The sequence below is a fragment of the Actinomycetota bacterium genome (assembly GCA_030017835.1).
Classification (GTDB): Bacteria; Actinomycetota; Aquicultoria; order UBA3085; family Oleimmundimicrobiaceae; genus Yes70-04.
The window spans coordinates 115344-162957 of the sequence record JASEGU010000001.1; the positions used below are offsets into that span (position 1 = coordinate 115344).

Annotated in this window: 52 protein-coding genes, 1 pseudogene and 1 riboswitch; of the genes and pseudogenes, 50 read left to right on the forward strand and 3 right to left on the reverse strand. The window is 49.4% G+C overall.

All coding sequences use genetic code 11. The features are described 5' to 3' along the window. Position 1 precedes the first annotated feature (1 nt). Positions 2–784: a bifunctional hydroxymethylpyrimidine kinase/phosphomethylpyrimidine kinase gene (gene thiD / locus QMD53_00580; GenBank protein MDI6799174.1), complete on the forward strand. Its 783-nt coding sequence runs from the start codon at positions 2–4 to the stop codon at positions 782–784. Positions 785–850: 66 nt separating this feature from the next. Here the strand turns inward: thiD and rpmB are convergent, their stop codons facing one another. Continuing rightward, positions 851–1039, reverse strand: coding sequence for a 50S ribosomal protein L28 (gene rpmB, locus QMD53_00585; GenBank protein MDI6799175.1), 189 nt, complete (start codon positions 1037–1039; stop codon positions 851–853). A 127-nt stretch (positions 1040–1166) separates the two neighbouring features. Here rpmB and QMD53_00590 point away from each other — a divergent pair, with 127 nt between their 5' ends. The 38 genes from QMD53_00590 to QMD53_00775 all read left to right on the forward strand — a co-directional run bounded on the left by QMD53_00590 (position 1167) and on the right by QMD53_00775 (position 34850). After that, entirely contained in the window at positions 1167–1517 is a 351-nt protein-coding gene (locus QMD53_00590; protein ID MDI6799176.1) for an Asp23/Gls24 family envelope stress response protein, read from the forward strand. A gap of 11 nt (positions 1518–1528) precedes the next feature. Continuing rightward, positions 1529–3052 (forward strand): DAK2 domain-containing protein, encoded by a 1524-nt coding sequence (locus QMD53_00595; protein ID MDI6799177.1) that lies wholly within the window; start codon positions 1529–1531, stop codon positions 3050–3052. A 75-nt stretch (positions 3053–3127) separates the two neighbouring features. Further along, positions 3128–3982, forward strand: coding sequence for a DegV family protein (locus tag QMD53_00600; GenBank protein ID MDI6799178.1), 855 nt, complete (start codon positions 3128–3130; stop codon positions 3980–3982). 56 nt (positions 3983–4038) lie between these two features. After that, entirely contained in the window at positions 4039–6162 is a 2124-nt protein-coding gene (gene recG, locus QMD53_00605; GenBank protein ID MDI6799179.1) for an ATP-dependent DNA helicase RecG, read from the forward strand. Between the two features lie 13 nt (positions 6163–6175). Then, positions 6176–6733: a 16S rRNA (guanine(966)-N(2))-methyltransferase RsmD gene (rsmD, locus tag QMD53_00610; GenBank protein MDI6799180.1), complete on the forward strand. Its 558-nt coding sequence runs from the start codon at positions 6176–6178 to the stop codon at positions 6731–6733. Positions 6734–6754: 21 nt separating this feature from the next. Beyond that, positions 6755–7243, forward strand: a complete 489-nt coding sequence (gene coaD / locus QMD53_00615) for a pantetheine-phosphate adenylyltransferase (GenBank protein ID MDI6799181.1) — start codon at positions 6755–6757, stop codon at positions 7241–7243. Between the two features lie 16 nt (positions 7244–7259). Continuing rightward, on the forward strand, positions 7260–7718 hold the full coding sequence (locus tag QMD53_00620) for an ATPase (protein MDI6799182.1): 459 nt from the start codon (positions 7260–7262) through the stop codon (positions 7716–7718). Positions 7719–7824: 106 nt separating this feature from the next. Continuing rightward, positions 7825–8349, forward strand: a complete 525-nt coding sequence (locus tag QMD53_00625) for a DUF177 domain-containing protein (GenBank protein MDI6799183.1) — start codon at positions 7825–7827, stop codon at positions 8347–8349. Positions 8350–8361: 12 nt separating this feature from the next. Next, a complete protein-coding gene (gene rpmF / locus QMD53_00630) occupies positions 8362–8538 on the forward strand; it encodes a 50S ribosomal protein L32 (GenBank protein MDI6799184.1) in 177 nt (58 codons plus the stop codon). A 7-nt stretch (positions 8539–8545) separates the two neighbouring features. Continuing rightward, positions 8546–9535 carry a phosphate acyltransferase PlsX gene (gene plsX, locus QMD53_00635; GenBank protein MDI6799185.1) on the forward strand — a complete coding sequence of 330 codons (990 nt, stop codon included), beginning with the start codon at positions 8546–8548 and terminating at the stop codon, positions 9533–9535. A 24-nt stretch (positions 9536–9559) separates the two neighbouring features. After that, the gene (locus QMD53_00640) at positions 9560–10546 is read left to right on the forward strand and encodes a beta-ketoacyl-ACP synthase III (protein ID MDI6799186.1); all 987 of its coding nucleotides are present in this window, start codon (positions 9560–9562) and stop codon (positions 10544–10546) included. A gap of 20 nt (positions 10547–10566) precedes the next feature. Next, entirely contained in the window at positions 10567–11727 is a 1161-nt protein-coding gene (locus QMD53_00645) for an acyl-CoA dehydrogenase family protein (protein MDI6799187.1), read from the forward strand. A 6-nt stretch (positions 11728–11733) separates the two neighbouring features. Further along, positions 11734–12519 carry an electron transfer flavoprotein subunit beta/FixA family protein gene (locus tag QMD53_00650; protein ID MDI6799188.1) on the forward strand — a complete coding sequence of 262 codons (786 nt, stop codon included), beginning with the start codon at positions 11734–11736 and terminating at the stop codon, positions 12517–12519. 26 nt (positions 12520–12545) lie between these two features. Next, complete coding sequence (locus QMD53_00655; GenBank protein MDI6799189.1) at positions 12546–12752, forward strand: 4Fe-4S binding protein; 207 nt, start codon at positions 12546–12548, stop codon at positions 12750–12752. Continuing rightward, a complete protein-coding gene (locus QMD53_00660) occupies positions 12749–13744 on the forward strand; it encodes an electron transfer flavoprotein subunit alpha/FixB family protein (GenBank protein MDI6799190.1) in 996 nt (331 codons plus the stop codon). Before QMD53_00655 ends, QMD53_00660 begins: the two co-directional genes overlap by 4 nt. Beyond that, positions 13741–14685, forward strand: coding sequence for an ACP S-malonyltransferase (gene fabD, locus QMD53_00665; GenBank protein ID MDI6799191.1), 945 nt, complete (start codon positions 13741–13743; stop codon positions 14683–14685). Before QMD53_00660 ends, fabD begins: the two co-directional genes overlap by 4 nt. After that, a complete protein-coding gene (gene fabG, locus QMD53_00670; GenBank protein MDI6799192.1) occupies positions 14682–15425 on the forward strand; it encodes a 3-oxoacyl-[acyl-carrier-protein] reductase in 744 nt (247 codons plus the stop codon). The genes fabD and fabG overlap by 4 nt, the downstream gene beginning before the upstream one ends. Before the next feature lie 36 nt (positions 15426–15461). Beyond that, entirely contained in the window at positions 15462–15698 is a 237-nt protein-coding gene (gene acpP, locus QMD53_00675) for an acyl carrier protein (GenBank protein ID MDI6799193.1), read from the forward strand. Positions 15699–15727: 29 nt separating this feature from the next. Then, positions 15728–16714: a nitronate monooxygenase gene (locus QMD53_00680; protein MDI6799194.1), complete on the forward strand. Its 987-nt coding sequence runs from the start codon at positions 15728–15730 to the stop codon at positions 16712–16714. After that, a complete protein-coding gene (gene fabF, locus QMD53_00685) occupies positions 16696–17946 on the forward strand; it encodes a beta-ketoacyl-ACP synthase II (protein MDI6799195.1) in 1251 nt (416 codons plus the stop codon). Before QMD53_00680 ends, fabF begins: the two co-directional genes overlap by 19 nt. A gap of 19 nt (positions 17947–17965) precedes the next feature. Then, positions 17966–18679, forward strand: a complete 714-nt coding sequence (rnc, locus tag QMD53_00690; GenBank protein MDI6799196.1) for a ribonuclease III — start codon at positions 17966–17968, stop codon at positions 18677–18679. A gap of 27 nt (positions 18680–18706) precedes the next feature. Next, the gene (gene smc / locus QMD53_00695) at positions 18707–22246 is read left to right on the forward strand and encodes a chromosome segregation protein SMC (GenBank protein MDI6799197.1); all 3540 of its coding nucleotides are present in this window, start codon (positions 18707–18709) and stop codon (positions 22244–22246) included. A 60-nt stretch (positions 22247–22306) separates the two neighbouring features. Continuing rightward, a complete protein-coding gene (gene ftsY / locus QMD53_00700; GenBank protein ID MDI6799198.1) occupies positions 22307–23161 on the forward strand; it encodes a signal recognition particle-docking protein FtsY in 855 nt (284 codons plus the stop codon). 77 nt (positions 23162–23238) lie between these two features. Then, a complete protein-coding gene (gene ffh / locus QMD53_00705) occupies positions 23239–24582 on the forward strand; it encodes a signal recognition particle protein (GenBank protein MDI6799199.1) in 1344 nt (447 codons plus the stop codon). 14 nt (positions 24583–24596) lie between these two features. Further along, positions 24597–24857, forward strand: a complete 261-nt coding sequence (rpsP, locus tag QMD53_00710) for a 30S ribosomal protein S16 (protein ID MDI6799200.1) — start codon at positions 24597–24599, stop codon at positions 24855–24857. Between the two features lie 20 nt (positions 24858–24877). After that, positions 24878–25108, forward strand: coding sequence for a KH domain-containing protein (locus QMD53_00715; protein MDI6799201.1), 231 nt, complete (start codon positions 24878–24880; stop codon positions 25106–25108). 22 nt (positions 25109–25130) lie between these two features. Beyond that, a complete protein-coding gene (gene rimM / locus QMD53_00720) occupies positions 25131–25643 on the forward strand; it encodes a ribosome maturation factor RimM (GenBank protein MDI6799202.1) in 513 nt (170 codons plus the stop codon). A 5-nt stretch (positions 25644–25648) separates the two neighbouring features. Continuing rightward, positions 25649–26392, forward strand: a complete 744-nt coding sequence (gene trmD, locus QMD53_00725; protein ID MDI6799203.1) for a tRNA (guanosine(37)-N1)-methyltransferase TrmD — start codon at positions 25649–25651, stop codon at positions 26390–26392. Positions 26393–26459: 67 nt separating this feature from the next. Further along, positions 26460–26807 (forward strand): 50S ribosomal protein L19, encoded by a 348-nt coding sequence (gene rplS / locus QMD53_00730; GenBank protein ID MDI6799204.1) that lies wholly within the window; start codon positions 26460–26462, stop codon positions 26805–26807. Positions 26808–26958: 151 nt separating this feature from the next. Continuing rightward, positions 26959–27603 carry a ribonuclease HII gene (locus tag QMD53_00735; protein MDI6799205.1) on the forward strand — a complete coding sequence of 215 codons (645 nt, stop codon included), beginning with the start codon at positions 26959–26961 and terminating at the stop codon, positions 27601–27603. 26 nt (positions 27604–27629) lie between these two features. Continuing rightward, the gene (locus QMD53_00740) at positions 27630–27944 is read left to right on the forward strand and encodes a YraN family protein (GenBank protein ID MDI6799206.1); all 315 of its coding nucleotides are present in this window, start codon (positions 27630–27632) and stop codon (positions 27942–27944) included. 8 nt (positions 27945–27952) lie between these two features. After that, positions 27953–29485, forward strand: coding sequence for a YifB family Mg chelatase-like AAA ATPase (locus QMD53_00745; GenBank protein MDI6799207.1), 1533 nt, complete (start codon positions 27953–27955; stop codon positions 29483–29485). 15 nt (positions 29486–29500) lie between these two features. Continuing rightward, complete coding sequence (gene dprA / locus QMD53_00750; GenBank protein MDI6799208.1) at positions 29501–30574, forward strand: DNA-processing protein DprA; 1074 nt, start codon at positions 29501–29503, stop codon at positions 30572–30574. Positions 30575–30581: 7 nt separating this feature from the next. Next, on the forward strand, positions 30582–31466 hold the full coding sequence (xerC, locus tag QMD53_00755; GenBank protein MDI6799209.1) for a tyrosine recombinase XerC: 885 nt from the start codon (positions 30582–30584) through the stop codon (positions 31464–31466). Between the two features lie 15 nt (positions 31467–31481). Then, positions 31482–32261, forward strand: a complete 780-nt coding sequence (whiG, locus tag QMD53_00760) for an RNA polymerase sigma factor WhiG (GenBank protein MDI6799210.1) — start codon at positions 31482–31484, stop codon at positions 32259–32261. Positions 32262–32400: 139 nt separating this feature from the next. Beyond that, positions 32401–33588, forward strand: a complete 1188-nt coding sequence (metK, locus tag QMD53_00765) for a methionine adenosyltransferase (GenBank protein ID MDI6799211.1) — start codon at positions 32401–32403, stop codon at positions 33586–33588. Between the two features lie 72 nt (positions 33589–33660). After that, on the forward strand, positions 33661–34044 hold the full coding sequence (locus QMD53_00770) for a hypothetical protein (GenBank protein ID MDI6799212.1): 384 nt from the start codon (positions 33661–33663) through the stop codon (positions 34042–34044). A gap of 14 nt (positions 34045–34058) precedes the next feature. Next, positions 34059–34850, forward strand: coding sequence for an S-methyl-5'-thioinosine phosphorylase (locus QMD53_00775; GenBank protein MDI6799213.1), 792 nt, complete (start codon positions 34059–34061; stop codon positions 34848–34850). Here QMD53_00775 and QMD53_00780 read toward each other — a convergent pair. Both QMD53_00780 and QMD53_00785 read right to left on the reverse strand, forming a co-directional pair. After that, positions 34831–36138, reverse strand: a complete 1308-nt coding sequence (locus QMD53_00780) for an amidohydrolase (GenBank protein MDI6799214.1) — start codon at positions 36136–36138, stop codon at positions 34831–34833. The genes QMD53_00775 and QMD53_00780 overlap by 20 nt on opposite strands. A gap of 26 nt (positions 36139–36164) precedes the next feature. Further along, positions 36165–36371: pseudogene (locus tag QMD53_00785) on the reverse strand (septal ring lytic transglycosylase RlpA family protein). 780 nt (positions 36372–37151) lie between these two features. Between QMD53_00785 and priA the strand changes: the two are divergent. The 11 genes from priA (at position 37152) to QMD53_00840 (ending at position 47480) form a co-directional block, all read left to right on the forward strand. Next, on the forward strand, positions 37152–39590 hold the full coding sequence (gene priA, locus QMD53_00790) for a primosomal protein N' (GenBank protein MDI6799215.1): 2439 nt from the start codon (positions 37152–37154) through the stop codon (positions 39588–39590). An 18-nt stretch (positions 39591–39608) separates the two neighbouring features. Further along, positions 39609–40100: a peptide deformylase gene (gene def / locus QMD53_00795; protein ID MDI6799216.1), complete on the forward strand. Its 492-nt coding sequence runs from the start codon at positions 39609–39611 to the stop codon at positions 40098–40100. 11 nt (positions 40101–40111) lie between these two features. Next, on the forward strand, positions 40112–41044 hold the full coding sequence (gene fmt / locus QMD53_00800) for a methionyl-tRNA formyltransferase (GenBank protein MDI6799217.1): 933 nt from the start codon (positions 40112–40114) through the stop codon (positions 41042–41044). A gap of 5 nt (positions 41045–41049) precedes the next feature. Continuing rightward, positions 41050–42381, forward strand: a complete 1332-nt coding sequence (gene rsmB / locus QMD53_00805; protein ID MDI6799218.1) for a 16S rRNA (cytosine(967)-C(5))-methyltransferase RsmB — start codon at positions 41050–41052, stop codon at positions 42379–42381. Between the two features lie 68 nt (positions 42382–42449). Continuing rightward, positions 42450–43115 carry a ribulose-phosphate 3-epimerase gene (rpe, locus tag QMD53_00810; GenBank protein MDI6799219.1) on the forward strand — a complete coding sequence of 222 codons (666 nt, stop codon included), beginning with the start codon at positions 42450–42452 and terminating at the stop codon, positions 43113–43115. A 42-nt stretch (positions 43116–43157) separates the two neighbouring features. Next, a riboswitch (FMN riboswitch) is annotated at positions 43158–43294 on the forward strand. Between the two features lie 50 nt (positions 43295–43344). Continuing rightward, a complete protein-coding gene (gene ribD, locus QMD53_00815; protein MDI6799220.1) occupies positions 43345–44454 on the forward strand; it encodes a bifunctional diaminohydroxyphosphoribosylaminopyrimidine deaminase/5-amino-6-(5-phosphoribosylamino)uracil reductase RibD in 1110 nt (369 codons plus the stop codon). Continuing rightward, entirely contained in the window at positions 44439–45032 is a 594-nt protein-coding gene (locus QMD53_00820; GenBank protein ID MDI6799221.1) for a riboflavin synthase, read from the forward strand. Before ribD ends, QMD53_00820 begins: the two co-directional genes overlap by 16 nt. Positions 45033–45053: 21 nt before the next feature. Beyond that, a complete protein-coding gene (locus QMD53_00825) occupies positions 45054–46259 on the forward strand; it encodes a bifunctional 3,4-dihydroxy-2-butanone-4-phosphate synthase/GTP cyclohydrolase II (GenBank protein ID MDI6799222.1) in 1206 nt (401 codons plus the stop codon). A gap of 19 nt (positions 46260–46278) precedes the next feature. Then, complete coding sequence (ribH, locus tag QMD53_00830; protein ID MDI6799223.1) at positions 46279–46743, forward strand: 6,7-dimethyl-8-ribityllumazine synthase; 465 nt, start codon at positions 46279–46281, stop codon at positions 46741–46743. A 21-nt stretch (positions 46744–46764) separates the two neighbouring features. Beyond that, positions 46765–47133 carry a phosphomannose isomerase type II C-terminal cupin domain gene (locus tag QMD53_00835; GenBank protein ID MDI6799224.1) on the forward strand — a complete coding sequence of 123 codons (369 nt, stop codon included), beginning with the start codon at positions 46765–46767 and terminating at the stop codon, positions 47131–47133. A gap of 53 nt (positions 47134–47186) precedes the next feature. Further along, positions 47187–47480: a transposase gene (locus QMD53_00840; GenBank protein ID MDI6799225.1), complete on the forward strand. Its 294-nt coding sequence runs from the start codon at positions 47187–47189 to the stop codon at positions 47478–47480. Positions 47481–47614: the final 134 nt, after the last annotated feature.

Below are 47614 nucleotides of genomic sequence, written 5' to 3' on the forward strand. Positions count from 1 at the left end.
GATGGACGTAAAAAAGATCCTATTGATCGGAGGAACCGATCCAAGCGGCGGGGCGGGAGTTGTCCTCGACTCCTTCATAGCGGCTGAGCTTAACGCCTTTCCCTACGCGGTCGTAACTGCAGTCATAGCCCAAAGCAGCACGGGCGTTTTTGCAATCCAAAAGCTCGATACCGAAATCATAGAAGCTCAACTGGAGGCAGTCCTCTCAGAGGGCGGAATCGCCGCCGTAAAGAGCGGGGTGCTCCACTCCAAAGAGGCCATATTGGTCCTCTCAACCACCCTTGAGAGACTTTTAGATATCCCCTTCGTCCTCGATCCCGTTCTTGTCTCATCCAGCGGAACCAAGCTTCTAAGCGAGGACGGAATCGGTTTTTTAAAAGAGCGCCTCTTCCCCAAGGCGACCATAGTCACCCCAAACCTTGAAGAAGCCGAGGCCCTTTCCAAGATAAAGATCGACTCACAAGCGGATATCAAGCGGGCGGCGGATATCATATTGGAATCTGGTCCCAAGTGGGTTCTAGTAAAAGGTGGCCATCTCGAAGGGGATTACGCCTTGGACTACCTTTTTGGCGAGCAAGACGCCGTCTTTGCCTTGCCAAGAATCGAGAGGGGAGAGGATGTTCGGGGGACCGGTTGCATTTTTGCGACCTCACTTGCGGTAAACCTCCTCAATAGGAAGGAGGTTGCTGAGGCGGTTCAACTGGCCAAAGAAAACACTTTAAATAAGATACGCTCGGCTCTGCATATCGGTCGAGGCCGCCCGCAGATTTCATTCATTCGCTAAGGGGCGCAATAAAAAAACCGGGCAAAAACCCGGCTTTTTAAGAGCTCTCTTTCAAAAAAAATCGATCTAGGCCTTGGTTACCTTGTTAGCCTTTATGCATTTGGTGCAGACGCTGGCCTTTTTGGTCCTCTTTCCCTCTACGACATTGATGGTCTGAACGTTAGCTCTCTGGACCTTTAAGGTCTTCTTGTGTGAGTGACTCACATTCTTTCCAAAAAGCGGGCCCTTGCCGCAAACCTGACACTTCCCAGACATCAAAATCTCCCATCCATATTTTTACCGCAAAAATATTAACACTTAAAGGTTAAGGATGCAAGAAAGCAGCCCAAGCTTAAGGCTTATGCTATAATTTTTTTGAAGTTGACGATCTTGGTGGGGAAAAATGGATGATGAAATTGTGCCTCTTGGAGGAATCAGCGTCTCGAACGACGCGGTAGTGGATATGGTCCATTCGATCATTTCACAGAGCTATGGGGCGGACGGGACGTCGCCTTTAAGGTGGTTTAAGGGGTTCTTTGGGATGCTCAACACCGACTTCTTTAAAAAGGGGATCCGAGCTAAAACCGTTGGATCCAAAGTGATCATCGATCTTGACCTCGTCATTGAAGAGGGAGTCAACCCTTCAGAGGTGGCAAGCGCCCTTGCAGATCGGATCGAATATGAGCTTGATAAGTATTTGAGCGTTGACGTCGGCGAGGTAAACATCCACCTCAAAGATATATCAAGAGACTGATTTGGAGCCCAATGGCAAATAGCAAAGAGGCGACCATTTTGCAGATCGTGGAAGCGGCCTTAAACGCTCTAAGGTGCCACGAAGAAGAGGTAAACCTCTTAAACGTCTATCCCGTGCCCGATGGAGATACTGGCAGCAACATGGTCCACACCATGGAATCGGTTTATGAGGGACTTCTCGTCCTAAAAGAGACCGACAAGGGAGCGGCCTACAAGACCATGATCGAGGCCTCTCTAATGGGGGGCAGGGGCAACTCCGGTGTTATATTATCCCAAATAATCAAAGGTTTTTGTGAGGTTCTGGCCGACTCGGAACACCTAGATTCCGCCCTCATCTCAAGGGCCCTTGAGAATTCATCCAAGGTGGCGTTCAAAGCGATAAAGAAGCCTGCCGAGGGAACCATTTTGACCGTAATCAAGGACATGGCCAAGGCATCTCGCAACCACAAAGGCGATGATATCAATTCGTTCCTCGATTTCATAATTGAAGCGGGCCGCAGGTCGGTTGCCAGAGGACCAGAACTTTTGCCCGTCCTGAAGGAAGCAGGCGTCGTCGACGCCGGAGGATGGGGCCTTTTGGTCATGGCAAGCGCGGTCAGCTCTTTCGTAAAAGGTGAGACCGAGCACGAAGAGCTGATAGGGCGAAGGCTTCCCAAGAGTACGGCCATAGAGACCTCGCTGACCTTTACCTACTGCACCGAGCTCATAGTCGAATCCGAGGGGCTGGACGCTTCCGAGCTCGAAGATGTTTTGGCGGGTCTTGGCGACTCCCTGCTTGTGGTCGGAAGAGAGGGACTCGCTCACGTTCATATCCATACCGATTGCCCCGGCGACGTCTTAAATATCGCCACAAGTGCCGGGACGCTTCTAGAAGTTAAGATAAACAATATGGCGAGCGAGGTGAAGGATAGAGCAGACCTCCATGGGCCTGAAGCGGGCGAAATCGGGATAGTTGCCATCTCCAGCGGAGAGGGGATAAAGAAGATACTGATGAGTCTTGGCGCTCTTTGCGTTATAAGCGGCGGCCAGACCATGAACGTCAGCGTCAAGGATATTCTGGCCGCCGCTAAAGATTTGAATAACTCTGCCATCATCATCTTGCCAGGCAATAAGAACATAATTTTGGCAGCCGAAAGGGCCGCTGACATGTGTGAAAAAGAGGCGGGGGTGGTTCCAACAAAATCTGCTATCGAGTCATTTTCAGCCCTGCTCTCATTCGATCCCAATCTAAGCCTCAAGGAGAATCTTGCCATGATGACCGATTCCATCTTAGACGTTAGAACGGGAGAGTTGACGCGGGCGGTCAGGGAGGCCAAGACGACAGCATGTCTTGTAAAGAAGGGCAATTTCTTGGGTCTGATAGATCAAGAGATCTCTGTGGTCGGTTCCTCATTCTTGAAGACGGCGCTCGCACTGATCGATGAAATGGTTGATGAGGATAGCGAGAGCATGATCATTCTTTTCGGCCAAGATATAAAGGAGAAGGAGAGAAAGGTCCTTATAAGAGAGGCGTCAAAGAGGTATAAATCTTTATAGATCGAATCGCATGATGGCGGTCAACCGCTATATCACCTTATAGTCGGAGTCGAGTGAAGCTAAAAGGAGGTCTTTATGGATCAGATTGCCATAGTTACCGATAGCACGGCCGACCTGGGCGAGGGTTATTACCTGGAGCATAACGTGACGATGGTTCCTCTTTCGGTCCGTTTTGAGAAGGAGTTCTATAAGGACTGGGTGGAAATGGGTCCGGAAGCCTTTTATGCAAAGCTTAAGGCCTCTGAGGTAATTCCAAAGACCTCTCAACCGACGGTGGCGGAGTTTGAAAAGGTCTTTAAGGAGCTCTCCAAAAATCACGATCGCATCATCTCCATCCATATCTCTGGAGCCTTAAGCGGGACCACTCAATCGGCTCAAATAGCCGCTGAAAGCGCGCCCGCCCAGGTCTCGGTCATAGATGGCCGCCAAGGGTCGCTCGCCACTGGACTTCTGGTTGATATCGCTGTCAGGGCGAGAGATGACGGCAAGTGTGCAGATGAGATAGTAGAAATGCTCAAACGCGCGGCGGCTGGCATAACCATACTTTTCATGGTCGATACCCTAAAATACCTCCATCTCGGCGGCCGGATAGGAAAGGCGAACGCCCTGGCCGGAAGCCTCTTGAATATCAAACCCATTCTGACCCTAGAGGATGGCGTTGTGACTCCCTTCAAGAAGATGAAGGGAGCAAAGAAGGCTATGGTTGAGATGGTAAGTGAGCTAAAGTCCCAGATAGATCAGCTGAGACCATACTATCTCATGCTGGCCGACGCCGACGCCTTTGAAAACATCTCATACTTGAAGGGACTCATCGAGTCCGAAAAATTAAGACCAAGCCGCTTCATAGAAGGCAAAATAGGTCCGGTTATAGGGACATACGTTGGGCCCGGAGCGGTCGCTCTCGTTTTCTATCAGGAGCCCCAATCATAGATGAGTGGGATTTGCATCAATTATTTTGCTCAACTTTTTAAACCTAAAGATTCAAGGTGATCAAAGCGGACAGAGAGACCAAAAAACCACCAAGGCGCCTCCAACTCATGGATCCGATAACAGATCTTTTAGGCGTCGGAGAAGCGTTGGCCAAAAAGCTTATGAAGCTCGGCATAAATAGAGCATTCGACCTCCTTCATCACTATCCGGCTCGCTATCTCGACTTCAGCAAGATTCAAAAGATAGATCAGTTACGAGTCGGGGAAGAGGTGACGGTGATCGGGAGAATCAAAGAGATAAACAAAAGCTCCCCCCGTTTGAATTTGAAAATTTTAAAGGTGGGAATCTTCGATGAGACCGGCTATATCTTTGCTATCTGGTTCAATCAAGACTACATCGCAAAGAGATTGAAAAAGGAAGACACCATCGCCATAAGCGGCAAGGTTGCAAGCAAGTTTGGAGTTTTGCAGATTCAAAATCCCTACTACGATATAATCGAGGACGATTTTTTATCTCACAATCCCATAAATACGGCGGCAATAATACCGGTCCACAGCGCCTCGATGGAGATTTCGCCTGCCAGGATAAGGCGCTTGGTGAGCAATCTTTTAAATGCCTTGGGCAAAATTGATGACTATTTGCCATCAAAGCTAAGGAAACGCTTTGCACTCTGCGGGCTCGATTTTGCGATCAAGGAGATCCATTTTCCCTCCTCGGCCGAGTCGATAGAGAAGGCGAGAGCAAGGCTCCTCTTCGATGAGCTATTCCTCTTGCAGCTCGGACTCATCTTCAGAAAGAATCGACTCCAAGCGGCATCAAAGGGAATCGTCCACAAAATAGATGAGGATTTGCTGCACGATTTTTTCGAAAACCTCCCCTTTACGCTCACAGGAGATCAACTTAAGGCCATTGAAGAGATCAAAGCAGATATGGCGAGGCCAACTGCCATGAATCGTCTTTTGCAGGGTGAGGTCGGATCGGGCAAAACGATGGTTGCCCTGGCTACCCTCATGGTCGCGGTCAAAAACGGCTACCAAGGTGCCATGATGGCTCCAACCGAAGTTTTGGCCAAACAACATCATAAGAACCTATCGACAATCCTAAGCGGACTTGGGATAAAATCTGACTGTCTTACGGGGAGTCTTAGTTCAAACGAGAAGACGGCATTGAAGGAGGAGATATCCTCCGGGGTCACGGATATCGTCTTTGGGACGCACGCCCTAATCCAGGAGGACGTCAGTTTTGCCGCTCTCGGAGCGATAGTCGTAGACGAGCAGCATAGATTCGGGGTCGAGCAGCGTCTGGCGTTGAAAGGTAAAGGATCTCATCCCGATGTCTTGATAATGACAGCCACCCCGATTCCACGGAGTCTCTCATTAACACTCTATGGCGATCTGGATGTTAGCTCGATAAGGGAGCGGCCGAAGGGGCGGGCCGTCTCCTCATGTGTAGAGACCTATGTAGTAAGCGAGAGACAAAGGGAGAGAGCTTATAAAAAGATCATCGAAGAGATAAAGAAGGGAAGCCAAGCCTACATAATCTGTCCTCTCATCGAGGAGTCGGATAAGCTCGCCTTAAAATCCGTCAAAGATGAGGTCGAAAAGCTTAAGAAAGATATCTTTTCAGCCTATCGCGTCGGGGTTATTCATGGTCGCCTAAAGCCCCAAGAGAAGGATGGGGTGATGGAGGAGTTTAAAAAGGGTCAGATCGACATTTTGATATCAACGACCGTCATCGAAGTAGGCATCGACGTTCCAAACGCCACGGTCATCTTGATAGAGGACGCCGATCGCTTTGGTCTTTCTCAGCTCCATCAACTCAGGGGAAGGATCGGTCGCGGCAAAGAGAAGTCTTTCTGTATCCTATTTGCCAAACTCGATACGGATGAATCCAGAGCCAGGATGAAGGCGATAAAGGAGCTGACCGACGGCTTTACCCTGGCGGAACAGGATCTTATAATTAGGGGTCAAGGGGAGATATTCGGGACTAGGCAGTCGGGACTGCCCGATCTTAAGCTCGCCTCGCTTCCTAAAGATTATGAGCTTTTGAAAATGGTTAGAAGCGAAGCCGCCCGGCTCATCAAGGAGGATCCCGCCTTAACCGAATCCGAAAATGAGCGCATATTGGAGGCAATGAAGCTTAGGTTCTTCGATAAGCTCGCTTGGTTGTTCATAAGTTAGAAAAGGGACTTAATTGAGGGTTATATCGGGCACCGCCAAGGGAAGAAAGCTCTATTCTCCGAAGGGATTGGATATACGCCCAACTTCTGATATGGTCAAAGAGTCCTTGTTCAACATGCTCAACGATAAGGTCCAAGGCTGCAACGTGTTGGATATCTTTGCAGGCTCGGGCTCTATCGGCATCGAGGCCTTAAGCCGGGGGGCAAATTCTGTTGTCTTCATCGATTCCAGCCAGGATTCAGTTTCGGCAATAAAAAAGAATCTTGAACTTACCGGCCTTCCGGATAGGGCTAATATCATCAGAGCAGATGCTCTCACCACTTTGTCTAGAAAGGGTCTTAAGGGCTCTAAGTTCGAATTGATTTTTTTAGACCCTCCTTATAAAATTGACTCCGATGTGCTAAACTCCATATTTATAAGTCTTTTAAACGAAGGTTTTCTGCGCCAGGGCTCTTTGATCATCTTAGAGCACTCGTCGAAAAGAGATTTCTCTTCGCCTTTGGAGCAGATTGAGCGCAGAGTAGTCAAAAAATACGGTGATCAGGCCATAAGCATCTTTGAGGCTATTTGACCTGACCTTTAAGGAAAAGGAATGAATATAGCCGTATGTCCGGGCAGCTTTGACCCGGTAACCAGCGGTCATCTTGATATTATTTCAAGGGCTTCAAGATTATTTGACCGCGTTATAGTGGGCGTTTACACGAACGCCAAGAATGATCCCCTCTTCACCTTGGACGAGAGGCTCACCTTCATAAGGCAAGCCATAGAGGGTGATAGGACCTTAAGCAACGTCAAGGTCGAGTCGTTCAACAGTCTTCTGGTAAATTTTGCTCGAAATCATGGAGCGAGCGCCATAGTCAAAGGTTTAAGGGCCGTCTCTGATTTTGAGCACGAATTTCAGATGGCTCAACTCAACTTGAAGCTGGAGCCCAAGATAGAGACGATCTTCATGATGGCGAGCACAAAGTACGCCTATTTGAGCTCGAGCGCCGTGAAAGAGATAGCAAAGTTTTCTGGTTGCGTGGATGGCCTGGTAACCGAGGAGGTCAAGATTGGTCTTAAGAAGGCTTTTGCCAGTTAAAAGGAGGTTTTAACCTATGGATATTTCAAATTTAATAGATAGACTTGAAGATATGGTGACCACGGCCAAGAAGGTGCCCTTCGGAGCTGGGGTCATCATAAATGAGCAGAGGATATTCGAATTCGTTGATGAGATGAGGGCAAGTCTTCCCGACGAACTGAAGGAAGCAAGGTGGATAGTCAAAGAGAAGAATGAGATATTGGCCGAAGCCGAAAAGGAAGCCAATGCGATAATTGATGATGCCAAACGTAGAGCTCTGGATATGACTTCAGAGACAGAAATAGTCAAACTTTCCGAGGCTCAAGCAAGTGAGATAATTACAAGTGCTAAGGAAAAAGAGAGGGAGATAAGGCTGGGGGCCGAGGATTATGCCGATGAGATGCTGGCAAATCTCGAAGTCAATCTGGGTAAACTGCTATCGGCCGTACAAAGAGGCAGAGATAGGTTGCAGGGCAAAACGCAGCCACGAATATAGCGATTGAGCAGGTTTGCCCCTCATCTTAAAGGTTCTTGTGCTTTTACAAGAGCTTTTTTTGTGAAAACTAATCTGTGTTAAAATACATGCATTTGAAGTTGGTCGAATGATGGACCCCTTTAAAATCGATATCTCTGCCTTAAGACAGCAGCCGGGAGAGAGCCTAAAATTTAAGATCGATGAGGAAACGACCTTAAGCTCTGATAGAGACGGGCTGAGACTTAAAGGTCCACTCAGAGCGGAATTCACGGTCGAGAATATCGGCGGTGATTTTTTGGCAAGAGGCCAGGCGGAGGCGACGGTGGATTCGGTCTGCGCAAGGTGTCTTAAAGATTTCGGTTATGGATTAAAGGTCGAATTTTTGCAGTTGTTTGTGGATGATCATCTAGAGGGAGACGATGAGGCGATCAGCGTCGAAGGAGATGTGATAGATCTAAAGCCCGTGATAGAGGAGGCTCTGATACTGGACCTTCCCTTCAACAGGATATGCGATCCAGGTTGCCCAGGCATATGCCCAGTTTGCGGTCAGGACTTAAGCGAGAAGAAGTGCGATTGCAAAAAGAGCGAAATTGATATCAGGTTCTTAAAATTACTCGATTTAAAGGATAAATTAAATTCAAAGGATGGTTAGGAGGGTTTTTAGGTGGCTGTACCAAAAAGGAAAAAATCCAGGGCAAAACGCGACTCGAGGCGCTCACAACATAATAACGCTAAGGCTGCTTTGACGATGGAATGTCCACAATGTCATCAGCCGAAGTTGCCGCATCATGTCTGCAAAGAGTGCGGTTATTATGATGGCAAAAAAGCGATAGAGGTATAGAGGGCTTGTGTCTGACCCAAAGATCAGAATAGCCATAGATGCGATGGGAGGAGATTTTGCTCCCCTCGAAGTCGTAAAGGGCTCTTTTCTGGCAGCCCTTGAAAGCGACGTTGAAATAATATTAGTCGGCAAAGAAGATGAGCTCAAGGGTGAATTTGATAAGTATGACCCCAATCCCGCTCTTATCATCCTAAATGCTTCCTCCACGGTTGAGATGGGTGAATCGCCGGCAGGCGCCATAAAAGCAAAGCCGGATTCTTCAGTATCTCTTGCAGCCAAACTGGTCTTAGACGGAGGCGCCGATGCCTTCATCTCTTTTGGCAACACCGGCGCGGCCATGAGCGCGGCCTTCCTTCACATCGGTCGGATCAGCGGCGTCTTAAGACCGGCCATAGCCGTAACTTTGCCGACGGCCAAGGGAGCTTCGGTTCTTTTGGACGCTGGGGCCAATACCGACTGTAAGCCGGATGTCTTGAAACAATTTGCCGTCATGGGATCGGCCTATGCGAAAGCTATGCTGGGCCTCAAGAGTCCCACCATCGGTCTCTTGAATGTGGGCGAGGAGGCCAGCAAGGGAAGCGAGAGGTTAAAGGAGGCCCATGCCCTCATGTCCGGCGTGGAAGGATTTTACGGCAACATCGAGGGAGACGATATAGCTAAGGGAACCGTCGATGTCATAGTCTGTGACGGTCAGACCGGCAACATCGTCTTGAAACTCATAGAGGGCCTGTCAAGCGAGATATTTTCCAAGTTCAGGATAGCTATGTCATCTTCCCTTGCGGCTAGGCTCGCCGGGCTGCTCCTTAAAAAATCTTTCAAAGATCTAAAGAGAGAACTAGATTACGAAGAGTACGGTGGGGCCATACTTCTTGGCATAAACGGTGTTGCCATAGTGGGCCACGGAAAATCCAAGGCCAAGGCCGTCAAGAACGGTATTTTAGTGGCGGCTAAAATCGCTTCCAAGAATATGTTAGCCGATATAGAGCAGCACCTTTAGGAGGAAGAGATAACTGCAAGAAAGATGACGGCAAAGATAATCGGAGTCGGCTCCTACCTTCCCGAACGGGTCCTTACCAACCAAGACTTGGAGGAGATGGTCGATACCAGCGACGATTGGATAAGGACGAGAACCGGCATTTTGGAGAGGCGGATAATCGAAGCGGATGAGAATGTCTCCGATCTTGCGGCCAAGGCCTCCTTAAATGCCATCTCAGACGCCGGCTTAAAGGTGAGCGACATCGATCTCATAATCCTTTCAACTTGCTCACCCGAGATGATCCTACCCTCTACTGCCTGCTTGGTTCAGCACAAGATTGGAGCCAAAACTACCCCGGCCTTCGATGTGATGGCTGGTTGCACGGGCTTTATCTACGCTCTCTCGGTCGCAGCCCAATTTATTGAGACCGGGACATACCGAAACATCCTCGTCATCGGAGCCGATGCCCTCTCTCGTCACATAGACTGGCAAGACAGAAATACCTGCGTCCTTTTTGGCGATGGGGCTGGAGCGGTCGTTTTGGGTCCCGACCTTAATGGGTTTGGCATCCTTGCCAATTATCTGGCCTCAACAGGGGCCGGAGCAGGGCTCCTATCCATTCCAGGCGGCGCTTCCGCTGCTCCGGCCCACGCCGACTCGTTTGATAAGACTGAGAATTACCTTCAAATGAACGGCTCGGAGGTCTTTAAGTTCGCCACAAGGGCTCTTCCCCGGGCCGTAAAGGACGTAACTAGGCGGGCCAACGTGGACTTGAGCGGGATAGATTATATAATCCCCCATCAGGCAAACTATCGAATAATCGAGACGGCGGCTAGGAAGCTCAATGTGGATTCTGATAGAATCATCAATAACATCGAAAGACTCGGCAATACATCGACGGCCTCGATACCCATTGCTCTAGATGAACTATACCGAAGCGGGCGGCTTAAGAGGGGCGATTTGATGATCTTGGTGGGCTTTGGAGCCGGATTGACCTGGGGGGCCAATTTAATAAAATGGGCGGATCATTAGACGATCAAGAGGTGGTTTAATTGAATTATTTCTTCAGTGAAGAGCAGGAAATGGTAAGGGATCTGGCAAGGAAGATCGCCCTTGACAAGGTGGTGCCGAGGAGAGCCGAGCTCGACGAGAAGGAAGAGTTCCCCTTCGATATCATGGAAGCGATAGGCAAAGCCGATCTCTTCGGCCTCTATATCCCCGAAGAATACGGTGGTCTCGGCATGGGTTCCTTCGAAACTCTCTTGGTCGTCGAAGAGCTCAGCCGGGGCTGCTGCGGAGTTTCGGTAAGTTACGCGGCAAGCGCGCTTGGGGCCTACCCGATCCTGCTCTTCGGCTCGGACGAACAGAAGAAGCGCATCCTTCCCGGCTTGGCCTCCGGAGAAAAGCTTGGCGCATTTGGATTGACCGAGGCGGGAGCCGGCAGTGATGCTTCGGCCATAAAGATGACGGCCAAAAAGGACGGAGATAACTACGTCTTAAATGGTACCAAGCAATGGATAACCAACGGCGGCGTGGCTGAGATCTATACGATAATCGCCATGACCGACAAGAATAAGGGAAGCCGAGGCGCCTCAGCCTTCATAGTCGAGGCGAATACTCCAGGCTTTTCAATCGGCAAGAAAGAGAAGAAGATGGGGATAAGGTCGTCGATAACGACCGAATTGATCTTTGAAGACTGCAAGATACCCAGTGATAATTTGATCGGGAAAGAGGGGCTAGGCTTCATCATCACCATGAAGACGCTAGACATGACCCGCCCCGGGATTGGCGCTCAAGGGGTTGGTCTCGCCCAAGGGGCGCTTGAGGCTGCTTTGGACTTTGCGTCTAAGAGGATACAATTCGATCAATCGATCTTGAATCTTCAGGCAGTTCAGCATATCTTTGCCGACATGGCGACAGAGATAGAGGCAGCGAGAGCTCTTGTCTATGCGACCGCAAGAACGATCGATGCCGGGGAAAAGAATTTTTCTAAAGAGTCGGCTATGGCCAAAAGATTTGCGACCGATGTGGCCATGAAGGTGTCGATTGACGCCGTTCAGATGATGGGTGGCCACGGATATATGCGTGAATACCCGGTTGAGAAGATGATGAGGGATGCTAAGGTCTTACAGATATACGAGGGAACCAATCAGATACAGAGGAACGTAATAGCTTCACAGCTCGTCAAGGAGATCATGATCAACAATCGCTAGATACCCATGAAGATAATAGTCTGCATAAAACAGGTGCCCGCCTCCACCGAAGTAAGACTGGATCCGGTCACCAATAATTTAATAAGAGATGATAGTGAGGGGGTAATAAACCCCTATGATCTGCACGCCATCGAAGAGGGAATCGGGCTCAAAGAGAGCTACGGAGCTGAACTGACCGTGATCTCGATGGGTCCTCCAGCGGCTTGCGAATCCTTGCGCGAGGCTCTTGCCATGGGGGCAGACCAAGCCGTCCTTATCTCTGACAGGAGATTTGCCGGCTCCGACACCCTGGCGACCGCCTACGTCTTGGCCAAATCAATAGAGAGACTCGGCGGCTGCGATTTAGTAATCTGTGGCAGACAGACCATAGACGGGGATACGGCTCAAGTAGGTCCAGAACTTGCCCAAAAACTCGACTTTAACCTTGCCACCAACGTCTCGGGCGTAGAAGAGCTCACCAAAGACCGCGTCAAGTTAAGAAGGATGGTCGAAGACGGTTACTACCTCTTGCGGATTGGATTGCCGTTATTGATCACCGTTACCAAGGAGATCAACACGCCCAGGACCGCTTCTTTAAAGGGGATGATGAGGGCGAAGAAAGCAGAAATCTTAAATCTTTCGGCCGATGATATCATGGCGGATCCGGAGAAGATCGGCATAGCCGGCTCCCCAACCAAGGTTAAAAGGGTCTATAAGCCAAACATTTCAAGGGGTGGTCAGATATTTAAGGGTGACCCCCAAGCGGCTGCCAAAGAGCTTTTTGACAAGCTAAAGAATGATAAGATTCTATAGCCAGATAAGCGGGATCAATTACTTTTATGATAAAGGTCGATTTAGAAATATGCGATGGTTGCGGTCTTTGCGAAAAGGCCTGCAAATATAGGGCGATAAAATTGATCGATGGCAAGGCTCGAATCGCTCCAAGCTGCAATTCATGTAAAGCATGTTTTACATCCTGTGGCAACAGAGCTCTGATTGATATGACTTATGAGGTTTTGAGGAAAGAAGGGGAAGAGACCAAGTGAAGTCGATCTGGGTCTTTATCGAGATTAGAAGGGGAAAGATTGCCCCAGTCTCGCTCGAAATCTTGGGTGAGGCGAGGCGGCTTGCAAACCAATTGGGCGGAAAGCTGGTTGCTCTTGTTTTGGGACAAAATCTCAAGGAGATCTCCGAAGAGATAGCTACATTTGGACCAGATGAGGTTATTGTTCTGGAGGATGAGGCGTTGACCGAGGCGAGTGAAGATAACTTTGCTCAGGCCTTGGCCGAACTGGTCAAACGATACTCACCAGATATTATTCTTGGTGGAGCTACCATTTTTGGCAGAGCCATGATCCCTCGCCTTGCGGCCATGCTCGAGACCGGCCTTACAGCCGACTGCCTTGAGCTAGCCATCGATCAAGAGAGCGGTCTGCTTCTTGGTAGTTGCCCAGGCTTCGGCGGCAACGTAATGGCCGAGATCGTCTGTCCGGACAAACGGCCCCAGATGGCGACGATCAGGCCTAATGTCTTAAAATCACCTGCTCCTGATGGCTCAAAGCCCTGCAAAATATTTTACGAAAAATTGGAGAAGGGACTGATCTCAAAGAGTGAGATTCTGGAATTCATCGAGACCGAAGGCGATGCGGTCAATCTTGAGGACGCAGAGATAATTGTTGGCTGTGGCCGCGGAGCGGCCACAGAGAAGAACTTCGAACTAGTAAAAGAGCTGGCGGATCTGCTCGGAGCCAGTCTCGGCGCAACCAGGCCGCTGGTGGATAACGGTCTTGTCGCCTATCAACAGCAGATCGGTCAGACGGGAAAGACCGTTTCTCCAAAACTCTACATCGCTTGCGGAATTTCTGGGGCAATTCACCACGTGGCTGGAATCCAGTCGTCCGACTGCATAATCGCCATAGACAAAGATCCGGATGCCCCCATATTCGACGTTGCAACATATGGGATAGTCGGCGATGTTGCGGCCGTTCTTCCCCATCTCATCGACGAGATCAGACGGAGTGGAAGGGGGCCGGCATGAAACACAAGCTAGCGTTCATCTTCCCTGGTCAAGGCTCCCAATATGTAGGTATGGCCAAAGATCTTATGGCTCTTGGAGATGAGTACGAGGTCCTCTTCGATCGGGCAAGCGACGTCTTGAAGAGGGACATCAAAGAGATCGCTGTCTCCGGTCCCGAAGGAGAGCTTTCTAGGACACAAAATACCCAACCGGCCATTTTCATAACCAACCGTATAGCCGAACTCTGTTTGCGGAGAGAGGGGATGGAGCCCAGCATTGTGGCTGGGCACAGCCTTGGAGAGTATAATGCCCTTCTTTCGGCCGGTGTCTTCGATTTTGAGACAGCGCTAGGCTTGATAGCAGAACGCTCGCTTATCATGGAGAGGACGGCGGCCGAATCGCCCGGCAAGATGGTCGCTGTGATCGGCCTGGACGCAAAGACCGTTCAAGAAACGATATTAAACTTGAGCAATGAGGGCGTGATAGGCATAGCCAATTATAATTCACCCGCTCAAGTGATAGTCTCAGGTGAGAGCGGACTGATCGCTCTGTCCCTTCAGAAACTTAAGGCTGCCGGCGCAAAGCGGCTGATAGAACTCGAGGTTAGCGGCGCCTTTCACTCCAAGTTGATGGCAACCGCTGCGAAAGAATTCTCGAAAAAAATTGACTCTGTCAACTTTGCGGAGCCAAAGTGCGCCGTGGTCTCAAACTTGACCGGCAGGGCTTCAAGATCGGCCGACGAATTGAAGAAGGCTCTGATCGGCCAGATGGACTCATCAGTCCGTTGGGTCGATTCGGTCCTCGAAATGGAGGCCGAGGGCGTTCACACCTTCATAGAACTTGGACCAAAAAAAGTCCTATGTGGCCTGGTCTCCAAGATACTCCCCGGAGCAACCACACTAAATGTGGAGGATAGCGAGAGTCTAAAAGCGACCATTTCAGCCATTAAGGAGGCAAAATGAATCTTTCAAACAAAGTTGCTCTAGTTACCGGAGGAGCTAAAGGCATAGGCAGAGAGACATGTCTGCGCCTTGCCGAGCTCGGAGCCGATATAGTCATAAACAGCACGTCCAGCAGTCAAGATGTTCCTTCGCTCATCGAAGAGATCGAGGCTCTGAAGGTTAAGGCGCTTCATCTTCCGGCCGACGTCTCGAAGATGGCGGGAGCCAAGGAATTGATCGACAAATCCCTTGAAGCCTTCGAAAGGATCGATATTTTAGTCAATAACGCCGGCATAACCCGCGATAATCTAATTATCAGGATGAAAGAGGACGAATTTGACGACGTGATTGCCGTGAATTTAAAGGGTGTCTTCAACTGCATTCAGGCCGCTTCAAGAGGGATGCTCAAGCAGAGGAGCGGCTCGATAATAAACGTCTCCTCGGTCGTCGGTCTGACCGGAAATATCGGTCAAGCAAACTATGCGGCCTCAAAAGCTGGTATAATTGGTCTGACCAAGACGGTGGCCAGAGAGTTTGCCTCGAGAGGGATACGGGCTAACGCTGTGGCTCCAGGATTTATCGAGACCAGGATGACAGAAGTTCTACCAGTTGAAACGAGAGAAAAGCTCATCTCATCGATACCCCTTGGGGTCTTTGGAACTCCAAGAGACGTCGCTAACCTAATAGCCTTCTTGGCCTCGGATGAGGCGTCTTATATAACAGGTCAGGTTATAAGTGTTGACGGCGGAATGGTAATGTAATGTATAATCCATAAATCAATTTTAAGGAGGAGTTAGGTGTCTGAGGAGATTTTTGAGAAGGTCAAGGAGATAATAATCGATCAATTGGGGGTTGATGGATCGGCAATAAAGGCCGAGGTATCATTCTTAAATGATTTGGGGGCCGACTCGCTCGACATAGTCGAATTGGTTATGGCCTTTGAAGAAGAGTTTAACCTGGAGATATCCGACGAAGATGCCGAGAAGATCTTGACCGTAAACGATGCGGTTGAGTACATAGCCAGCCACTCTTAATATGCAAATTCATTGTCGGAGATTTATTAATGGAATTTCCTGAACTTAAAATAGGGAAGTTAAAAGCCAAGCTTCCCATAGTACAAGGCGGAATGGCTGTCAGGATTTCGATGGCACCCTTAGCGGCGGCTGTTGCCAATGAGGGTGGCATCGGTCTGATAGCAGCCTCCGGAATACATCCTGAAGAACTGGTCAAGACCATCAGAGAGGCGAGATCTCTCTCTGACGGTATAATCGGCATAAACGTAATGGTTGCCGTGCGAGAGTTCTTGGACCTGGTGCTTGCGGCCGCAAAAGAGGGCATTGACCTAATCGTCGCCGGCGCTGGTTTTTCGCGGGATCTCTTTGCCATAGGCAAGGAGTACGACGTTCCGATCGTTCCCATTGCCTCATCCGTCAAGGCGGCTAAGCTGGCTGAAAAATTCGGCGCATCGGCCGTAATCGTCGAAGGCAAGGAGGCCGGTGGTCATCTCGGCACCGATCAGCCGCTATTTTCCATTCTTCCCGATATCGTCAAGGCGATAAAGATTCCGGTTATTGCGGCCGGCGGAATACTGCACGGTCAGGACATGACCCGGGCGATATGTATGGGAGCTGACGGGGTTCAGATCGGCACCAGATTTGCGGCAAGCGAGGAGAGCGGAGCGGCCGATTCTCTCAAAGAGACCTATGTAAAAGCCAAGGCGAATGACGTGGTTCTGGTCGAAAGTCCCGTCGGGCTGACGGGAAGGGCGATAAAGACCCAGTTTGTAAAGGACCTTTTCGAAGGGAAGATTCCGTCATTTAAAAACATCAAAAAATGCATGGTCTGTCTAAAGCATTGCAACAGAAATTACTGCATCATCGAGGCACTAGAGAGGGCTCAACAGGGCGACATGATCAAAGGGCTAGCATTCTCCGGCGAGCGGGTTGGTGAGATTTCAAACGTCCTGCCCGTTAAAACGATAATATCCAACCTCATGAAAGAGTTCAAAGAGAGCTTTAAGGGGGGCCAAGGTTGCAGCGAAGGGTTGTAATTACGGGTCTCGGTCCGATTGCGCCGACCGGAATCGGCAAGGATAGATTCTGGAATTCGCTGGTTGAAGGGGAATCCGGGATAGACACCATAACTCTCTTTGACCCGACAGACTACGCCTCAAGGATAGCCGGTGAAGTTACGGATTTCGTGGCGACCGATTATATGGATTTTAAAGAGGCAAAGCGGATGGACAGGTTCTCGCAGCTTGCCGTAGCCGCGGCTAAGCTGGCCCTTCAAGATGCGTCTCTTGAGATCACGGATTCGATATCGGAGAGGACGGGCGTAATAGTCGGCTCTGGAATCGGGGGACTTAGGACACTAGAGGATCAGAACCGGATCTTGTTCGAGAAGGGACCGTCAAAGGTCAGCCCCTTCCTTGTGCCGATGATGATTCCAGACCTAGCTGCGGGCAACATATCGATATTCTTCAACGCCAAGGGCGTAAATTATGCAACCGTTTCGGCCTGTGCCTCGGGAAGTCATGCGATTGGCGAGGCCTTCGAGGTGATAAGGCGAGGGGCGGCAGATATCTGCATCGCCGGCGGAAGCGAAGCCCCGGTCACGCCGCTCTCAGTTGCGGGATTTGCTTCGGCAAGGGCGCTTTCCACCAGAAATGATGAGCCCAAGAGGGCGAGCCGCCCCTTCGACGCCGAAAGAGATGGATTCGTCATCGCAGAAGGGGCCGGGATCGTGATACTTGAAACCTTGCAAGGGGCTCTTGAGAGGGGGGCTCACATATATGCTGAGGTATTGGGCTATGGAGCAACCGCCGATGCTTACCACATAACAGCACCCGCTCCAAACGGGGAAGGGGCGGCAAGAGCCATGCGAATCGCCCTTGAGCAGTCTGGACTAAATCCTGCCGATATCGGCTACATAAATGCTCACGGCACATCCACCTCCCTCAATGATGAGTATGAGACCATGTCCATAAAGGAGGTCTTTTCAAGCTCTGCCGATGATCTTCTAATCAGCTCCACTAAGTCCATGACGGGTCATGCGCTCGGAGCGGCCGGAGGCATAGAGCTGATAGCCTGCGCAATGGCGATAGAGACCGGCCTCATCCCCCCAACCATTAATTACGAGAATCCCGACCCCAAATGCGATCTATTTTATGTTCCAAATACCAAAATGGAGAAGAAGATCTCTTATGCCATGTCCAACTCCCTTGGATTTGGCGGCCACAACGCGAGCTTGATAGTGGGGGCGGCAACAGAAGAGAAGGGCTAGAATAAGGCGGAAGATTTTTTTGAATCAGGAATGCGACCTTGACCTGGCTGAAGCGGCCATAGGTCTTGAGTTTAACGATAAAAGACTCTTAAGAACCGCACTCACCCACGGCTCTTACTCCGCAGAGAATCAGGCTGAAGATTCAAACGAACGCCTCGAATTTCTCGGCGATTCGGTCCTCGAACTCATCGTGACAGAAGAACTTTTTGTCACCAATCCAACCTTGTTGGAGGGGGATTTGGCTAAGATAAGGGCCAAGGTCGTTAGCTCAGAAAGCCTTGCTTTGGTTGCCAAGAAGATATCCCTTGGCGATCACCTATTTCTTGGCAAGGGGGCCGAGGCCTCAGGAGCCAAAGATCAGCAGTCCATCTTAGAGAACTCACTTGAGGCCTTAATCGCAGCCGTCTATTTGGATAAAGGCCTGAAGACGGCAGGGCAATTTGTTTTAAACTTGTTTAAGGACGTAATTTTAGAGGCGGTTCAAAGCGGCGGAGAACATGACTTAAAAACCACTCTGCAAGAAGCGACCGTCAAGAGATTCAACGAGCTTCCAGTCTACAGGATCCTTGAGGAGAAGGGCCCAATGCACCAGCGAAGGTTTAAGGCTCAAGTAAGCCTTAAGGATAAGGTCCTTGCAACCGGCGAGGGAAGTAGCAAAAAGACTGCGGAACAGGCTGCAGCTAAAGAAGCGCTGAATTTAATCAAGGGCGACCACTTTATTTTCGATTATTGATCATCTTTTAGTTGGGAGACGAGTTAGTTGTACTTGAAGTCCTTAAACATCAAAGGGTTTAAGTCATTTGCAAAAAAGACCGCCTTGGATTTTGAGCCTGGAGTTACAGTCATCGTTGGGCCCAATGGAAGCGGTAAGAGCAATCTGACCGATGCTATTCTTTGGGTCTTGGGCGAGCAGAGCCCACGATCACTTCGGGGCTCCCAGATGGAGGACGTGATATTTACGGGCAGCTCAAGCAAGCCAGCCTCAGGCCTTGCTGAGGTCTCTCTGGTTCTCGATAATTCCGATGGCTATCTGCCTATAGAATTTGCTGAAGTCACAGTGACCCGAAGGATGTCGCGTTCCGGCGCGAGCGACTACTTCATTAACGGCTCATCCTGCAGGCTGATAGATGTTCAGGATCTCCTTTCGGACACCGGGCTTGGCCGAGAGATTCATTGCATAGTCGGCCAGGGGAGAATCGATGAGATTTTGAGTTCCAGGTCGGATGAGAAGAGACTCCTCATTGAAGAGGTGGCCGGAGTCTTGAAACACCGGAAACGGAAGGAGAGGGCAGTCAAGAAACTCTTTGGCATGGATCAGAATCTTCTTAGGATAAAAGACGTCGCCAAAGAGGTGGAGAGGCAGCTAAACCCTCTAAAAGAGCAGGCAAAGCTGGCAGAGAAGGCGGCAAAATTAGCAAATCAGATTAAAGAGGTCGAGACTTCAATTATTGTTTTCGATCTATATAGCCTTCAATCGGAATGGAAGAACACCACGGCCAAGGTTGAATTATTCAAAAGCCAGTTGACCGAGTTGAAAGAGGAACTCTTAACTAAAAAGGACGAGATGGATTCGATACAGGTCGAATTGGAGGAGAGGGGCGATTTTGTAGGCGATATCGGGGAGAATAGGCGCGAGTTAAAGGGCATCATCGAGCGCTTCAATTCCGGCCTTCTACTTTTGGAAGAGAAGGGCAAATACCTGGTAGAAAAGCTGAGCGATCTTAGGATGCAGATATACCGACTAGAGAGCCTGATAAAAAGCAAGGAGGAAGAGGCGGCTCAATTGAATCACAAGATTGATGTGTTAAAGATCGACGAAGAAGAGCTAGACTCGGTAAATGATGAGAAAGAGCGCCAGGCAGAGACGCTCAAGAAGAGCTTGGCTAAAGCCCAAAGAGATAGCCTCAAAATTAAGGAAGAACTCACCAAAAAGGCGGACCTGATCAAGGCGAAAGATGAAGAGCTTGGAGAGATTAATCTAAAGCTGAGTTCGTTAAGGGCCGAAAGCGACATGCTCAAAGGCGGGCTTAAGGCGGCTAAGGAGGGCGAGCTTCCTACAGCCAAGAATATCGAGAGATTCGAAAAAAATCTTACCAAACTGGAGTTGGAACTTAGGAAGGCCCAGGATGAAACGAAGAGATTGGAGCTCTCCTCTCTCAACAACGAGAAAGAACTCTTAAGATTGACGCTCCTCAAGCGGAAGGCAAGCGAAGAGCTCTTGGGGTTGGAAGGCAAGATCAACTCCATAGCGGCCAATTTAGAATCGCTTCTGCTCTATCCGGATTCCATAAAATGGCTACTTTCCGAGGTGATTGGGAGCGAAAAGGGGCAGCTCCTTAGCGAAGTCATGGATGTGAAGGAGGGCTATGAAGTTGCCATTGAAGCGGCCCTCGGAGATTTGGTCTATTCACTCCTGGTGGCTGATGTCTCGTCGGTAAAAGAGATCTTAGATAGCCTAAAGAATCAGAAGAAGGGCTCGGCGAGCATCATTCCTCTGAAATGGCTCGATTTTGATACTCAAAAAGGGGAGGCGCCCAAGGGCACAGTTTTGGCCATAGACGTCGCTCTGCCTAAAAAAGGTTTTGAGGGTGCGGTTAAAGCGGTCCTGAGGGGCATCTTGATCGTCAAAGATTTGGATGAGGCTATTCAGATGGCTAAGTCCAGATCCAGCCGGTTCGATTTTGTGACGTTGGATGGTGATCTGATAAAAAAGGAAGGAATTATCAAGGGCGGTCTTACAGATCCCAAAAGTCCAATAGCGTTTAATGCGCAACTAGCCGAACTTAGGAAGAAAAAGTCTCTTCTTAAGAAGGAGATTGATGACTTAGAGTCCGCCATTGAAGAAGCTGAAAAAGTAGGCGGGAAGATTGATGAAGAGGTCAATCTGTCTAGAGATATTTTAAACGGCAGCCTTCAGAAGAAGAGCGAAGCCGTTCTCATGCTCAGATCAGAACGTGGACATCTTAAGCAGCGGCAAAAGGAGAGGGGCAGACTTGAGGCGCGTCTTGTTGAGATCGACGAGGCCATAAGGGAAGCTGCTTTAAGCGAAGAATCTCATAGTTTCGCAAAAGACGGACTCATAAAAGATTTGACCAGATTGGGAAACGCCTCTTTGGAAAATGAAACAACCCTTTCAGGCCTCGAGAAGGAGATCTCTGCTCTCAGCCTTAATCTGAGTGAGCTTAAGGCCAAAAAGGAGGCGGCCAGTGAAAGGCGTGCTTTCTTGAGCGAACAGCTAAGCGCCCTCGAAGTCGATTTGGCAAGTTTAAGAGAAAATCTTAATGCGGGTTATCAGACAGTTGAGGCGAGAGAAAATTTAAGAGGTAGGATACAGCCGCTTCATCAGCTCTTTACAGCTCTATTTGCGCGAGCTGTCGAGCTTGATGAGATGCTTAAATCAACGGCCATGGATGAGAAGCTGGATACCAAAAAGTCCAGAGAGAGGCATAAGCTTCTAACCGACAACTCCTCTTTGATCTTGCGAAAGATCGATCAATTGCAGGAGGAGATCGGCCGGATCGATGTCGAAAGGGGCCAACTCGAACTCAAGGTCACCGAGCTTACAAAAAGGCTGAACGAGGATTTTAGTATCAGCCTGAAGGTGGCGCTCTCCATGGCACCCAAAAGGTTGAATTTGGATGAGGCTCACGGAAAGTTGGCTAAACTTAAATTGAACCATTCGAAGATCGGCCCCGTAAACGAAGTGGCCGCCCAAGAGTGTTCCAACCTTGAGGAGCGCCACAAGTTCTTATCCGATCAGATGGCCGATTTGAAACGAAGCCGAAGCTCACTCCAGAAGGTGATCAAGGTCATCGAGCAGAAGATGACCGATAGATTTTACGAGACCTTTGAGCTAGTAAACAAGCATTTTCAGGATATATTTGCAAGGCTGTTTCCGGGCGGCGAGGCGAGTCTGATCTTGACCGGCGAGGACGACCTCCTCTCTTGTGGGATAGAGATAGAGGCCAACCCCTTAGGCAAGCGACTCTCCAAAATAACCCTTCTTTCCGGTGGCGAGAGGTCACTCGTTGCCCTGGCACTCCTTTTTGCCATTTACCACACCAAGCCAAGCCCATTCTACGTTCTAGATGAGGTTGAGCCCGCCCTGGACGACAACAATCTCGTTCGTTTCCTTGCGCTTCTTCAGGGCGAAAGGGCAAAGACCCAATTTCTGATAATCAGCCATCAGCGAAGGACAATGGAGATAGCCGATTCCCTCTACGGAGTCTCCATGCAGTCGGATGGCATCTCTACGGTGATATCTCAGAAATTGGGTCAAATGAGCGACAAGGCCAGTTAATGGAGCAGAAATTTGCTAAATAGATTTAGAGATGGATTAAAGAAAAGCCGAGACAGCTTTTTGGGACAACTTGGCCGGATATTATCAAAGTCACCTCTTGAGATCGAGTTCTGGGAAGATCTTGAAGAGGCGCTCATATTAACGGACATGGGAGCAGGCCGGGCCTCGCTGATTTTAGATGATCTGAAAGAGCGGGTGCTCAAGGATAAGGAGTCGACAGGGGAGTCCATAAAGAAGATGCTTGCCGATGAGATAGCATCAATGTTGGATACCACTCGAGGCGATCTACTCGACGGCAACAACCCTAAGGCCATAATCTTGGTTGGAATAAACGGCACCGGCAAGACTACAACGATTGCAAAATTGGCAAACCTCCTAAAAGAACAAGGCAAGAGCGTAGTTTTGGCGGCCGCTGATACATTTAGGGCGGCCGCCACAGAGCAGCTTGCAGAGTGGGCAAGGCGCTTAAAGGTGGACATAATAGCTCATAAGACGGGCGGAGACCCGGCAGCGGTCGCCTTTGATGCGATAAACGCAGCAAAGGCCAGAGGCAAGAGGTTTATCCTGATCGATACGGCTGGCCGTCTTCATACAAACCAGAATCTCATGGCTGAGCTCAAGAAGATAAAGCGGGTAGCCATAAGGGAGATGGGGGAAGAGTCGGTGAAGGTACTCATGATTATCGATGCCATAACGGGTCAGAATGGGATAGCACAGGCAAAGATATTCAACGAGGCGCTCGATCTGGATGGAATAATCTTGACCAAAATCGACGGCACGGCAAAGGGTGGAGTAGCAGTTGCCGTTTCAAGCGAGCTTGGGGTGCCGATAGTCTACACTGGATCTGGCGAGGGACTTGTCGATCTGATTGAATTCAACTCAAAAGAGTTTGCGGCCGCCCTTTTGGATATATAGTCCTAAATTGACAGAGGGCGCGCGCTTCTGTAATATTACCTGGCCATTTAAATCGATCAAATTGCGGAGAAAAGAGAATGTTCGACAACCTTTCAAACAAATTGCAAAACATCTTCGCTAAGCTCAAGGGGCACGGTCGCCTGAGCGAGGCGAATGTGGACGAAGTTCTTCGAGAGATTAGGATCGCCCTTCTAGAGGCGGACACTAACTTTAAAGCCGTCAAAGAGCTGATCGCAAGGATAAGAGAGCGCTCGATCGGCGCTGAGGTCATGGAGAGTTTAACCCCTGCCCAGCAGGTTATAAAGATCGTCAAAGAGGAGCTCATAAGTCTTCTTGGTAAAGATTCGCCCAAAATTAATTTATCCTCGAAATTGCCGACCCTAATCTTTATGGTCGGACTTCAGGGCTCCGGAAAGACCACCTCCTCGGCTAAGCTGGCTAATCACTTCAAAAAATTGGGGAAGAAGCCGCTTCTCATTGGAGTCGACGTCTACCGGCCAGCCGCCGTAGATCAACTGGAGGCTCTTGCCCAGAAGATCGGCGCACTAGTCTATTTTGAGAAGGAAAGCGATAGTCCTTCTGAGATAGTTCGTCGAGGCTTAAAGAGGGCGCTCAGCGAAGCTTGTGAAGTCGTCATAGTCGATACGGCAGGCCGTCTCCATATCGACGAGGAGATGATGGACGAACTTAAAGCATTAAGTGACGAGTTTAAACCGGATGAGACGATATTAGTCGTCGATTCGATGATGGGACAAGATGCAGTCAATATGGCCATCGCCTTCAAAGAGAGGGTCGATTTTACCGGGCTCCTCTTGACAAAGCTAGATGGCGATAGCAAAGGCGGAGCCGCGCTATCCATAAAAGCGGCAACGGGCGTACCGATAAAGCTAATCAGCACGGGCGAAAAGATGGATAGCCTTGAGTTATTCCACCCGGATCGGCTGGTTTCAAGGATGCTTGGACTGGGCGATGTCTTGACCCTCATCGAGAAGGTGGAGGCCAGCTTAGACGCAGAAAATGCTGTCAAGCTGGCTGAGAAGATAAAGAAGGATGAACTCGACTTAAACGACTTTTTGGCACAAATGCAAGGGATTAGAAAGATGGGCTCCTTCGATCAGATACTCTCAATGATGCCAAAAATTCCAGGCCTTAAAACCAAGAGTCTCCCTTCGATTGACGATGCCCATTTCAAGAGGATGGAAGCCATTATAGCCTCAATGACCAGAGAGGAGAAAGAGAACCCAAGGTTGATAAATGGAAGCCGCCGCCAAAGGATCGCAAAGGGAAGCGGGACCAGACCGAGCGATATCAACCAACTCTTAAAACAGTTCAACGATACAAAGAAGATGATGAAACAATTTGGAAATCTAAATACACGTGCTAAAATGGGAAAGAAAATTCTACCCCATCTCAATTTCTAAGGAGGTGAAAAAGCTTGGCTGTAAAGATACGATTGACTAGGGCCGGCAGCAAGAAAAAGCCGTTTTATCGAATAGTGGCCGCAGATTCCAGAATGCCAAGGGACGGGAGATTCTTGGAGATAGTCGGAAGGTATGATCCGAAAACCGACCCATCCTTTATAGAGTTCGACAAAGAGAAGGTCTTCAAATGGCTTAGCAACGGCGCGAAGCCGACGAATACTGTCGAGAAACTGCTCGAAGTGAGCGGCGTCCGCAGCGAATTCGAGACTAGATAGGTGAGTTTACGGGAGGAAAGATGAAGGAACTTTTAGAAACTCTGGCTCAAGCTCTGGTTGATAACCCCGAAGCGGTTAAGGTGAATCAAATAGACGGTGATAAATCAGTTATCCTTCAACTTCAGGTCGCCCCCGATGATATAGGCAAGGTGATCGGCAAGGAAGGCCGGATTGCCAAAGCCATTAGGACGATCATTAAGGCATCGGCAACCAAAGAAGGCAAGAAGGCGATAGTCGAGATACTCGATTGAGACTGCCTTAGGTTGGTCTATTTTGGAAGAGTCATTGGTTGCTGTAGGAAAAATTGTAAAGGCTCATGGTCTAAAGGGGGAGGTAAATGTCTTCCCCCTGACGGATTTCAAGGAGCGATTCGCAGAGGGTTCATCCCTAATCCTTACCCCTTCGACCCTCAAGCAAAGCAGACTCGAAGTCAGAGCCGCAAGGTTTGGCAACAAGTTCATTACCGTAAAATTTAGTGGGGTAGATGAGAGAAGATCTGCCGAAGAGCTGGTGGGCAGCACCCTCTCCATCCCGGCTGATCTTAAGATGGAGCTGCCAGATGATAGGTATTGGGTCGATGATCTGATCGGGCTTGCGGTGATTGATGCGGCCAAGAACCCGGTAGGCGAAGTAGTCGAAGTTCGATCAACTCCATTTAACGATATATATGTGGTCAAATCCAAAGATAAAGAATATCTGATCCCGGCGGTTAAAGAGATAGTCAAGAGGGTAGATGTCGAGGCGGGGCTTATAATAATTGACCCGCCGATCGGACTTTTGGAGTGATCTGATTGAAGATAGATATCGTCACCATCTTTCCCGAAATGTTCGAATCGGCCACCCAAAGCGGCGTTTTATCCATAGCCCAGAAGAAATCGCTTCTCGAGCTGAATCTGGTCAATCTCAGGGACTTCACCTCCGATAAACACGGCCAGGTTGACGATCTCCCTTACGGGGGAGGGCCAGGCATGGTTATGAAGGCTGAGCCCTTTTTCAATGCGGTTGAGTACTTGAAAAAAAAGGGAGGGGCGAAAGAAGGACGGGCCAAGGTCATCGCATTCTCTCCTCAAGGTGAACGCTTCGACCAGAATATGGCCTACGATATGGCCAAAGAAAAGCACTTAGTCCTTCTCTGCTGCAGGTATGAGGGCGTAGACGAGAGAGTCAAAGAGACCCTAATTGACCGGGATATATCGATGGGCGACTATGTGGTCTCGGGCGCTGAATATCCGGCGATGCTCTTTGCCGACGCCGTTGTTAGGCTTCTGCCCGGTGTCCTTGGCGACGAAGAGTCGCTTCTTGAGGAGTCATTCTCCCCTGGGCTACTTGAGTATCCCCAATATACCAGGCCATATGATTTCAGAGGACTCAAGGTTCCAGACGTACTCTTGAGCGGGGATCACGAAAAGATCCGCCTCTGGAGGAGGGCGATGATGCTCAAGGTAACCGAGCAGAAAAGACCAGATCTCTTCTCAAGGCTCACTCTGAGCGATGAGGATAAACGACTTTTAGAAAAATTTGAGAAAGATAATTAAATTCCTGCTCAAATTGTAATCTCTGTGTTATAATTTCTTCTTGTTATCTGAAGGGGGTAAGCAGTTCATGAAAAACATAATAGAGATGATCGAGAGGGAAGAGATGAGGAGCGATCTTCCCGAAATAAAGATCGGTGATACCGTCAACGTCCACATCAAGATCATCGAGGGAAGCAAAGAGAGAATTCAGGTTTTCAAAGGGATCGTTATTCGTCGTCAAGGGGGCGGCGCAACCGAGACCTTCACCGTTAGAAAAATCTCATTTGGAGTCGGCGTCGAGAAGACCTTTCCCATCAATTCTCCCAAGATTGTCAAGGTAGAAGTGGTCTCTAGCGGGCACGCACGGCGCTCGAAACTCTATTTCCTTCGAGATCGTGTTGGTAAGAAGGCAAAGCTCCGCGAAAAGAAGAGATAGGATATAATCCAACAAAACTTAAAGAATATATTGTCAATACAGAAATAATTGATAAACTAAAATACAAGGAATTCCATCGAAAGGTGGAATTTCTTGTATTTATATCCACTCATATTCAAAGACTGTTTCTTCTTGGCGTGGAGGGAGGTTTTTGAGCCGAAGCGATCCGACCTATGAGTTTGAGCACAAACTTTATGAAGCCGGTTTTTTTCATGTTGCCGGGGCAGATGAGGCCGGACGAGGAGCGCTCGCTGGGCCCTTGGTTGCCGCGGCCGTAATCCTTGCAAAAGATCCACCCATCTTAGGTCTAAACGATAGCAAGGTTCTGTCTTCCAAGATTCGTCTTAACCTCTCTGAGCAGATTAAAAAGAGCGCCATCTCATACGCCATCGTTAGGGTGTCGAAGAATCGGATAGATGAGGCGGGCGTCCACCTAGCCAATCTTGATGCCCTCTCCTTGGCTTTAACAGGCCTTCACATAGAGCCCGATTATTGTTTGATCGATGGCTATGAGCCAAGAGGAGTCGAAAAACCATTTCTTACACTAAAGCGAGGAGACTCAAAATCGGTCTCCATCGCTGCAGCCTCAATACTTGCCAAGGTTGAGAGGGATCAGATTATGTTGGACCTTCACGATCGTCATCCAGAATACGGGTTCGATCGGCATAAGGGTTACTGCACAAAGGATCATCTCGACAAATTGAACAGGTACGGCCCCTTAAAGGAGATTCATAGGTTCTCTTTTTCACCCGTCTCAATGGCGCAAAAGAAAATAATGGGGCGGCGGGTAGATTGAATTCCCTTGGCCCAGAAGGCGAAGAATTGGCTAATAAGTTATTGAAGAGAAAAGGCTATGAGATATTAAAAAGAAACTATAAGCTCTCCATCGGTGAAATCGACATCATAGCCAAGGACGGGGAGTGTCTCGTCTTTGTTGAGGTCAAAACCAGGTTGAATATGCAATTTGGCAAGCCCTTTGAAGCGGTAAATGCTGCCAAACAGAAGAAGATTCGGCGACTAGCCGAAGCCTTTTTGCTTCAGAAGGATCTATGCTTTAACGGCGTTCGCTTTGACGTAATATCGATCCTGATCGGTCCAGAAAAGACCACCATCGAACATATCAAGAACGCTTTTTAGGAGAGACTTTGGTTGCTAGGATCTACAGCTCGGCCCTATATGGAATGGAAGCCAGTCTGGTCGAAGTCGAGGCGGACCTGATAAACGGTCTGCCCGCTTTCACAATTGTCGGCCTGCCCGATGCGGCCATTCAAGAGTCGAGGGAGAGGGTAAAACTCTCCATCATAAACTCCGAATACGAATTTCCCTTGAAACGAATAACCGTCAATCTTGCTCCAGCCGATTCCAAGAAGGAAGGGCCCTCTTTCGATCTTCCGATTGCGGTCGCCATACTGGTGGCCAGCAAGCAGCTCTTAGCAAGTGAGATTGGAGAATATCTTCTTCTGGGGGAGCTCTCGCTAAACGGCGATTTAAGACCGGTCAGCGGAGTCTTGTCCATGGCTATTTCGGCTAAAGCTAGGGGATTAAAGGGTCTTATCGTACCGAAGGAGAACTCCGATGAGGCCGCGCTGATAGGCGGCCTTGAGATCATACCCGCGTCTTCACTCGCTCAAGTTGTTGACTTCTTCGCCAAGCGTCTTACGATAAACCCCCATCACTTTGTCAGCAAGAGGCGGCCGGCACATGAAAGTCAAGATCGACTCGACTTCTCAGATATCAAGGGTCAAGAGCACGCTAAAAGGGCCATAGAGGTGGCCGTCTCGGGCGGTCACAACGTCCTTATGGTCGGTCCGCCCGGCTCCGGAAAGACCATGCTCGCAAAACGGATACCGACCATCCTTCCCACCATGACCTTTGATGAATCGATAGAGACGACCAAGATATATAGCATTGCAAATCTTCTTCCTTCCAAGAGCTCTCTGGTAGAGGAGAGACCGCTTCGCTCCCCGCATCATACCATCTCGATGGCAGGACTCGTTGGGGGAGGACAATTTCCCCGGCCGGGCGAAATAAGTCTAAGCCACAACGGGGTTCTCTTTTTGGATGAATTTCCCGAGTTCCCAAAAAGCGTCATGGAGGTGTTGAGACAACCCTTAGAGGAGGGCTTGGTCACCATATCTAGGGCAGCCTCAACCCTAACCTTTCCCTCTAACTTCATGCTGATTGCCGCCATGAACCCTTGTCGATGCGGCTACCTTGGCGATAGAAACAAAGAGTGTAGTTGCAGTTTATCATCGATCCAGCAATATCGCGGACGCATCTCAGGGCCCATCTTAGATAGGATTGATATCCAGATAGATGTCCCTCGCCTAACAAGAGAAGACCTGGTTAGCGAGGGGCTCGGCGAACCATCTGCTGATATTCGGGCAAGAGTAGAAGCGGCCCGAACGATTCAGAGAAATCGCTTTGACGGACAAGGCCTCTCCTCAAATGCCGATTTAAACTCGAGACAGATAAAGAGATTTTGCAAATTGACAAAAGAGGCCTCAAGCTTCTTGGAGGGAGCCATCGATAAGCTTGGCTTGAGTGGTCGCGGCTTTGATAAAGTTCTCAAAGTCAGTAGGAGCATTGCCGATCTAGTCGGGGCGGAGATGATCGATGTGGAACACTTGGCTGAGGCCTGCCAATATCGTTGCACTAGTTTGGCCCAGACCTATTGAGAGGATCAGGATCTCATGGATGAGAAGAGATATATTCTGGGCCTGAAGTCCATACCGACCCTAAATAACAGGCTTAACAGGGTTGTGGATCACTTCAGAAGCGCCAAAGCAGCTTGGCACGGCACGCTCGACGATTACATTAAGATGCCCGGTTTCGATGTAGGGCTGGCCAAGGAGGCGTTAAAATCCCGCGACGACTTGGATTTAGATGAGCTTCTAAAGCGACTGGCTGACCGGAAGATCTCCGTGATGAGTTTGGACGATCCAGAATATCCCGATTCGCTCAGAAGGATTTTTGATCCTCCACTGCTCTTATTCTACAGAGGCGATCTCATCAAAGATTATCGGGTCGCCGTATCGGTGGTCGGGGCAAGGGGGGCGAGTCCGTACGGAAGGAGCGTGGCCCAAGAGATTGCCGAGGAGCTTTCCAACTGTGGCATCACCGTAATAAGCGGAGTTGCCAGGGGGATCGACTCGGCCGCGCACGCGGGCGCCTTAAAGGGCGAGGGAAAAACGATCGGTGTTCTAGGCTCGGGACATGACGTCATATACCCACCAGAAAACAAGAATCTCTACTCTTTGATAGCAGAAGAGGGCAGTCTGATATCGGAATATCTCTACAACACCCCGCCCCTTAAGTGGAACTTTCCGGCTAGAAACAGGATAATAAGCGGTCTTGCGCAGGCGGTGGTGGTCGTCGAAGCCACGGAGAAGAGCGGAGCCCTTTTGACAGTCGATTACGCTCTGGAGCAGAATAGGGAGGTCTTTGCGGTCCCAGGAAACGTCAAGAGCAAGCTCAGCCGGGGACCACACAACCTTCTTAAGGCAGGTGCTTGCTTGGTCGAAAGCGGAGCCGATATAATCGAAGCGTTGGGGCTCATCCCGGTAAAAAAGGAAAGGGTCGATGCAGAGCTTGCCCCCCTTGAAAGGGAGGTTCTAGATTTCGTTGGATACGAACCTAGGCACATCGATGAGATAACTGTGAAACTCGGGCTAAGTACCTCCGATATCGCGGCCCTCCTGACCAAACTTGAGATAATGGGCCACCTCAAGCAAGATATGGGCAAAAATTATTTAAGGATAACATGAGGAAGACATGGAGAGAGAGATAGAGGTTTTTTTGAAGTATTTAGCCATCGAGCGGAATATGTCGAAGCATACCATAAAGGCCTATCGCTCCGATCTTCATCAATTTGCTTCATTTGCTCAAAGGGCCGGACATGATTCTCCCGAAGTAATAGCCTACAGAGACTTAAGGAGCTACCTCTCATACCTTAACACCCTGGGCTATACCCGACGAAGCATTTCAAGAAAGCTTACTTCGATACGCTCATTCTTCTCTTATCTCCAAAAGGAGTCGCTGCTTTGCGCTAACCCGGCTACCTTGCTCTCCTTTCCAAAGATAGAAAGACGCCTTCCCAAGAGTCTTAGCTTAGACCTGGTAAATAAGCTGCTCTCAGCCCCCGACAGCAAGGATGATCTTGGAATTCGTGATGGCGCCTTGCTTGAAATCATCTATGGGAGCGGAATCCGGGTTTCAGAAGCCGTTGGTCTCAATCTTTCCGATGTCGATCAGTCTGCGCAGGAGATAAGGGTACTTGGTAAGGGTTCAAAGGAACGGATATTGCCCTTACATCCCGAGGCTCTGAGGAAGTTAAGAGTATACGTAGAAACGGCGAGAAAACGCCTTTTGGAGAGCGATACCGACGCTCTCTTTTTAAATGCGCGTGGTGGGCGACTCACCGACGGGTCGGTTAGAAGGATGGTCAAAAAATATATCGATCGGCTTGGGATCGAGATGGATATAACCCCCCACGTCTTGCGGCATGCCTTTGCGACCCATCTCTTGGAAGCCGGGGCAGACCTTAGGTCCATCCAAGAACTATTGGGCCACGTTGATTTATCCTCGACCCAAATCTATACTCAACTAAGTAAAGCAAAGCTGAAGGAGATCTACTCCAGAGCTCATCCCCGGGCTTGATCAAAAGGAGCAAAATTGGATGATAAAGACGCCTTAGCGGCGAGGCTTTGGAAGGATTATGCCAGGGAAAAGAGAAGGGTAGTGCGGGATGAGCTGATATTAAACTACGCACCCCTGGTAAAATACGTGGCCGGCCGAATCTCGGCCGGCCTTCCAAACAATATCGAGCGGGGCGACCTTGTCAGTTACGGCATGTTCGGCCTGATCGATGCCATAGATAAGTTCGATACCTCAAAGAATATAAAATTTGAGACCTACGCTATATCGAGAATTAGAGGGGCCATAATCGATGAACTTAGGTCGATCGATTGGGTTCCAAGGTCGGTCAGAAGGAAGGAGCGCGAACTCGAGCGATCCTACGTCGAACTGGAAGCGAAGTATAAACGGGCTCCGACCGACGCAGAGCTTGCTGAAAAACTAGAGATCTCGATCGAAGAACTCCATGCTCTATACAATCAATTGAGCTATACGACGACGGTCGCCTTAGAGGAGTTCTGGCACACGGGTGGGGGCAAGGATGATCAGGTAAGCCTGATCGATACCATCAAGGATACACACGGACCAGAACCTCTCAAAGAGTTCGAAGTAGAAGAGGTCAAAAGGACTCTGGCCAAGAAAATAGAGGATCTACCCAAGAGGGAGAAGATGATAATCGCCCTTTACTACTATGAGGGGCTGACCTTAAAAGAGATAGGCCAGGTACTCGGGGTGACAGAGTCAAGGGTATCTCAGCTTCACACCAAGGCGGTCTTGCGCCTCAAAGCGCACGCCAAGGATTCTCTCTCATTGCTATAATCTAAAGACCTGCCCCAAGAACTTGAAGTTTGCCATCATGGGAGAAGTTTGTGGCAAAGTATGCCGATTAATCGTTCAAGAAAGATTTTTCATGCCCGCTTAAGGGCTAAGGGAGGGAAAAGATTTGAAAAAGAAGAAGATGCTCTTTACTTCCGAGTCTGTGACGGAAGGTCACCCCGACAAGGTGGCCGATCAAATCTCCGACGCCATACTCGATTCAATGCTGATAAAGGATCCGATGGCCAGGGTGGCCTGTGAGGTCTTTTTGGTGACCGGTCTTGCCATAATTGGCGGAGAGATAACCACCAGCACCTATGTTGAGATACCAGAGATAGTCAGAAAAACGATAAGGGATATCGGATACACCAGGGCAAAATATGGCTTCGACGGCGATACTTGCGGCGTTTTGACATCGATCGATCCACAGTCTCCAGATATAGCTCAGGGAGTGGATAGAGCTCTAGAGAGCCGGTGCGGGGCAAATAAGGAGGATGAGTATGCAGCAATGGGAGCCGGCGACCAAGGCATGATGGTCGGATATGCCTGCACCGAGACCGACGTTCTAATGCCTATGCCGATCATGTTGGCGCATGGCTTGGCTAAAGAGGTGGCCAGAGTCAGAAAAGAGAGGATTATTCCTTATCTCAGGCCGGATGGTAAGACGCAGGTCACTTTGGAATACGAGGGCGACAAACCGGTTAGAGTCGAGACGATTGTCATCTCGGCCCAACACAAAGAGGACGTAGACATAAAGAAAACCATGACCCCCGATCTAATCGAGCATGTGATCAAGCCCATAATTCCACTCCACCTCATCGACTACAAGAAGGTCAACATCCTGGTAAATCCGACCGGTAAATTCGTGCGGGGCGGGCCCTTGGCCGACACCGGTCTTACGGGGCGTAAGATAATCGTTGACACCTACGGGGGAGCGGCCAGGACCGGTGGCGGTTGCTTCTCGGGCAAGGACCCGACCAAAGTCGATCGGTCGGCCCATTATGCTGCGAGATACGTGGCAAAAAACGTTGTGGCTGCCGGACTGGCCGATAGGTGCGAGGTTCAATTCGCATACGCCATTGGTGTCGCCTGTCCGGTATCAATAATGGTCGAATGCTTCGGTACAGAAAAGATAGATCCCGCTAAGGTCGAAAGGATCGTGGAGACCTGCTTCGACCTACGACCCGCGGCAATAATTGATAAGCTTGACCTTAGAAGACCAATCTATAAGAAGACGGCTGCTTACGGTCATTTCGGACGGGAAGATGCCGACTTTACCTGGGAACGAACGGATATGGTCGAAAAGATCAAAAAAGAGGCAGGCATTTAAGTCGACCTCTATAAGCCTTGACGTATATTTGTCATCTATCTATATTTAGCTTAACGGGATAGGAGGCTTAAGGTGAAAATTTATGAAGAGGTCTTTGGCTCGAAGGCCAGATCGAAACTCCTCGAGACTATCTTTGCGCATCCCGAAACCGGGTATTATGGAAGGCTGATTCAGCGGGCGACCGGCCTGGACCATAAGGCGGTCTGGACCGAGCTCAAGTTCTTGGAAGAGATAGGGATCATCGAATCGGAATTGGACGGCAGGTTGAAGAGGTATAGACTGCGCCAATTCGACGGGCTCGAAGATCTCTCTAACTTTGTTTTGAAGAATGCAGGCAAGCTAAAAGAGATCGAAAAAACGACAAAGCTTAAGTCAAAGTCGTCGCCGAAGGCTAAGGACAAGTATAGAAAGTCCCTCTTTGAGGCTCAGCAGCTCATGCTTGAGCTGGACAGTTAATCTAAAGGAAGATGATGAAGAGATTTGGAATAATTGGCGGAAGCGGTCTGTATGATATACCAGGCCTAGATGGCCTTAAGGATGATAATCTGGTGACGCCCCATGGCAAGGTCTTATATGCCATGGGGCGTCATGCTGATAGGGAGGTCATATTCATACCAAGACATGGCCGTCACCACGACACGCCACCCCACTTGATAAATTATAAAGCCAACATCATGGCCTTCAAGTTGCTCGGCGTCGAAGCCGTTCTTGCGACCGCCGCCTCGGGCAGCCTAAATCTTGAGATGGAAGTGGGCGATTTCGTCCTACTCGATCAGTTTATTGATTTTACCAAAAACAGGGAAGAGAGCTTCTTCAATCGGGAGGGATCCGCCGTTCACATCGATCTTAGCCACCCCTATTGTCCATCACTTAGAGGGCTTATGCTCACAACCGCAAAGGAGTTGGGCGTCACAATTCATCCAAAAGCCACCTACATATGTACCGAGGGACCTCGCTTTGAGACGGTGGCAGAGATTAATGGATTTAAGGTTTTGGGCGGCGATCTGGTCGGGATGACAAATTATCCTGAAGTTGCTCTGGCCCGAGAGGCCGAGATTTGCTATGCGACCGTGGCAGTCGTCACGAACATGGCGGCTGGTATTTCAATGGATAGCCCATCATCAAGTGAGGTATCAAGCGCAATGGCCGCCTCCATTGAGCATCTTTTGGGGCTGCTTCTAAAGACCGTCGAAAAGGTGGAGGGGATAAACGACTGCGATTGCAGGAAAGCTTTGAGTGGCTCTAAGATGCGGGCTGTCTGATCATTTTTGCAAAACTTTTAGCCTGGCTTAGCACTTCCTCGTGGTCGTCGACTAAGAGTTGATAGTCTTCGTAGACGATCTCTCCATCGACCATTACCGTTTTGACGTCCGATCCCTTGGCCGAGTAGACAAGCTGAGAATGGATATCGTATATCGGCTGCATGTGAGGCTTATCAGTGTCTACCAGGATTATGTCGGCCCTTTTGCCGGCCTCCAGGGAACCAAGCTTATCTGCAAGGCTCAAGACCTCAGCTCCACCCAAGGTTGCCATGTAGAGCGCCTCTTTGGCGCTGACCGCTGTCGGATCATTTCTTGATATCTTATGTAGCCTTGCAGCCGTCTCCATCTCACCAAAGACATCCAGATCGTTGTTGCTGGCAGCTCCATCTGTACCTAGACCGATCTTGATTTTGGCATTAATGAGGTCGGGCACCGGACAAATTCCAGTTGCAAGCTTCATATTACTCTGAGGATTGTGGGCGATTCCGACTCCGGTCTCCTTCAGGATTTCAATGTCTCCATCAAAAAGCCAATTTACGTGGGCGGCAATGGTCTTTTTGCCTAGGACGCCGAGGCTATTTAAGTAAGATACGGGGCTCATGTTCTTTTCTGCAAAAATCTTTTCGCTCTCCCACTTCTCCTCAGAGAGGTGAATCTGGATGGGTTTATCGTACTCCTTAGCGAGCTCTGCCGCCTCCCTCAAGACGCCTTCGGAACAGGTATAAAGTGAGTGAGGTGATATTGCCACCTCGATCTTATCATCTCCCTTTAAGAGTTCGATCAGCTTTCTGGTCCGGTCAAAACCCTCCTTGGGCGACTTGCTGACCGGCGTTGGAAAATCGAGAAGTGGAACGCCGAGCATTGCCTTAAGCCTAAATTTTGAGATCGCCTCTATTGAATGCTCAGGCAAGAAATACATATCGCAAAATAGAGTGGTGCCGCTTCTGACCATCTCGTAGAGAGCGAGCCTGGTAGCCGCCTCGATAAAGGCCGGACTGACGAACTTGGCCTCGGCTGGCCAGATGTGATTTTCGAGCCACTCCTTGAGCGGAAGATCGTCGGCAAGACCCCTTAAAAATACCATGGCTGCATGGGTATGGGCATTTACCAATCCGGGCATTGCAACCAGCCCTTTGGCGTCGATTATCCGGCCCGCCGAGTAGGCACCATCAATCTCTTGGCTTGTTGAGACGGCAACTATCCTGCCCTGATCCACGGCGATCCCGCCATCGACAAAAGTCGAAAATTTGGAATCAACGGTCACCACGTATGAATTTTTGATGATCAAGTCTATAGTTTTCTTCAAAAGGCGCCTTACTTTCCGAGGTTTTCCAGGCTGACGTAACAGAGTCCCCGGCTGGTTGGAAAGATTTGAGTGAAAGCTACCTTGGACAGGTCGATTACGCGTCCCTTGACATAAGGACCGCGATCAATTATTTTGACGGTCACCTGCTTGCCGTTCATTAGATTGGTCACACGGACGTAAGTGCCTTTGGGCAGGGTCTTATGAGCGGCGGTGTTGCCTCGAATAAGATCATACCAACTGGCCCAACCTCTTTCGAATTCGGTTCCCGTAAGAGGGATTGTAGAATTATTATTTGGGTTATTGACCTTAGGGAGCAAGGTCGCTTCTTCCTTACCGATCTCCCTTTCTATCGACCGCTTGGTCTCGTTGACTCTTGAGATTATCGTCTGCTGGCTACGGAGAGAATCCTCCATATCCTTTAGCTCTTTCTCCACCTCAAGCTGTGTCTCCTGAAGGGTGGAGATGATATCGGCGTCTCTTTGAGATCCCCGCTCGAGAGCAAAGAGGTAATAGGTCAGCTCGTGAATGTCTTCGCTATCGAAGAGGAAGAAGGCTAGCAAGAAGACATCCTGCTTATATAGTTCAACTACCCGCTCATTTAAGTTCTCCATCGAGTTTCCCAGTTTTGTCTCGGCCTCTTTCAGCTTGGCTTTATTCCGGTTGACCTTGGACTGATAATAGTTCAGCTTATCGTTGGCATTGTTTAATTCGGCGATGGTCTTAGCCAGGTCAATCCGCTTTCTGTTTAGTGAGTTGTCGGTTACGGCCGGGGCGGCGGCAACAAGCATTGGCAGATTAAGGGTGGCGAAGAGAAGCATGAGATAAATAACCATTTTGATGTGGTTATTTATCTTTATCGGTCTGGCCGGGGAGTCTTTCATCTTATCGGGCTGGCTCTGATTAATCATTTTCGCAAAAATTATAACATAGGTGGTATCATTTTGGAGGCGAAGCTTAAGGTTCTGTGATTTAAGACCAGTTCAAGGGTGATTAAAATGATGATCGCACAAGTGGTTGTAGACATCTCGACCTCCTCTCTAGATAAGCCATTCGACTATCTCGTCCCGGTCAATATGGAAAGAGAAATGGCTGTAGGGTTGACCGTTTTGGTCCCCTTCAGCAAGAAGAACCGACTCGGAATGGTTGTCGGCCTCTACCGAGCAGAGGGGGTCAACATGAAGCTGCTCGAGATATCCGATATCGTCGACCATGATCCCATCTTCGACGATAGAATGGTCGAACTCTGTTCCCTGATATCAAGGCGTTATATAGCCCCCTTGAGCGACTGCTTAAGGCTTGCTTATCCTCCGGGGCGCAAAATCAAATTGATAAAGAGGGTTGAGCTGGCAGAAGATGCCGATCATTCCATTCTAACAGACTTGGAGAGGGAGGCGTTTTTACTCCTCGCCAAGGCAGTCTACGAGGGCGGCCGGATTGAGAATTTGCTCGATAGCTTGGATGAGGGGGTCTTAACCGTCTTAAAGAAGCGCGGATTCTTAAAAGTTGTGCAAGTTCTTGTTAAGCCGAAATCACCCGTAAAGATGGTCGAATTGGTCGATATCTCAATCTCTGTAGAAGAGGCTAGGATTCTCTCCAAAGAGCTTGAGAGGTCATCCCCGAAACAGGAGAGGATACTATCGATACTTAGCAAAAAGGGGAGGCTCGCGACCAAAATACTTCTCGATGAGGCTAAGACCTCAAGATCTACGCTTTCTGCCCTTTCCAAAAAAGGTCTTATAAATATGACAAAGGTTATCAGGAGGCCGGATCTCGATCTCACTTTTCCGGAAGAGGTCATCACCCACGACTCTCTAACCGAAGAGCAATCGACTGCCATTGCCTCCGTAAAAAACTCCCTTGCTGCCGGAACTTTTGCAGTCAAACTGCTTTATGGGGTAACGGCAAGCGGCAAGACCGAAATTTACTTAAGGGCCACAGAGGAGGCCCTAAGGCGGGGCAAGAGCGTAATCATCCTCGTTCCGGAGATAAGCTTGACGCCCCAGATAGCCCATCGCTTTCAGACTAGGTTCAAGGGCGAGGTGGCCATCTTGCACAGCGCCTTGAGCGACGCCGAAAGATTCGATCAATGGGAGATGATCAAAAACGGCAACCATAGGATCGTCCTTGGGGCACGTTCGGCCCTATTTGCTCCCCTGAAAGATGTGGGACTCATAATAGTAGATGAAGAGCATGAGCCGGCATATAAACAAAATTCAACCCCTCGTTATCACGGGGTTTGGGTCGCTGAGCAGAGGGCGCAGCTCTCCGGCGCCCTTCTAATCTTAGGGAGCGCAACTCCAAGCATCGAATCGAGATTCCGGGCCGAGAAGGGCGAATTTGAGCTCCTAAGGCTTACGAAACGGGTCTTAGATCATCCCCTGCCCAAGGTGGAAATAGTCGATCTGCGCAACACGGGGGAGGATAACCGGGGAATAATCCTTAGCCTCGAGCTCATAGATGCCGCAAGGGCGGCCCTAGAAGAGGATAAGAAGGTAATCCTATTTTTAAACAGACGCGGCTATTTCGGTTTCATTCTCTGCAAGAGCTGCGGCTACGTCTTTAAATGCAAGAACTGCGAGGTCTCCATGGTCTATCACCAAAAAAATCGTCTTCTGATGTGTCATCATTGTGGATTTAGGACGCGTCCAAAGGATACGTGTCCAGATTGCGGCGGAAGCAGGATGGGCTTCTACTCATTCGGCACCGAAAGGGTGGAGGAGGAGATAAAAAGGTTCTTTGCCGGCGTCGAGATCGTCAGAATGGATAGGGATACCACAAGGAGCAGAGGAGCCCACCGAGATCGGCTGATAAAGTTCAAGGAATCCAAGGGGGCTATCCTTTTGGGGACGCAGATGATAGCCAAGGGGCTCGATTTTCCCGACGTGGCTCTGGTGGGTGTAATCAATGCCGACACATCTCTCCATCTTCCAGATTTTCGCTCCGAAGAGAGAACTTTCCAGTTGCTTATGCAGATAAGCGGCCGAGCCGGCAGGAGCGACCTGGCCAGCAAGGTGATCATCCAGACGTTTTCACCTGATTCTTTTGCCATTAGAGCGATAAAAGAGAGTGATTACGAAGGCTTCTATAAGCGGGAGCTAGGGGTGAGGAGGGAGATGAACTACCCTCCCTTTACCGAAATTGTGAACATAATTTTTTCAAGCAAGTGCGAAACATCCGTGATTGATGCCGCTAAGATCTTTTCCGATAATCTAAACGTAGCCAAAAAAGATGGCCTAAAATTTGAACTGCTTGGGCCCGTCCCAGCCCCAATATCCAAGATCGGCGGGATGCATCGCTGGCATTCGATGGTCAAAACCTCTGAGCTGGAAATGGTACTGCCCCGGTTGAAAGGGGATTATATACGGCTCAATTCTCAAGCGGCTTTTGTTGATGTTAAAATAACGGTGGACGTGGACTCCGTCTGGATGCTTTAGCTAAGAGGTTGTGAATAAATGGCTATATTGAAGATCAGAAAATATGGCGACCCGGTATTGACCGAGCGGGCAAGAGAGATCGAAAAGATCGATGGCAAGATCAAAAACCTGATCAAAAACATGCTCGAGACCATGTATGATGTTCCAGGCATCGGTCTTGCGGCAAACCAAGTAGGTTCCCTTGCCAGGGTCTTTGTCTGCGACGTAGGCGAAGGTCCATTGGTCTTCATTAATCCCGAGCTAGTCAAGACTAAAGGTGCAGTGGAAGAGGAAGAAGGGTGTCTGAGCGTTCCAGGCGTAACGGTTCCGGTCAAACGAGCGAAAGAGGTAACCCTAAAAGCCATAGATCTTGATGGTCAGCCTGTAAGGTTGGTTGCAAAAGAGCTCTTAGCTAGGGTATTTCAGCATGAGATGGATCATCTTGACGGAAACGTGATCCTTGCTCGTACCGATCGGGAAAATAGAAAAAGAGCCTTGGATGAGCTAAGCAATGCCGACCGGAAAGATTAGGTGGACTCAACTTGAACATCATCTTCATGGGTACACCAGATTTCGCACTACCCTCACTGAAGGCTTTATTCGAATCAGACCATAAGATTATCGCCGTTGTGACCAACCCCGACCGTCCAAAGGGACGGGGAGGCGTTTCTCTTCCTTCTTCGGTTAAAACGTTTGCCCTTGAGAAGGGGCTAGCAATCCTACAACCTGAGATCCTTTCCGATGAGATCTTCAAGGCAAAAATCGTCGACCTAAAACCAGATCTAGTAGTCGTTGTAGCTTTCGGTCAGTTGATACCAGTTTGGCTTCTGGCCCTACCACCTTTCGGCTGTGTAAACGTTCATGGCTCTCTCCTTCCAGAGCTTCGTGGGGCCGCCCCCATACAGCGGGCCGTAATGAAGGGCTTAAGTGAGACCGGGGTAACCACCATGCTGATGGATGAGGGCTTAGACACGGGAGAGATTCTGACGCAAGTAAGGACGGCAATCGAGCCCAATGAGACGGCGGGAAGTCTTTCAAAAAGGCTGTCGGTCATCGGGGCTGGCGCTCTAATGAAGACCATCGAGGGGCTTGAGAGGGGGGATCTGGAACCCCGCGCCCAAGATAATGAGCTGGCCTCTCTGGCTCTCAAGATAACTAAAGACGAGGCGAGGATCGATTGGAATAGGCGAGCAAACGATGTAGCCAATCTCATAAATGCGCTTAGCCCCTCTCCTGGAGCATACGCCGAGTTTAGGGGGAGAAGAATAAAGTTCTGGAATGCTGAGGCTCTTCTTGAGCCAGATATAAAAATACCAGGCAAAATAATGTTTTTTGGCAAAGAATCATCCCCCTTGATCTCATGCAAGAGGGGCTCGATAAGACCGATCCTGGTCCAACTCGAAGGAAAGAAGAAGATGAGTTTCGAAGATTTTATTCGCGGCCAATCGATCAAAGAGGGCGAGAAGCTTACTTGAAAAAAATGACCGCCCGCAAGCTAGCCTTATTTACCCTAAGACGCATTGAGGAAGAGGGCCTGTTTGCTAATATCTATCTGGGTCGGATCTTGGATGAAAGCGGACTCAATGATGTCGATAGGTCGCTTGTGACCGAGTTGGTCTATGGCGTTTTAAGGAGAAGGACTAGCCTTGACTGGGCGATTCAAAGTTTCTCCAACCGAGAGATAGACTCCTTACCTAAGGGGTTTTTGGACATCTTAAGGCTCGGAGCCTACCAACTCCTTTATCTCGATAAAATACCTCCTTCAGCGGCCGTCGACGAGTCAGTCAAGCTCACTAAGGAGGAGTTTCATCAAGGTGTCGCATCTTATGCGAATGCCGTTTTGCGCTCCCTCGCAAGGGGCAAGGAGAACATCAAGTTGCCGGACAGGGCCAATGATGTCGTAAAATATCTTTCCGTGAAGCATTCGCACCCAAGGTGGCTGGTTGAGATGTGGATGGCCGAGTTGGGCGTAAGTGAGACCGAGGCTCTTTTGGAGGCGAACAATCAAAGGCCAAAGGTCAAGGTCAGAGTGAACCTTCTCAAAACCACCAGGAGCTCTTTGATTCAAAGATTGGCAAAGGCAGGCGTGTCTAGCCAAGAGAGCCGACTTGTCAAAGAAGGCCTCATCATCCTAAGCGGCCCAAATGTTGCCGCTCTTGACGATTTTAAAGAGGGCTTATTCACGATTCAGGACGAAAGTTCGATGATAGTAACTTCCATTCTTGCTCCGAAAGCGGGAGATGAGGTGCTTGATCTCTGTGCCGGCCAAGGGGGTAAGACCACGCATTTGGCCGAGATGATGGGCGATAATGGTCATATCCTGGCGCTAGATCTTAATGAAAAGCGGCTCGAAAATTTGAAAGGGGTGCTTTTAAGGCTCTCATTAAAGAGCGTTGAGACGAGGGTGATGGATGCCACCAAAGCGGCCTCTCTGCTTAAAGCCAAGTTTGATCGGGTACTCTTAGACGCTCCCTGTTCAGGCCTTGGCGTTCTTGCAAGAAGACCGGATGCTAGATGGCAAAGAGAGCCACAAGATATCAAGCGGCTTGCAAAACTTCAATTTGACCTCTTAGTTCAAGCCTCGAAACTTGCAAAAAGGGGATCAAGGATAGTCTATTCGGTCTGCACCATTTCTAAGGCCGAGACCGGCGACTTAATCTCAAAATTTTTGCAAAGAAATCCAGATTTTTATCTGGAAGACTTGTCGAAAAGACCTGATACCAAGATATTTGCGGGCGACAAGACCGTTCAATTTCTTCCCCACAAACACGATTTAGATGGCATGTTCATTGCAAGCCTAATCAAGAATTGAGTTTAAGTGTTTGTACGCAGCCTGGCCCAGTGTTAAAATTTAATCGTCATTTCAGATGGAAGGAGACCATGAGACGATATCTGATAGCCCCCTCAATACTCTCGGCCGATTTCTCCAATCTAGGGCGTGAGATAGAGCTAGCTGAGGAGGGTGGGGCTGATATAATACATGTCGACGTGATGGACGGTCATTTCGTTCCAAATATAACCATCGGACCGATTGTGGTCGAGGCGGTAAGGAGGGTGACCTCGTTGCCGATAGATGTCCATCTGATGATAGAGAACCCAGATCTTTTCATGGACGAATTCATAAAAGCAGGCGCCGATATGTTGTCTGTTCATGTTGAAGGGGCAATCCATCTTCATAGATCGATTCAGAAAATAAAGACGTTTGGCCACGCAAAAGCGGGCATTGCAATAAACCCGGCAACCCCGATAGCCAGCCTGGAAAACATACTTACAGAGCTTGACTTCGTTCTAATAATGACCGTCAACCCAGGATTTGGCGGTCAGGACTTTATCCCCACAATGCTAAGCAAGATAGAACTTCTTAGGAGGTGGATCGATGAGACCGGCCTCGATATAAAAATTGAGGTTGATGGCGGCGTAAAGAAGTCAAATATCGCAGATATTTATGGGGTAGGCTGCGACATTCTGGTTGCCGGTTCGGCGGTCTTTAGTGGGGGCGATCCGGCCAGGTCCATTCGCGAGTTAAAGGCAGTCATAGATAATTAGGTTTGTATTTAAGCAGCAATATTGTTATAATCAAAAAAATTAATAAAGCTTCAGGGCAGGGTGACTTGGGTGAGAGTCCCAAGAAATCCCGACCGGCGGTAGAGCCCGCGACCTCCGAGAGGAGTTGATCCGGTTTAATTCCGGAGCCGACAGTATAGTCTGGATGGGAGAAGTTGAGCAATAAAGCCAAGGCTTCTTCCTTGGCTTTTCTTTTTTTGGGAGTTTGCATATGGTCGATGACGAGAAGTATATGGCGATGGCTCTAGATTTGGCAAAAAGGGGAGCGGGTTTGGTCAGCCCAAATCCTATGGTTGGGGCCCTAATAGTCAAAGACGGCACCGTTATTGGAGCGGGCTTTCACGCCGCTTTCGGGGGCGATCATGCTGAGATAGCGGCGCTCAAGGGTGCGCAAGGAAGCCTGAAGGGAGCGACCCTCTTTGTAACCCTTGAGCCCTGCTCTTTTCAAGGCAAGACCCCTCCTTGCACAAAAGCGATAATAGAATCGGGCATTGCAAGGGTAGTCGTTGCAATCATCGACCCAAATCCGAAAGTCTCAGGAGAGGGAATAAGAGAGCTTAAGGGGGCCGGCATAGAGGTGGCGCTCGGTCCGCTAAAGGAGGAGGCTGCCTACTTAAACGAGACCTTTTTTAAATATATTTGGGCCAAGCGGCCGTTTCTACTGATGAAGGTGGCCATGAGTTTAGACGGTAAAATAACATCAAAAAATGGTGAACCGGAGACGATCACCGGTCAACTTTCCCAAAATGAGTCACATCGACTCAGGAGGGAGTATGATGCAATTCTGGTTGGGATCAATACGGTTCTAAAAGATGATCCCCTCTTGACGACAAGATTTTTCAAGGGAGGGGGGCGAAGTCCCATCAGGATCGTCATGGACCCGATGGCAAGGATCCCTTTGGGCTCAAACCTGGTCAAAACGGCAAACGAGGTGGAGACAATGCTCGTTATCTCCGAGGCTGCCAAAAAAAGGACGGCAGACGAGATTGAACGAATGGGCGTAAAGATCATCAGGTGTCCTCATGACGGAGGTCAATTTGATCTTTATAACTTAACTTCAAACCTTGCTTACAGGGGCATTAGCAGCGTCATCATCGAGGGCGGAGCCAAAACTCATGCCGCATTCTTGAAAGACGGGCTGATCGATAAGGCAGTATTCTTCATTTCTCCAAGGATCATCGGGGGAGAGAAGTCGTTACAATTCATCGAAGATAAGGGCCTCTTCTTCGATATGAGATTTAAAAATGTGAAGATGTTCGGCGAAGACATCATGATCGAAGCGTACCCCTTGCGGGCGGAGGCGAAATGTTTACGGGGCTAATTGAAGAGATCGGAAGGGTAAAGCGAATCAACAGATCGTCCAAGGGACTCGAACTAATGATTAAAGCAGACAAGATATTGAGTGATGTTAAGCTTGGCGACTCGATATCGGTGGATGGAGTCTGTTTGACGGTAAAATCGCTGGATAAGAGTTATTTTAAAGCGGACGTTATGGCAGAAACACTCAATTCAACCAATATCAACGACTTAAGAGTGGGCGATTTCGTAAATCTGGAGAGGGCGATGCGTCTTAAAGATAGACTTGGAGGCCACCTCGTCAGCGGCCACGTCGACTCGATCGGCAGGATAGAGGCGATCAAAAGAGATGGCATTGCCCACATATATGAGATATCCGCCAAAAAACCAGTCATCTTAAGCCTGATATCTAAAGGCTCAGTTGCCATCGACGGAATAAGTCTGACTATAAAGGATATTTGGAGCGAAAAATTTTCAGTCTCAATCATCCCCCATACCCTAAAATCGACGACCTTGGGTAAGAGGAGGCGCGGCGATCGGGTAAATATCGAAACCGACATGCTGGGTAAGCATATTTTAAAGCAGAACTTGGGTCTGAAATAATTTGACAAAGGAGTGCCGCTGATGCCGTTCAACAGAATAAGAGAGGCTATCGAGGATATCAAGAAGGGCAAGATGGTCATCGTCTGCGATGACGAGAACAGGGAGAACGAGGGAGACCTGATAATGGCCGCCGAGATGGTTACGCCTGAGGCGATCAACTTCATGGCCACAAACGGTCGAGGTCTGATCTGTCTGCCTTGTGAAGGCAGACGGCTCGATGAGTTGATGATTCCCGTCATGGTCAAGGATAATACCAGCAGAAACGAGACCGCCTTTGCGGTATCCATCGGAGCAAAACATAGGATAACTACGGGCATTTCGGCAAGGGATAGGGCGGAAACAGTCCTAGCTCTGGTCGATCCGACCACCAAGCCCACAGATATCTCTATGCCGGGTCACGTCTTTCCCCTACGGGCTAACGAGGGGGGCGTCTTGACCAGGGCCGGACACACCGAGGCGGCAGTGGATTTAGCAAGACTTTCTGGCCTATTTCCGGCTGGGGTAATATGCGAAATAATGAACGAGGATGGCAGCATGGCCAGAGTCCCCGAGCTCGAAAGGGTGGCCGAAAGATTCGGTCTCAAGATGATAACCATCGCCGATCTAATCCGCTACCGTCGCCAGACCGAAAAAGTGGTCCAAAAAGTCGCCCAGATCAATCTGCCTACAAAATTCGGCGATTTCAAGGCGATGGCTTATGAGAGTCTCATCGATAACGAATGTCATATAGCGATGGTGAGGGGCGAAGTATCGGGCAAAAAGGACGTGCTGGTTAGGGTCCACTCTGAATGCTTGACCGGAGATATCTTCAAGTCGCTGCGTTGCGATTGCGGCTCACAGCTTGACATCGCTCTAAGGATGATCGACGAAGAGGGCTTGGGAGTCCTTCTTTACATAATCGGACAAGAGGGCAGGGGACTCGGTCTAATCAATAAGCTTAAAGCTTATGAGTTGCAAGAAGAGGGAGACGACACGGTAGAGGCCAATGAGAGGCTGGGCTTTCCGGCCGATCTTCGAGATTATGGGATCGGAGCACAGGTCCTGGTGGACTTAGGTCTAGAAACGATTAGGCTAATAACCAATAATCCGACTAAGATAATCGGTCTTAAGGGTTATGGTCTGAAGATTACCGAAAGGGTTCCACTCCAGATTCCACCGACTGAGCAGAATCTTAGGTATTTGAGGACGAAGCGGGAGAAATTGAATCATATGCTCGACAATACATAAGACTATAGGGAGGAAGGGTATGAAAGAGTATCAAGGAAAACTGGTTGCCAAAGGTTTTAAGTTTGCGATCGTTGTCAGCAGGTTCAACGATTTTTTGAGTAAGCGCCTTTTAGAGGGGGCGCTGGATGCGCTGAGCAGACACGACGCGAGCGAATCGGACATCGAAGTCGCCTGGACGCCGGGCTCGTTTGAAATACCGCTCATCGCCAAGCAATTTGCTGAAAGCGGCAAATATGATGCGGTCATCTGTTTGGGCGTTATAATAAGGGGGGATACGCCACACTTCGATTTCGTGGCCGCAGAGACGGCCAAAGGGGTGGCCCTTGCCGGTCTAAGCTCCGGCACCCCAACCATATTTGGCGTCATAACTTCGGATGATACCGATCAAGCGATCGATCGATCGGGCATTAAGTCGGGCAACAAGGGTTGGCAGGCCGCACTTTCCGCCATCGAGATGGCCAACTTGATGAGAGAGATAAAGTAAATAATTTAAGGATGTGTGATCATGCTTGAGAATAAACCGTGGGGCAACTATAAACAACTGGCCCTCAACCAGACCTGTTCGGTCAAGATAATTACCCTAAATAGCGGTCAAGAGACGAGCCTTCATTTCCACAACCTGAGGGATGATATGTGGGTGATTCTAGACGATGGCATAAGCGTCCAGATTGGAGATAAGATCTATGAGACAAAACCGGGCGATGAATTTGTGATACCGGCCGAAGAAAAGCACAGGATCATATCACAAGCCGACAAGGCCAGGGTCTTAGAGATCGCTTTTGGTTATACTAATGAGGATGATACTCACCGTCTTGCAGACGATTACGGACGCAAATTGGAGGAGATGGAACTGGAGTTGACCCGCTTTAGTTGACACCCTAAGTTGATACAGAATAGATTGGTTCTGTATCGGAAAGGAGAGTCAACATGATGAAGGGTAAACCATACCCGCCGGAGTTTCGCGCCGAAGCGGTACGACTTCACAGGATGAGTGGACGATCGCTTAGAGCGGCAGCGGCTGAGATCGGGGTCTCGGTAAGTGCCCTTAGACACTGGTTCCGCCAAGCCGAGATAGATGAGGGAAAGGCGATCGGCCTAACGAGTGAGGAGCGCGATGAGCTGAAGCGCCTTAAGCGAGAAAATAAGCTTTTGAAGGAGGAAAAAGAGATTCTCAAGAAGGCCGCGCTTTTCTTCGCCCGGGAGACCGATCAAAAGAGATGAGATTTAGGCTGATCGACGAAGAGAAGACACACTATCCGATCTCCCGCCAGAGCCCGCATTCTTGGTGTGTCGCGTGCGGGCTACCATGCTTGGAGGATAAGAATACCATCAGGTAGGCTGGTTATGGACTTATG

Coding starts and splice junctions, on each gene's coding strand:
- thiD (MDI6799174.1), top strand. CDS start 2: ATGGACGTAAAAAAGATCCTATTGATCGGAGGAACCGATCCAAGCGGC.
- rpmB (MDI6799175.1), bottom strand. CDS start 1,039: ATGTCTGGGAAGTGTCAGGTTTGCGGCAAGGGCCCGCTTTTTGGAAAG.
- QMD53_00590 (MDI6799176.1), top strand. CDS start 1,167: ATGGATGATGAAATTGTGCCTCTTGGAGGAATCAGCGTCTCGAACGAC.
- QMD53_00595 (MDI6799177.1), top strand. CDS start 1,529: ATGGCAAATAGCAAAGAGGCGACCATTTTGCAGATCGTGGAAGCGGCC.
- QMD53_00600 (MDI6799178.1), top strand. CDS start 3,128: ATGGATCAGATTGCCATAGTTACCGATAGCACGGCCGACCTGGGCGAG.
- coaD (MDI6799181.1), top strand. CDS start 6,755: ATGAATATAGCCGTATGTCCGGGCAGCTTTGACCCGGTAACCAGCGGT.
- QMD53_00620 (MDI6799182.1), top strand. CDS start 7,260: ATGGATATTTCAAATTTAATAGATAGACTTGAAGATATGGTGACCACG.
- QMD53_00625 (MDI6799183.1), top strand. CDS start 7,825: ATGATGGACCCCTTTAAAATCGATATCTCTGCCTTAAGACAGCAGCCG.
- QMD53_00640 (MDI6799186.1), top strand. CDS start 9,560: ATGACGGCAAAGATAATCGGAGTCGGCTCCTACCTTCCCGAACGGGTC.
- QMD53_00650 (MDI6799188.1), top strand. CDS start 11,734: ATGAAGATAATAGTCTGCATAAAACAGGTGCCCGCCTCCACCGAAGTA.
- QMD53_00655 (MDI6799189.1), top strand. CDS start 12,546: ATGATAAAGGTCGATTTAGAAATATGCGATGGTTGCGGTCTTTGCGAA.
- fabD (MDI6799191.1), top strand. CDS start 13,741: ATGAAACACAAGCTAGCGTTCATCTTCCCTGGTCAAGGCTCCCAATAT.
- fabG (MDI6799192.1), top strand. CDS start 14,682: ATGAATCTTTCAAACAAAGTTGCTCTAGTTACCGGAGGAGCTAAAGGC.
- QMD53_00680 (MDI6799194.1), top strand. CDS start 15,728: ATGGAATTTCCTGAACTTAAAATAGGGAAGTTAAAAGCCAAGCTTCCC.
- ffh (MDI6799199.1), top strand. CDS start 23,239: ATGTTCGACAACCTTTCAAACAAATTGCAAAACATCTTCGCTAAGCTC.
- QMD53_00715 (MDI6799201.1), top strand. CDS start 24,878: ATGAAGGAACTTTTAGAAACTCTGGCTCAAGCTCTGGTTGATAACCCC.
- rplS (MDI6799204.1), top strand. CDS start 26,460: ATGAAAAACATAATAGAGATGATCGAGAGGGAAGAGATGAGGAGCGAT.
- dprA (MDI6799208.1), top strand. CDS start 29,501: ATGGATGAGAAGAGATATATTCTGGGCCTGAAGTCCATACCGACCCTA.
- xerC (MDI6799209.1), top strand. CDS start 30,582: ATGGAGAGAGAGATAGAGGTTTTTTTGAAGTATTTAGCCATCGAGCGG.
- metK (MDI6799211.1), top strand. CDS start 32,401: ATGCTCTTTACTTCCGAGTCTGTGACGGAAGGTCACCCCGACAAGGTG.
- QMD53_00775 (MDI6799213.1), top strand. CDS start 34,059: ATGAAGAGATTTGGAATAATTGGCGGAAGCGGTCTGTATGATATACCA.
- priA (MDI6799215.1), top strand. CDS start 37,152: ATGATGATCGCACAAGTGGTTGTAGACATCTCGACCTCCTCTCTAGAT.
- def (MDI6799216.1), top strand. CDS start 39,609: ATGGCTATATTGAAGATCAGAAAATATGGCGACCCGGTATTGACCGAG.
- rsmB (MDI6799218.1), top strand. CDS start 41,050: ATGACCGCCCGCAAGCTAGCCTTATTTACCCTAAGACGCATTGAGGAA.
- rpe (MDI6799219.1), top strand. CDS start 42,450: ATGAGACGATATCTGATAGCCCCCTCAATACTCTCGGCCGATTTCTCC.
- ribD (MDI6799220.1), top strand. CDS start 43,345: ATGGTCGATGACGAGAAGTATATGGCGATGGCTCTAGATTTGGCAAAA.
- QMD53_00820 (MDI6799221.1), top strand. CDS start 44,439: ATGTTTACGGGGCTAATTGAAGAGATCGGAAGGGTAAAGCGAATCAAC.
- QMD53_00825 (MDI6799222.1), top strand. CDS start 45,054: ATGCCGTTCAACAGAATAAGAGAGGCTATCGAGGATATCAAGAAGGGC.
- ribH (MDI6799223.1), top strand. CDS start 46,279: ATGAAAGAGTATCAAGGAAAACTGGTTGCCAAAGGTTTTAAGTTTGCG.
- QMD53_00835 (MDI6799224.1), top strand. CDS start 46,765: ATGCTTGAGAATAAACCGTGGGGCAACTATAAACAACTGGCCCTCAAC.
- QMD53_00840 (MDI6799225.1), top strand. CDS start 47,187: ATGATGAAGGGTAAACCATACCCGCCGGAGTTTCGCGCCGAAGCGGTA.